Annotated in this window: 56 protein-coding genes and 1 pseudogene (2 of these 57 only partly in view); 20 read left to right on the top strand and 37 right to left on the bottom strand. The window is 32.3% G+C overall.

The genetic code is table 11. The features are described from left to right. Positions 1–948, bottom strand: the 5' portion of a protein-coding gene (locus QMO72_RS02790) for a sucrose-specific PTS transporter subunit IIBC (protein WP_103267662.1). Its footprint begins 495 nt before the window's first position; only the first 948 of its 1,443 coding nucleotides appear in the window; it begins with the start codon at positions 946–948; its stop codon lies off the left edge, out of view. Positions 949–1,337: 389 nt separating this feature from the next. Between QMO72_RS02790 and QMO72_RS02785 the strand changes: the two genes are divergently transcribed. From QMO72_RS02785 to QMO72_RS02775, 3 genes are all read left to right on the top strand, one after another. Continuing rightward, a complete protein-coding gene (locus tag QMO72_RS02785; RefSeq protein WP_286093233.1) occupies positions 1,338–3,164 on the top strand; it encodes a helix-turn-helix domain-containing protein in 1,827 nt (608 codons plus the stop codon). After that, on the top strand, positions 3,086–3,439 hold the full coding sequence (locus QMO72_RS02780) for a hypothetical protein (RefSeq protein WP_286093232.1): 354 nt from the start codon (positions 3,086–3,088) through the stop codon (positions 3,437–3,439). The genes QMO72_RS02785 and QMO72_RS02780 overlap by 79 nt, the downstream gene beginning before the upstream one ends. A 153-nt stretch (positions 3,440–3,592) precedes the next feature. Continuing rightward, entirely contained in the window at positions 3,593–3,940 is a 348-nt protein-coding gene (locus QMO72_RS02775; protein WP_103266956.1) for a DUF4889 domain-containing protein, read from the top strand. A 145-nt stretch (positions 3,941–4,085) separates the two neighbouring features. Here QMO72_RS02775 and QMO72_RS02770 read toward each other — a convergent pair whose 3' ends face one another. Both QMO72_RS02770 and QMO72_RS02765 read right to left on the bottom strand, forming a co-directional pair. Then, positions 4,086–5,360: a cation:dicarboxylate symporter family transporter gene (locus QMO72_RS02770; protein WP_069822925.1), complete on the bottom strand. Its 1,275-nt coding sequence runs from the start codon at positions 5,358–5,360 to the stop codon at positions 4,086–4,088. 639 nt (positions 5,361–5,999) lie between these two features. After that, complete coding sequence (locus QMO72_RS02765) at positions 6,000–6,356, bottom strand: DUF3139 domain-containing protein (protein WP_046835803.1); 357 nt, start codon at positions 6,354–6,356, stop codon at positions 6,000–6,002. Between the two features lie 461 nt (positions 6,357–6,817). Between QMO72_RS02765 and QMO72_RS02760 the strand changes: the two genes are divergently transcribed. The 3 genes from QMO72_RS02760 to QMO72_RS02750 all read left to right on the top strand — a co-directional run bounded on the left by QMO72_RS02760 (position 6,818) and on the right by QMO72_RS02750 (position 8,358). Beyond that, on the top strand, positions 6,818–7,258 hold the full coding sequence (locus tag QMO72_RS02760; protein WP_069822927.1) for a MarR family winged helix-turn-helix transcriptional regulator: 441 nt from the start codon (positions 6,818–6,820) through the stop codon (positions 7,256–7,258). A 251-nt stretch (positions 7,259–7,509) separates the two neighbouring features. Continuing rightward, the gene (locus QMO72_RS02755; protein ID WP_103266957.1) at positions 7,510–7,887 is read left to right on the top strand and encodes an Hsp20 family protein; all 378 of its coding nucleotides are present in this window, start codon (positions 7,510–7,512) and stop codon (positions 7,885–7,887) included. A 36-nt stretch (positions 7,888–7,923) separates the two neighbouring features. Next, positions 7,924–8,358, top strand: a complete 435-nt coding sequence (locus tag QMO72_RS02750) for an Hsp20/alpha crystallin family protein (RefSeq protein ID WP_103266959.1) — start codon at positions 7,924–7,926, stop codon at positions 8,356–8,358. 98 nt (positions 8,359–8,456) lie between these two features. On the opposite strand, the gene QMO72_RS02745 is transcribed toward QMO72_RS02750, so the two are convergent. The 15 genes from QMO72_RS02745 to QMO72_RS02675 all read right to left on the bottom strand — a co-directional run bounded on the left by QMO72_RS02745 (position 8,457) and on the right by QMO72_RS02675 (position 25,409). Then, positions 8,457–9,617, bottom strand: coding sequence for a nitrate/nitrite transporter (locus QMO72_RS02745; RefSeq protein ID WP_103266960.1), 1,161 nt, complete (start codon positions 9,615–9,617; stop codon positions 8,457–8,459). Between the two features lie 312 nt (positions 9,618–9,929). Then, on the bottom strand, positions 9,930–10,583 hold the full coding sequence (gene nreC / locus QMO72_RS02740) for a nitrate respiration regulation response regulator NreC (protein WP_103266962.1): 654 nt from the start codon (positions 10,581–10,583) through the stop codon (positions 9,930–9,932). Between the two features lie 18 nt (positions 10,584–10,601). Further along, complete coding sequence (locus tag QMO72_RS02735; protein ID WP_286093231.1) at positions 10,602–11,639, bottom strand: sensor histidine kinase; 1,038 nt, start codon at positions 11,637–11,639, stop codon at positions 10,602–10,604. Positions 11,640–11,646: 7 nt separating this feature from the next. Continuing rightward, complete coding sequence (gene nreA, locus QMO72_RS02730) at positions 11,647–12,099, bottom strand: nitrate respiration regulation accessory nitrate sensor NreA (RefSeq protein ID WP_103266965.1); 453 nt, start codon at positions 12,097–12,099, stop codon at positions 11,647–11,649. A 14-nt stretch (positions 12,100–12,113) separates the two neighbouring features. Next, a complete protein-coding gene (gene narI / locus QMO72_RS02725) occupies positions 12,114–12,791 on the bottom strand; it encodes a respiratory nitrate reductase subunit gamma (protein ID WP_103266967.1) in 678 nt (225 codons plus the stop codon). Next, a complete protein-coding gene (gene narJ, locus QMO72_RS02720) occupies positions 12,784–13,365 on the bottom strand; it encodes a nitrate reductase molybdenum cofactor assembly chaperone (RefSeq protein ID WP_199196656.1) in 582 nt (193 codons plus the stop codon). Before narJ ends, narI begins: the two co-directional genes overlap by 8 nt. Next, positions 13,358–14,926, bottom strand: a complete 1,569-nt coding sequence (gene narH, locus QMO72_RS02715) for a nitrate reductase subunit beta (RefSeq protein ID WP_103266969.1) — start codon at positions 14,924–14,926, stop codon at positions 13,358–13,360. The genes narJ and narH overlap by 8 nt, the downstream gene beginning before the upstream one ends. Further along, positions 14,916–18,599, bottom strand: coding sequence for a nitrate reductase subunit alpha (locus QMO72_RS02710; protein ID WP_103266971.1), 3,684 nt, complete (start codon positions 18,597–18,599; stop codon positions 14,916–14,918). The genes narH and QMO72_RS02710 overlap by 11 nt, the downstream gene beginning before the upstream one ends. Before the next feature lie 256 nt (positions 18,600–18,855). Then, positions 18,856–19,791, bottom strand: a complete 936-nt coding sequence (cobA, locus tag QMO72_RS02705) for a uroporphyrinogen-III C-methyltransferase (protein ID WP_103266972.1) — start codon at positions 19,789–19,791, stop codon at positions 18,856–18,858. Continuing rightward, positions 19,782–20,096, bottom strand: coding sequence for a nitrite reductase small subunit NirD (gene nirD / locus QMO72_RS02700; protein WP_103266974.1), 315 nt, complete (start codon positions 20,094–20,096; stop codon positions 19,782–19,784). The genes cobA and nirD overlap by 10 nt, the downstream gene beginning before the upstream one ends. A gap of 2 nt (positions 20,097–20,098) precedes the next feature. Continuing rightward, a complete protein-coding gene (nirB, locus tag QMO72_RS02695) occupies positions 20,099–22,504 on the bottom strand; it encodes a nitrite reductase large subunit NirB (protein WP_103266975.1) in 2,406 nt (801 codons plus the stop codon). Further along, positions 22,497–22,961 (bottom strand): precorrin-2 dehydrogenase/sirohydrochlorin ferrochelatase family protein, encoded by a 465-nt coding sequence (locus QMO72_RS02690; protein WP_103266976.1) that lies wholly within the window; start codon positions 22,959–22,961, stop codon positions 22,497–22,499. Before QMO72_RS02690 ends, nirB begins: the two co-directional genes overlap by 8 nt. Further along, on the bottom strand, positions 22,942–23,682 hold the full coding sequence (locus tag QMO72_RS02685) for a sirohydrochlorin chelatase (protein WP_103266978.1): 741 nt from the start codon (positions 23,680–23,682) through the stop codon (positions 22,942–22,944). Before QMO72_RS02685 ends, QMO72_RS02690 begins: the two co-directional genes overlap by 20 nt. Positions 23,683–23,811: 129 nt before the next feature. Continuing rightward, positions 23,812–24,348: a GNAT family N-acetyltransferase gene (locus QMO72_RS02680; protein WP_103266979.1), complete on the bottom strand. Its 537-nt coding sequence runs from the start codon at positions 24,346–24,348 to the stop codon at positions 23,812–23,814. Positions 24,349–24,593: 245 nt separating this feature from the next. After that, positions 24,594–25,409 (bottom strand): formate/nitrite transporter family protein, encoded by an 816-nt coding sequence (locus QMO72_RS02675; protein WP_103266981.1) that lies wholly within the window; start codon positions 25,407–25,409, stop codon positions 24,594–24,596. 202 nt (positions 25,410–25,611) lie between these two features. On the opposite strand from QMO72_RS02675, the gene QMO72_RS02670 reads away from it, so the two are divergent. Beyond that, the gene (locus QMO72_RS02670) at positions 25,612–26,013 is read left to right on the top strand and encodes an Rrf2 family transcriptional regulator (RefSeq protein WP_103266983.1); all 402 of its coding nucleotides are present in this window, start codon (positions 25,612–25,614) and stop codon (positions 26,011–26,013) included. 62 nt (positions 26,014–26,075) lie between these two features. On the opposite strand, the gene QMO72_RS02665 is transcribed toward QMO72_RS02670, so the two are convergent. Next, positions 26,076–26,777, bottom strand: coding sequence for a GntR family transcriptional regulator (locus QMO72_RS02665; RefSeq protein ID WP_103266984.1), 702 nt, complete (start codon positions 26,775–26,777; stop codon positions 26,076–26,078). A 171-nt stretch (positions 26,778–26,948) separates the two neighbouring features. Here QMO72_RS02665 and QMO72_RS02660 point away from each other — a divergent pair, with 171 nt between their 5' ends. Both QMO72_RS02660 and QMO72_RS02655 read left to right on the top strand, forming a co-directional pair. Beyond that, complete coding sequence (locus QMO72_RS02660) at positions 26,949–28,844, top strand: beta-glucoside-specific PTS transporter subunit IIABC (RefSeq protein WP_103266985.1); 1,896 nt, start codon at positions 26,949–26,951, stop codon at positions 28,842–28,844. 20 nt (positions 28,845–28,864) lie between these two features. Further along, complete coding sequence (locus QMO72_RS02655; protein ID WP_103266987.1) at positions 28,865–30,307, top strand: 6-phospho-beta-glucosidase; 1,443 nt, start codon at positions 28,865–28,867, stop codon at positions 30,305–30,307. 64 nt (positions 30,308–30,371) lie between these two features. Here QMO72_RS02655 and QMO72_RS02650 read toward each other — a convergent pair whose 3' ends face one another. The 7 genes and pseudogenes from QMO72_RS02650 to QMO72_RS02620 form a co-directional block, all read right to left on the bottom strand. Further along, entirely contained in the window at positions 30,372–30,548 is a 177-nt protein-coding gene (locus QMO72_RS02650; protein WP_199196691.1) for a hypothetical protein, read from the bottom strand. Between the two features lie 83 nt (positions 30,549–30,631). After that, positions 30,632–31,105 (bottom strand): SRPBCC family protein, encoded by a 474-nt coding sequence (locus tag QMO72_RS02645; protein ID WP_103266988.1) that lies wholly within the window; start codon positions 31,103–31,105, stop codon positions 30,632–30,634. Then, positions 31,106–31,699 (bottom strand): helix-hairpin-helix domain-containing protein, encoded by a 594-nt coding sequence (locus tag QMO72_RS02640; protein WP_103266990.1) that lies wholly within the window; start codon positions 31,697–31,699, stop codon positions 31,106–31,108. It abuts the gene before it with no gap. 287 nt (positions 31,700–31,986) lie between these two features. Then, complete coding sequence (locus QMO72_RS02635) at positions 31,987–32,502, bottom strand: YceI family protein (RefSeq protein WP_103266991.1); 516 nt, start codon at positions 32,500–32,502, stop codon at positions 31,987–31,989. 180 nt (positions 32,503–32,682) lie between these two features. Next, on the bottom strand, positions 32,683–34,227 hold the full coding sequence (adcA, locus tag QMO72_RS02630) for a zinc ABC transporter substrate-binding lipoprotein AdcA (RefSeq protein ID WP_103266993.1): 1,545 nt from the start codon (positions 34,225–34,227) through the stop codon (positions 32,683–32,685). Positions 34,228–34,389: 162 nt separating this feature from the next. Continuing rightward, positions 34,390–34,996 (bottom strand): annotated as a pseudogene (locus QMO72_RS02625) (DsbA family protein). Positions 34,997–35,050: 54 nt separating this feature from the next. After that, positions 35,051–35,419, bottom strand: a complete 369-nt coding sequence (locus QMO72_RS02620; RefSeq protein WP_103266994.1) for a cystatin-like fold lipoprotein — start codon at positions 35,417–35,419, stop codon at positions 35,051–35,053. Positions 35,420–35,708: 289 nt separating this feature from the next. Here QMO72_RS02620 and QMO72_RS02615 point away from each other — a divergent pair, with 289 nt between their 5' ends. Then, positions 35,709–36,947 (top strand): aminoacyltransferase, encoded by a 1,239-nt coding sequence (locus QMO72_RS02615; RefSeq protein WP_103266996.1) that lies wholly within the window; start codon positions 35,709–35,711, stop codon positions 36,945–36,947. Between the two features lie 319 nt (positions 36,948–37,266). Here the strand turns inward: QMO72_RS02615 and QMO72_RS02610 are convergent, their stop codons facing one another. Both QMO72_RS02610 and QMO72_RS02605 read right to left on the bottom strand, forming a co-directional pair. Further along, entirely contained in the window at positions 37,267–37,614 is a 348-nt protein-coding gene (locus QMO72_RS02610) for an ASCH domain-containing protein (RefSeq protein ID WP_286093230.1), read from the bottom strand. A 158-nt stretch (positions 37,615–37,772) separates the two neighbouring features. Continuing rightward, complete coding sequence (locus tag QMO72_RS02605; protein WP_103266997.1) at positions 37,773–39,212, bottom strand: MDR family MFS transporter; 1,440 nt, start codon at positions 39,210–39,212, stop codon at positions 37,773–37,775. A 224-nt stretch (positions 39,213–39,436) separates the two neighbouring features. Between QMO72_RS02605 and QMO72_RS02600 the strand changes: the two genes are divergently transcribed. After that, positions 39,437–39,544 (top strand): putative metal homeostasis protein, encoded by a 108-nt coding sequence (locus QMO72_RS02600; RefSeq protein WP_101118117.1) that lies wholly within the window; start codon positions 39,437–39,439, stop codon positions 39,542–39,544. 280 nt (positions 39,545–39,824) lie between these two features. Here QMO72_RS02600 and QMO72_RS02595 read toward each other — a convergent pair whose 3' ends face one another. Then, positions 39,825–40,511, bottom strand: coding sequence for a 2,3-diphosphoglycerate-dependent phosphoglycerate mutase (locus QMO72_RS02595; RefSeq protein WP_103266998.1), 687 nt, complete (start codon positions 40,509–40,511; stop codon positions 39,825–39,827). A gap of 374 nt (positions 40,512–40,885) precedes the next feature. On the opposite strand from QMO72_RS02595, the gene QMO72_RS02590 reads away from it, so the two are divergent. Then, positions 40,886–41,260, top strand: a complete 375-nt coding sequence (locus QMO72_RS02590) for an aggregation-promoting factor C-terminal-like domain-containing protein (RefSeq protein WP_069822945.1) — start codon at positions 40,886–40,888, stop codon at positions 41,258–41,260. Positions 41,261–41,484: 224 nt separating this feature from the next. Here the strand turns inward: QMO72_RS02590 and QMO72_RS02585 are convergent, their stop codons facing one another. Next, on the bottom strand, positions 41,485–42,354 hold the full coding sequence (locus QMO72_RS02585) for a cation diffusion facilitator family transporter (protein WP_103267000.1): 870 nt from the start codon (positions 42,352–42,354) through the stop codon (positions 41,485–41,487). Positions 42,355–42,548: 194 nt separating this feature from the next. Next, positions 42,549–42,929: a GtrA family protein gene (locus QMO72_RS02580; RefSeq protein WP_103267001.1), complete on the bottom strand. Its 381-nt coding sequence runs from the start codon at positions 42,927–42,929 to the stop codon at positions 42,549–42,551. Positions 42,930–43,212: 283 nt separating this feature from the next. On the opposite strand from QMO72_RS02580, the gene tcaB reads away from it, so the two are divergent. Both tcaB and QMO72_RS02570 read left to right on the top strand, forming a co-directional pair. Further along, the gene (tcaB, locus tag QMO72_RS02575) at positions 43,213–44,418 is read left to right on the top strand and encodes a putative multidrug effflux MFS transporter TcaB (protein ID WP_103267003.1); all 1,206 of its coding nucleotides are present in this window, start codon (positions 43,213–43,215) and stop codon (positions 44,416–44,418) included. A gap of 221 nt (positions 44,419–44,639) precedes the next feature. Beyond that, the gene (locus tag QMO72_RS02570; RefSeq protein ID WP_103267004.1) at positions 44,640–45,251 is read left to right on the top strand and encodes a C39 family peptidase; all 612 of its coding nucleotides are present in this window, start codon (positions 44,640–44,642) and stop codon (positions 45,249–45,251) included. A gap of 237 nt (positions 45,252–45,488) precedes the next feature. Here the strand turns inward: QMO72_RS02570 and QMO72_RS02565 are convergent, their stop codons facing one another. Then, positions 45,489–46,298 (bottom strand): metallophosphoesterase, encoded by an 810-nt coding sequence (locus QMO72_RS02565; RefSeq protein WP_103267006.1) that lies wholly within the window; start codon positions 46,296–46,298, stop codon positions 45,489–45,491. Between the two features lie 198 nt (positions 46,299–46,496). Between QMO72_RS02565 and QMO72_RS02560 the strand changes: the two genes are divergently transcribed. Together QMO72_RS02560 and QMO72_RS02555 are read left to right on the top strand one after the other, a co-directional pair. Continuing rightward, positions 46,497–48,518, top strand: coding sequence for a cation:proton antiporter (locus QMO72_RS02560; protein ID WP_103267007.1), 2,022 nt, complete (start codon positions 46,497–46,499; stop codon positions 48,516–48,518). 285 nt (positions 48,519–48,803) lie between these two features. Then, a complete protein-coding gene (locus tag QMO72_RS02555) occupies positions 48,804–49,304 on the top strand; it encodes a GNAT family N-acetyltransferase (protein ID WP_069822952.1) in 501 nt (166 codons plus the stop codon). 82 nt (positions 49,305–49,386) lie between these two features. On the opposite strand, the gene pcp is transcribed toward QMO72_RS02555, so the two are convergent. From pcp to QMO72_RS02540, 3 genes are all read right to left on the bottom strand, one after another. Next, on the bottom strand, positions 49,387–50,028 hold the full coding sequence (gene pcp, locus QMO72_RS02550; protein ID WP_103267009.1) for a pyroglutamyl-peptidase I: 642 nt from the start codon (positions 50,026–50,028) through the stop codon (positions 49,387–49,389). A gap of 142 nt (positions 50,029–50,170) precedes the next feature. Beyond that, positions 50,171–50,611: a DUF805 domain-containing protein gene (locus QMO72_RS02545; protein WP_103267010.1), complete on the bottom strand. Its 441-nt coding sequence runs from the start codon at positions 50,609–50,611 to the stop codon at positions 50,171–50,173. A gap of 150 nt (positions 50,612–50,761) precedes the next feature. Beyond that, entirely contained in the window at positions 50,762–52,369 is a 1,608-nt protein-coding gene (locus QMO72_RS02540) for a M20/M25/M40 family metallo-hydrolase (protein ID WP_103267011.1), read from the bottom strand. A 279-nt stretch (positions 52,370–52,648) separates the two neighbouring features. On the opposite strand from QMO72_RS02540, the gene QMO72_RS02535 reads away from it, so the two are divergent. From QMO72_RS02535 to lrgB, 4 genes are all read left to right on the top strand, one after another. Next, positions 52,649–54,406, top strand: a complete 1,758-nt coding sequence (locus tag QMO72_RS02535) for a sensor histidine kinase (RefSeq protein ID WP_103267012.1) — start codon at positions 52,649–52,651, stop codon at positions 54,404–54,406. Further along, positions 54,403–55,167: a response regulator transcription factor LytR gene (locus QMO72_RS02530; RefSeq protein ID WP_103267013.1), complete on the top strand. Its 765-nt coding sequence runs from the start codon at positions 54,403–54,405 to the stop codon at positions 55,165–55,167. Before QMO72_RS02535 ends, QMO72_RS02530 begins: the two co-directional genes overlap by 4 nt. 120 nt (positions 55,168–55,287) lie before the next feature. After that, positions 55,288–55,731, top strand: a complete 444-nt coding sequence (gene lrgA / locus QMO72_RS02525) for an antiholin-like murein hydrolase modulator LrgA (protein WP_103267014.1) — start codon at positions 55,288–55,290, stop codon at positions 55,729–55,731. Beyond that, positions 55,728–56,429, top strand: a complete 702-nt coding sequence (gene lrgB / locus QMO72_RS02520; protein ID WP_103267015.1) for an antiholin-like protein LrgB — start codon at positions 55,728–55,730, stop codon at positions 56,427–56,429. Before lrgA ends, lrgB begins: the two co-directional genes overlap by 4 nt. Positions 56,430–56,605: 176 nt before the next feature. On the opposite strand, the gene QMO72_RS02515 is transcribed toward lrgB, so the two are convergent. Together QMO72_RS02515 and QMO72_RS02510 are read right to left on the bottom strand one after the other, a co-directional pair. Then, on the bottom strand, positions 56,606–57,364 hold the full coding sequence (locus QMO72_RS02515; RefSeq protein ID WP_103267016.1) for an alpha/beta hydrolase: 759 nt from the start codon (positions 57,362–57,364) through the stop codon (positions 56,606–56,608). 18 nt (positions 57,365–57,382) lie between these two features. Further along, positions 57,383–57,671, bottom strand: partial view of an ABC transporter permease gene (locus QMO72_RS02510; RefSeq protein ID WP_103267017.1) — the 3' portion only. Its footprint extends 404 nt past the window's final position; 289 of the gene's 693 nt are visible here — the last part of the coding sequence; its start codon lies off the right edge, out of view — the gene reads right to left on this strand; it ends in the stop codon at positions 57,383–57,385.

Here is a 57,671-nt window from a genome sequence, read left to right as displayed (position 1 = left end):
ATAGAGTAAGCCAAATAGTAACCCTCCGATAGCACCACCAAATTCATATAACCATGTTAATCCATCAGATAACCAATAACCTAACGTCCTTGTAATTGGTCCAACAAATAAAAATGTTAAAAATGCTGTAATTAATATCGAAAGTAACGGAGTTAGTAGATTATCTAAAACGGTCGGTACAATTTTACGTAGTGCTTTTTCAATGTTCGCTAAAATATAGGCAGCAGCTAACATTGGTAAAACTTGTCCCTGATAACCTACTTGGTTAATTTCTAAACCAAATAAATTCCAATGAGGAATGACTTTACCTTCTTCTAAAGCTTTTGGATAATCATATGCACTCATCAGGTCTGGATGGACGAGTATCATTCCCAATGCTGCTCCTAGAAAAGCATTACCACCAAATCGTTTGGCAGCGCTAAAACCAATTAAAATAGGTAATAAAGTAAAGGGCGCATTAGCAAAAATATTTATCATTTCTGCTAAGCCTTTAAATTGATCATGCACATCAATCAATGACTGTTTGTCATAAAATATTCCCGAAGCAGTCAAAATATTATTGATCCCCATTAATAAACCACCAGCAACAATGGCTGGTATAATCGGTACAAAAATATCTGATAACATTTTTACAAATTTTTGAAATGGATTCATGTTTTTATTAACCTCAGATTTAACTTCAGAGGTTGTTGATGCTTCTTTCCCTGTTATTAATTCTAACTCTGAAAACACCTTGTTTACTGTCCCAGAACCAATAATGATTTGGTATTGTCCCCCTGTAGAAAAGGTTCCCTTAACCACATCTAAATTAGATAATTTCTTTTCATCAACTATGCTTTCATCTTTAAGTACAAGCCTTAAACGCGTCGCACAATGTGCCATTGCATCAATATTTTCTGCTCCACCTATTGCATGTAAAATATCTTCAGCTGATTTTTTATAATTCATATGTAAGCCTCCTATCAAAATAGAACCGGTTCCAAATCTTTCAATAACATTATTGTAATCGGTTTCAACGAATAACGCAATAACTTTTTATGTGATATTTACTAGAAATGAAGCGTTAAAATTTTTATAACTATAAATGAAACCAAACCTGTTTATTTTTATAGTAAATATTTGTTGCTAGTATGGCTGTATTTTATTCATTCAATTTCATTAAATGAATTGTAGTATAATACTTGCACCGTGAATTTCCTGAGACTTCATTTGATATTGTGACAAACGTCATTCAATATTACTTTTTTATATTTAAAGCATTAATATTCACAATGTTTTGTTATATAATATAATTTATCTAGTAACAAATTACATTTATTATCAGGAGTTGTTAATCAGTGAAAGGTACATTATGTATTCATGAACTTTTAACTACTAATACTCGAAGATGTATAAATCAAGTAATAGTATTATTTTCTTTAAATCATCAACTTAACATTGTAATTAATGGTAAATATGAATCTGCAAATACTGATGTTATCATTATTAATCACAATGATTTATTTCAAATTAAGTATGCAACTGCACTCGTAGAACTCGCATTACCAATACAACAGTTTAATACAGTGCATCAATCATTTTTCAACAACTATTATAATTTCAAACAACTTACTTCAATTGACACTATTAAACATCATATTTTAACCATGATAGAACAATTACATAATCAATACGAAGTGGATGACCAAACTCTTTCTAAGTTGATAGAGATTTTAAATAGAGAAACGAAAATTCATTTAGACACACTCTATATTCCGAGCATCTTATCAGAGAATACTTTATTAAATAATATTACAGAATTTATAAAAACGCATAGTAATTATCCCATTACTTCAAAAGAAATCACAAATGTCTTTTACATTTCAACGTCCTACATTTCCATTCTATTCAAAAAATATTTAGGCATTCATTTCAAACATTATGTTGCAAGTCTAAAAATTGCACTTTCCTTAGACGAATTAATGTATACCCAAAATACCATTCACAGAATTTCAGAACATGTGGGGTTTAATCATTATTCAATTTATACGCATCATTTTAAACAGTATTTAAATATAACACCTAATATGTATAGAAAAAATTGTACTCATAATAACGCAATTCCAATCAAACTTATTACTGCAGATATAGCTAATTATGCCTCCTATTTCAAGTCAATAGAAATAGATCACCCTACCAAAGATAATCAAATCAATATTGATTTAGATGATTTATGCTATAACACATTAACCAAAGTTCCCAAGGTATTTATTCACATAGATCATATAACAGATATGATTCAAGCTAACATAAACAGCAAAATGAAATTCATTGATTTTGCAGAAATATATTTGCTATTGAATAACTTAAATAACCTTGCTCTTGAAAAATCATCTCTCACAACTGTGATAACGTTTTTGAATTCAGTATTTTCAAATCAGCTTCACTTAGCAGTACGTATTGAAACAATAAATCATTTTATATCAATCGAAAATATGATTTTACAAATCTCAAACTCTACCCGTGCGTTTGAGATTCAAAACAAAATGGATAACTTACTATTACTCTTTGATGCACAACAACTTTCTCTTAAAGATATCAAGCGTTTTTCAAGTAAGATACGAAATATAAATACTCAAATTAAATTAGCTATAACTGTAGAAGGTGTGATCAATCAATCAAGTTCATTAACCTTGGCTTTAAAGCAGCTGCATCATTTTAACTTTGACTTCAATTTCATTGATATCGAAACATCTAACACTCGTTCTTCTTTATACGCTTTGCATAAGGATTTCAAAAAAGAAATGAGTTATTTTGAGTGCTATAATAAACTTATTGAAATATCGCATATTCCATCTACTAAATTTGTATATACGAAATTGACCAAAAATTGTTTCAAATATTATGAATCCAATATTCCATTAAGACTTTCAGATTTAATGTGTCATATGATGGTTATGCTCACCAGTGGTTGTGGTGTTGGTTATTCACTTATAAATAAAAATGAGACAGAGTTAGCAATAATGAACCGTTTTTGTATTTATGAACCGTTAATCTATTTGTACCAATTTATAAAACCCTTTCCTTTATTGGAAAACGTTTATATATGCATCAAAATTATATTGTTTTTAAAGATGAAAGTAACATACACGTATTGTTATTCAATGCGTTACATCAACATTTAACAACAAATCACTCTCAAACATTTGTGTTAAAACATTATGATTTATCAAACCAATCTCTTGTCTTCATCCAAACACTTAATAAAGAACATGGGTTAATTGACTATGTATTGCCTCCGTCTTTTGACAATACATATATTGAACGTTCCATTTTGCAACATATTGAACAATCAAGTCAACCTAAAGCTGAAATCAAGCAGCTTACCACACTAAATGATTCGTTAACATTTAAAATTGCCCAGGATGAATTAAAATACATTCGTATTTCACCACAATAAGACGTATTCAATGTTACACTTAAAATGAAATATATTAAAAATGTGTGTTGATGAAACAATTATTTTAAGTGAGCTTGTGTATTCATCTTTTAATTGCATTATTTTATCTTTTTAGATATAACAGAGTAAATAAATATAAAGGAGCATTCAACGTTGAAAAACAATAAAGTATTTGCGATTACTATAAGTGCTATCATGCTGATTGTAGCTATTGTATTAGTTATTATGATGATGTCTGGTGGCCAGAAAGAAACGTATTATGGTTACATGAAAAATGATACTACTGCTGAAAAAATAGTAAGTGAAAAAGATCATAAAGTAGAAAAAAATGTCAAACTCCCTTCTGAATCAGGCTTTTCACCAAAACATGGCGATTTTGTAAAATTAATTAAAACTGAAGGCGATGATGCTTTTAGCAAAATGGAAGTTGTAAGTCATGATGATATTCCTCATGGTTTAATGATGAAAATCCATGATATGGGTGAAATGAAAGGTATGTAATTTCATAACCTAGCTCATATTTCAATACCTTCCCATTACATTTAATAGCTTATAAATTTTCTAATTGATCACTAATGTCATATCAGTATAAAAAACACCAAGTAGTGTATACACTACTTGGTGTTTAAATGTCAGAATTAAAATTTTATATTGTTTTTAAGTATTCTTGCCCTTTTTCTTTATCATAAACATTTTCCCATTTCGCAATGACTATAGTAGATAATGCGTTACCCATTACGTTTACACATGTTCTTACCATATCAAGGAGACGATCAATCCCTATAATGAGTGCTAGTCCTTCTGCCGGAAGTCCCATAGAAGTCAGCGTTGTAATTAATACTACAATGGAGACACCTGGAACTCCTGCCATACCTTTTGATGCAACCATTAATGTTACCATTAACATAATTTGTTGACCGATAGACATATCTATACCATACATTTGGGCAACAAATAATGCTGCAATAGATTGGTACAAAGCAGAACCATCAAGATTAAATGTATAACCTATAGGTACTACAAAAGATGTAACTTCTTTTGGTGAACCAAATCTCTCCATTTTTTGCATAATAATAGGAAGAACAGATTCAGAACTTGAAGTTGAAAAGGCTAATAACAATTCATTTTTTAATATTTTCATTATTGAGAAAATATTAACACCACAAATTTTAGCAACAATCCCCAATACAACAACAACGAAGAATACCATTGCGCCAACAACGACAAGTAATAATTTTAATAATGGTAGTAGTGCTGAAGCACCAAATGTCATTATCGTTGTACAAATAAATGCGAATACACCTATTGGTGCTAATTTAAGAATTTTATTTATCATCCAAAATACAGCTTCTAAAGCACCATTAAGCACGTCTTTGACCGGTTGTCCCTTGTCGCCAACTGCTGACAATGCAATTCCAAAGAATACTGCAAAGAATATAATAGGTAATAATTCACCTTTAGTTAAAGCTTCAAAAAAGTTTGTAGGTACTATATTAACAATTGTATCGATAAAATGATTTCCATATGTAGTATGTTCTGCTGCCTTCGCAGACGATTCATAATTTGAAATATCACCTTTCGGTAATTTGTCCGGATTTAACCCCATACCTGGTTTAAATATATTTGCAAAAATTATCCCTAATGCTATAGCAATAGTTGTTATAATCTCAAAGTATACGATTGTTTTAAAGCCATAACGGCCGACTGTTTTAGATTCACCTACATTTGAAATAGATAAAGCGAGTGAACAGAAAACAACTGGTATAACGATCATTTTTATTAAATTCAAGAAGATATCGCCAAACGGTTGAATATAATTAACGAGTTCATCGTGCCCGTAGAGTAATAACCCTACAATCACACCTAACACCAATGCGATAATAACTTGCATCGGCAAACTAATTCTTCTAAAAATTGCCATGATGTTTCTCCCCTTCTTCTGACATTGCTTAATTATATCAAATTATAATTTCTTTAGATATAAAAATTTTATACAAAAAAGTTATTTTTTTACCTTAAATTTACATTTAACCCTTTAACCGTATATATAAGTAACATAAAGCTTTTTGTGTCTCACTTTAAAGTCTTCTTATAACTACAGTAACAGCCGTTACACGCCTATTCATCTTCCTTTTATCCCCATTATTTCAACACGAGTTATCACTACTCTTTTCCAATTTATTGTATTTGAGTAACATACCATCAATATGATGTTTAATGATCCTTGTGTCGCTTGAGTTTTGTTGAATATTTATATCATTCTTAACTTAATACTCAAATAATCTATAGGATAAACAGTGTTTCAAAAACGTTATTAATAAATTCCCTCAATACTTTAAATGAAGTTATACTTAGTCTTAGTTTTGAATTATAATAACAATTATTCCTATTACTTGCGACGCTTTTACAAGCATAGATTCAATTTTAAAATTCACCAAGAGATTATTTGGATGATCTGCTACAGAAAATGCATAATAACACCGACAAAGTATAAAAGCACCTACAACTTATTGTAGGTGCTTTTATATATTAAATCCTCTTTCATGATAATTAAAACGCGTTAATCTTTAGGTTTATAGTCCTTTTTAAACGCATTGTGCTTTGCATCTTTAACATTTTTCTTCGTTTCTGAATCAAAGCCTTGAACAACAATACCTTTATATGTACTGACAGGTTGAACGACATACGTTAGGCTTGAATCATCTTTAAATTTAACCTCTTTATAATACAATCCTTTTTTACCACTATATAATGTTTTTTCGGATTTTATTTGTTCAGTCAAATTTTGTTCTTTCATATAATGGTCAACAAGTTCCAAATTTTTATGACCTTGATACGTTCTTAAGCTAAAGAAAAATACAATAGCAATGATAAGTGATAAAACGAGTAACCCAAAAATTTTAAAAAATGTCTTCATCTTAATTCTCCTTTAGTTGAAGCAATATCTTCCTATATTAAAATAAGTCCTTTTGACAATAAATACGAATGATTTTATCCACTTAAATATTCATACTTATTTTCAATCATAATGTTATTAGTATGACTGATTATAATTAATTTATAAAGAGATATAACATTTCTGTAACAAAATCTCCTTATATTATATGCTTTGCCATTTTTTGAGCTGACACCATTTTTAAACTTAAAGTAATCATATGAAAATGGCTCATCCCCCGTTTTAATCATAGTTATAATACTTTATATGACCTTTTATTTATAACAATTATCTTGTGCATTATGAGTTTATTGCACCTTTTTATATGTACCGCTATGGAATGCATTATTAATAGTATAAAAATATTCCATAAGAGGCGCACAACCGTTCCTTGACAATGACCATTGTTCATAATAAGGTTAACTTTCAAAAGGGGTGATTAAATGGAGGAAAAAGATAGCTATCTCGAACGACAACTTTGCTTTCTTTTTTATGTTTCTTCTAAAGAAATAATTAAAAAGTATACTTCCTATTTAAAAGAGTTTGATTTAACATACACAGGTTATATTGTCTTACTCGCAATCAAAGCAGATGACAAGATTAATATTAAAACACTTGGTGAACGTGTTTTTCTAGACTCAGGTACACTGACACCTTTATTAAAAAAACTTGAGAAAAAGGGCTATGTCACTCGAACACGTGAATTAGATGATGAGCGTAATTTACAAATCACGCTTACTGATAAAGGTGTAGAAGTACGAGAACCACTCTCAAAAGTTTCAAGAAAAGTTTTTAGCGAATTTAACATGGATCTTGATGAAGCTATTCACTTAAAAGAGACATTACAACATTTCGTTAACAAGAATTTTTCTAAAGATATCTAACTATATACGAGGTAATTTAAAAGTAAGGATTTGTAATCATTGCAGCCATTCTTCAACTTTTTATTGCCTCTTTTTTATAACCTTTCTTAATTATTCACTTCCGTCACACCGCTTCTATTTTAGCAATGCCTATTGTTATACCCCTATTCAATTACAGCACATTTAAATTTTTTGTATACAAGCTTTGACTTTGACTTTCTTTGACTAATGTCTTATAATATGATTATAAAGTTAAAGGAGAGGTGTTTAAGATGATACAAAATACTAGCACTCGCAATCTTCCAAACGATTTATTTGATAGTTTGTTACCAGAACGCCAAGATTTTAAAGTAGATGTTTATCAAGATGAAGATCAATACTTTGTGAAAGCTGAACTCCCTGGATTTAATAAAGAAGACATTTCTATTGAATATAATGAAAATACTTTAACAATAACAGCATCAAACGTTAATACTACAAATGAAGAGACATCATCCTATATAATTAAAGAGCGAAACACAAGTGAAGTTAGCAGAAAATTCATATTCAAAAATGTTAATGATACAAACATTTCAGCATCAATGACTGATGGTATGTTAACTGTTAATCTTCCTAAAAAACAATATAAAAAACACATTATTATCGATTAAATTTATTTAAAAATAACTATAAAGGAGAAATGTATTATGACTTTTGAAAAAAAACCTTTTAACAATCCATTATTTGATGTGAATCCTAGCGACTTATTCAAAGACTTTGGCCGTCAATTTTTCGAACAATTTCCTGGTAACACTTCTATTAAAACAGATGTAAAAGAGTTAGATGATCAATATGTCGTTGAAGCTGAACTGCCAGGATTTGAAAAAGAAAATATTACTTTAGAATTTGAGAATAATCTACTCACAATCGAAGGTAAACAAACAACTGAAAATAAATCAGAAGATGACAACGGTCAAGTGATTCATCAAGAACGTAGCGTTAATGATGTAAAACGTCAGTTTACATTTAACAATGTAGATGAAAACGCAATTAAAGCTGCTTATGATAAAGGTGTACTCAATGTGATATTACCTAAGAAAACAGTTATCGACGAATCAAAAACAAATATTCAAATCGATTAAATAAACCAGCAGTTCTGCAATAATAGTAAGTTTGTAAAACTGTTTCATAAAATAAAAAACCTAGATGAGTCCAATGACAACTCATCTAGGTTTTTTTATTAGTGCGTTAATCGTTCACTTTTTAATATTCGATACATAGTTGTAAGTGCGACTAATCCTAATATTGCTAATAGAATGAATGCCAAATGACTTGTACCAGTCAACACAGTTATGTATGAAATAATAATTGGAGGGAAAAATCCACCAAGCCCCCCCATCATAGAAACAATACCATTTGCAACGCCAGCTTCTTTTCCGAAGTAATATGGAACGAGTTTGAATACTAAACCATTACCTGCTCCTGCACAAACACTGATAAGTAAACAACCAATTGTAAAAGATAGCATATCGTTTGATAAACCTAATATTGTGGCACCTATAATCATAAAGATAAAATCTACCATGAGCATAATTACTGCATTAAATTTGTCTCCTAAAACGCCGCCTAAAGGTCTTAAAATTGTTGCTAAAGCAATAAACACACCTGATCTTAAACCGGCATCAACTTCACTAACACCAAAATTATTAACTAAATAATTAGGTAAGAATAAGCCAAATGCTACAAAAGCACCAAATGTAATAAAATACCATAGACTTAAATAATATAATTTAATATCTTTAAATAATATTTTAGATTGTTTTACTAATGGTATTTTAACTTTTTGTTCTTTAACATCACCGAATAAGAACATAATTATTGCAAACAACGCTATGACTATTAAGTAACTTCTAACCGTAGTTTGCCATCCAATAATACCTGCTATAGAAGGTGCTAGAAATGATGAAATTGCGGTACCAATATTCCCCATCCCATATAAACCATTTGCTAATCCCACTTTTTCTTTAGGAAAATATTTAGGTATGGATGTTACACCAACGGAAAATACCGCCCCTCCTACACCTAGGAAAAAGCCAGAGATCATCAACGTCATAGGCGTTTGAGCCATACTCAAAAAATATATCGGGAATAGCAAAATAACAAAACTATAGAAAAATACCCATTTAGCCCCAATGATATTTGTTAGATAGCCAAAAGGCACCCTTAATATTGAACCTAATATAACTGGAATTGCTAAAATCACAGACTGCTGATTGCCACTGAGATTTACATCCTGTGAAATATAGGGCATAAGTGGAGAAATAATACTCCATGCCATAAACCCAACCACTAAACTTAAAGATTGTAATGTGAGTTGAAAACTACCACGAGATTTATCCATTCATTTCACCTTCATTATATGTAAATTTGTATTTCCAACCAATATTCTGCACATTTCTAAATCATTGTGTAAGCAACTATTTATACTTATAAAAATAGTTTTGGTGTCATGTATGAGTCAAAAATTTTCATGTGCAGTATATTGGCTACACATTTATTTTAAAATCTTTGTGAAAAAAATAACATAAGGAACATCCCCTAACCGCCTTTGAAATTTCCCTATATTACAAAAAATGCTAGCCAAACTTTAATTACTCATCCTTCAAGTAATACAAAATTTAACTAGCATTTTTAAAATTTATAAACTATTTTGTTAGAAATCAATCAACTTTTTCTTCATGGCATATTCAACTAATTCAGGCTTAGATTTTAATTCTAATTTTTGCATGATGTGTGTCTTATGCGCTTCTACTGTCTTCACTGATACAAATAATTTCTCAGCTATTTCTTTATTGCCATATCCTTTGGCAACTAGAGGCAAAATTTCAATTTCTCTTTTAGATAAAATTTTAAATGGATCATTGCTTATATTTATATCTTGTGACGAACCATTTACAAATTCATTGACTAATGAAGTCGTCAGTTTCATATCAACATAGGTTTCACCTTGATATACTGTTCTAATAGCTAATAAAAGCTGCTCATCAGGTGCATTTTTTAATATATATCCTTTTGCACCATTACGCAAAACATGAAATAGATATTCTTCATCATCATACATTGTCAAAATAAGTATTTTTGTTTCTGGAAAACTTTCAGCTATTTTACTTGTTGCTATTAACCCTGACTCACCTGGTGGCATACTTAAATCCATAATTAACACATCTGGCTTATGCGTCATCACTTTTTGATATGCTTCAACCCCGTCGGCTGCAGTTCCTACGACCTCCATATCTTCTTGATAATTCAAAATCATAGAAAACCCAGTTCGTACAACTGCATGATCATCTGCAATCACTATTCTCAAAATAAAATCTCCTTATTTTTATAATGGAACTTCTAATGTCACAATTGTCCCTCTCCCAATTTGAGTATCGATATTGACTACTGCATTTACCAATTCGGCACGCTCATTCATACCATAGAGACCTAACCCTGTACCTTTGGGTTGTTCAAATTGATTAAAACCTTTACCTCTATCAATAATTTCAGCAATCAATTTATCATTATTCACATTTAAATCGACGTTAATTTCACCTACTTCGGCATATTTAATCGCATTGAAAACAGCTTCTTGTACTATACGATAAACAACAGTTTCAATCTCATTATCAAATCTACGCGTTACTATATTCGAATGAAATTCGATATAAATGCCGTAATTTTCTTCTGCTTGTTTAAAGAATGTTTTGAATGCTGCATCTAATCCCAAATCATCTAATGAAGATGGCCTTAATTCAACAGCTAGATTTCTTATTTCGTCTATAAGCTTAGACATTAATCCTTCTATACGAATGGAATCATCTACTATGGATTGCATACTTTGTTGGTATTTTAATAACCTTAACTCTACATCTACATTTAACATTTCTTGAATTACACTATCATGTAATTCTCTTGAAATACGCTTTCGCTCATTTTCTTGAGCAAAGATTGTTTTTTGCATCATTTTACGCTGAAACATCTTATCATGACGTTCAATTTGAGGGGCTACATTTTGTAATGTGAATGCTTTAACACCATTGATAGTATATATCGTTTGGTAAGTGGCTGTAAATGGTTCAATGGTTCCCTTTTTTGTTTTCATAAACACTTGAAAACTCGTATTCCCAATTTCTTCTGCTTCTAGAAAACAATTTTGGCATGATTGAAAATCAAATTCATTAGTATAACCTTCACACCTTCTACATATCGCATGGGTCATACCTTGATAATCATTGTCTTCAGAGATAATATCATTGGCTGCTTGATTCATTGCAATGACCCTACCATCTCGGTCTACAAATACAATCATCTCACTTGTATGATTAAAGTATTGATATAACAATTGATTAATATTATCTATTTTTTTAATTTGCACCATAAATCACCTAACCTTCTTCATTAAAAACACCAAATTTTTTAATTATTGATGTCGTGGCATAGGCTTTAGGTAAAGGTTTATTATTTCTTTGACCTAAAAGTAGCACACCATATACGTATTGTTCATACCATAAAGGCATAGCAATCATTGCCGTCAGTGATTCATGTAAGACAATCGGGTATTTATGCTTTTCGACATTAATATGCGTTTGGTCAACTGTTTCAATTACCATTCGTTTCCCAGTTTTCATTACATTTCCTGCTAACCCTTTACCTTTTCTTAAAACAATAAGTTTATAACGGTCATTTAAATTTCCAGAAACATATTGCCATTTAATCGGCGATACGCGACTCTCTTTCTCATAAAAAGCTAAAGCAGCAAAATCAAAATCTTCCTCTTTGCGAATTGTATCCAAGATTAACTGGTAATTTAAATTTATATTTCTTGGAAGTGAATTCAATACAATTCCTCCATTCAAACTTTATGTTTTCGGTATATAATATAGCTTCGATTAGCATAAGTTAGCGGTACACTCCATACGTGGACAAGTCGTGTAAACGGCCACAATGCCAATACAACAAAACCTAAAAGAACATGTATTTTAAATGCAAATGGTACTTCTTCCATTAACTGTGCATTTGGAGAAAAAACAAATAAACCTCTAAACCATACCGAAATTGTTTCTCTATAATCGAATGCGGGACTTAAAATGTTGGTTACCAAAGTTGCATAACACCCCATAAATACAATGAGTAGTATTAGAGCATTAACAACAATATCTAGCGTTGAACTTAATCTTCTAATATTTTTTATAGTTATGCGACGTGCAGTTAATAAAATCATACCTATTAATGTCATTATACCAAATATACTTCCTATATATACAGCTCCAACATGGTATAAATGTTCGTTAATACCTATTGCTTCTAGCCACCATGCTGGAATAATCAACCCTACAAAATGCCCCATTGCTACTGGAATAATTCCTAAATGAAAAAAAATACTCCCCCACTTCAATTGTTTCTTTTCAATAAATTCACTTGATTTGGCTGTCCATGAAAACTTATCATATTTGAATCGTGCAACATGCCCTAAGAAAAAAATCATAATACATATATACGGTAAAATAATCCACAGAAATTGATTAAGCATTTTGTGCCACCTCATTTGATTGTTCAATTTCAATACATGCTTTTAAAGTTGCTCTTAAGGCTTTAATAAGATAATAATATGGATTTTGATTAGGTGCCAACTGCTCAGCTATAGCAAATGATCCATCCTCAATAATCATGATGACAAAAGTTATATTTTCAATTGCTCTGGGGTCATCGCGCCATTGTGCTACATGTAAAAATTCAAGCATTAAAGGTAAAAAATCTGACAATTCATTATCAACCATCTTTAATCCAAACATTTCATATAATACCTTTAGCTTTGCTAATAGTTGCCCCCTTTCTTTCTGTGTATCGAATTTATTATATGTCATATACAATGGTGCATCTTTGTTAAAATCAAATGTATTTGAATATAGTTCCTTAATTTCTAATAACGTAAAGTCATGCAACTTTTCTCTATACAATTGCATATATTCATACGCTGGATGTTGTTTATATATGACCGCTTCAAATACTTCATGATTTAGCGTTATTTTTTCCGGAAAATCTAGTTGTTGTGCCAAATATCCAAAAGTTTCTTGGTAATGTGCAAAGTTTTTTAAATTAATCACGGAAAATCCCTCCATAGAAATTATCGTTATAAATTTCTTGTCCTGATTTATCTGAAGCAGTCGCAACAGGAACACCACAGCCGTCACAATTTGAACCAAAGTATTCTCCTCCATACCCCTGACTTCCTTGGGCGCGATACGTGTCTATATATTCTTCCTTATGTGAAGTAGGTATTACAAATCGATCTTCATATTTGGCAATGGCTAATAATCGATACATATCTTTCGTTTGACGCTCTGATAAACCCAGTCTCGATAATCTGTCATCATCAAAATGTTTATCCGTAACCTTTGCACGCATGTAGCTTCTCATCATAGCCATACGTTGTAATGCTAATTTAACAGGCTTCGTATAGCCCGCTGTAAATAAATTAGCTAGATATTGAATAGGTAAGCGCATTTCTTCAATTGCAGGAAAAATCATGTCAGGATTTCTATGCTCATCCGCTGCCTTTTGTCCTTCAAAATAACTCATGATTGGACTGAGCGGTGGACAATACCAAACCATTGGCATTGTACGATATTCCGGATGTAATGGAAACGCAAGTTTGTATTCAATCGCTAGTTTATAAACTGGAGAATTTTGAGCAGCTTCTATCCACTCTAAAGATATACCATCTTTTTGTGCTTGTTCAATAACTGCTTCATCGTATGGATTTAAAAATAAATCTAGTTGTTTTTCATATAAATCTTGTTCATTTTCACAAGAAGCAGCTTCTTCAACTTTATCTGCGTCATAAAGCAATACACCTAAATAGCGCATTCTACCTGTACACGTTTCTGAACATACTGTTGGCATACCTGCCTCAATACGTGGGAAACAAAATGTACATTTTTCCGCTTTATTTGTTTTCCAATTAAAATAAACTTTCTTGTAGGGACAACCAGTCATACAATATCTCCATCCACGACAAGCTTCTTGGTCTACTAGTACGATGCCATCTTCATCTCGTTTATACATAGCCCCAGAAGGACATGAAGCAACACAACTTGGGTTTAAACAGTGTTCGCATAATCTAGGTAAATACATCATAAACGTTTCATCAAACTGAAATTTAATTTCTTCTTCAATACGCTTAATATTAGGGTCTTCTGGTCCTGTAACATGAGCCCCCGCTAAATCATCTTCCCAGTTTGGTCCCCATTGTAAATTTAATTTTTCTCCTGAAACTAACGAATGTGCTTTAGCTACTGGAGAATGATTTCCATCTTTTGCTGTTGTAAGATTTTCATAATTATAAGTCCAAGGCTCATAATAGTCCTTAATCACTGGCATATCAGGATTATAAAATATTTTTCCCAAAGCAATTTTCGATAGTTTACTCCCTGACTTCAGTTCTAATTTCCCTTTTTTATTTAAATACCATCCACCTTTATACCGCTCTTGATCTTCCCATTGTTTCGGGTAACCAATACCAGGTTTTGTTTCTACATTGTTAAACCACATATATTCAGCGCCTGGGCGGTTAGTCCATGTACTTTTACAGGTAACACTACATGTATGACATCCTATACATTTATCTAAATTTAATACCATGCCAATTTGTGCTTTAATCTTCAAGCCAGTCAACCTCCTTCAACTTCCTTACTGCTACATAAACATCTCTCTGATTTCCAATGGGTCCATAATAATTAAAGTGATAACTCATTTGTGCATAGCCTCCAACAAGTTGTGTTGGTTTTAAATGAATACGTGTGGGCGCATTATGTGAGCCACCCCTTGTATCTGTAATTTGTGAGCCTGGTGTTTCTATATGTTTATCTTGAGCATGGTACATAAACATTGTTCCTTTGGGCATACGATGCGATACTACTGCCCTAGCAGTTACGACGCCATTTCGGTTATATATTTCTAGCCATTCGTTATCTTTAATGTTGTGTGCAGCAGCATCTTCATTTGATATCCAAACTGTTGGTCCACCTCTAAACAGTGTTAACATGTGTTGATTATCTTGATAAGTTGAATGGATATTCCATTTACCATGTGGCGTTAAATAGCGTAGTACTAGCGTACTTTCATCTATACTCACCTTTTTGTCTCGCGTTCCAAATACCATTGGTGGTAATGTTGGTTTATAGACAGGTAAACTTTCTCCAAATTGTTGGAATACTTCATGATCAATATAGTAACTTTGCCGACCAGTTAACGTTCTAAAAGGTACAAGACGCTCTATATTGGTTGTAAAAGGTGAATAGCGTTGTCCATTTTTATTTGATCCTGGGAACACCGCTGTTGGAATAACCTCTCTTGGTTGCGCAGTTATATTTAGAAATGAAATTTTTTCTGATGCCTGTTCACTTGAAATATCTTTTAATGGCATGCCAGTTTTCTGTTCTAAATCTTCATAGGATTTTTGTGATAATTTACCATTAGTAGCTGAAGATAAATTTAAGACAACATCCGCAGCACGTCTCGCAGTATCTAATCTTGGTCTATTATTTTTAATAGAATCCTTATTTTCTTCATTCCATGTGCCAACTATATTTTTTAATTCCTCATATTGCTCTGAAACTGAAAAACTAACGCCATGTGCTCCTATTTTAGCTTTCTCTAACAAAGGTCCCACTGTTACATATTTATCAAATATTTTTGTATAATCCCTATCTACTACTGCAAAACTTGGCATTGTCTTTCCGGGAACAGCTTCTATTTCACCTTTTGTCCAGTCCTTGACTATGCCATTCACATTAGATATTTCTTGATTCGAATCATGTGCAAGCGGTGTCGTAACTACATCTTTATAGACACCTTGCAGATGTATTTTGGCCATTTCTGATACTTCTTTACTCAGTGTTTTAAAGATATCCCAATCTGACCGCGATTCCCATAATGGATCTATTGCTGGATTAAACGGATGTACAAAAGGATGCATGTCTGTAGATGATAAGTCGTGCTTTTCATACCATGTAGCAGCGGGTAACACAATGTCGGAATACAATGGCGTTGAAGTCATTCTAAAATCTAGCGATACAAGTAAATCTAATTTACCTTCTGTATCCTCACGCCATTGAATTTCTTCTGGTTTCTCTGTCTCATTTGGTTCAGCTAATAATCCAGATTTAGCACCGAGTAGATGCTTCATAAAATATTCTTGCCCTTTAGCAGAACTCGAAATTAAATTAGAACGCCATAAAAACAATGTTTTAGGGTGATTCTGTTTTAAATCTGGATCTTCGACAGCAAATTTTGTACTCCTAGATTTCACAGCATCAACCGCACGCTTTAAGATGGATTCATTATTAAATTCGCCAGCATCTTTTGCTTCTTCCCCAAAAGATAAACTATTTTTATCAAATTGAGGATAAGATGGTAACCACCCTAATCTTGCTGCTAATACATTATAGTCTGCAGGATGTTGATGTTTAATATTTTCTGCTAACGGAGATTTTAGACTATCGATATTAGACTCCTCATATTTCCATTGGTCCGTTGCAAAGTAGAACCAACTTGTTCCATTTTGTAAACGTGGTGGCCCTTGCCAATCTTTGGCAAAAGCAATCGTGTTCCACCCCTCTATGGGACGACATTTTTCTTGTCCAACATAATGTGCCCAACCACCACCATTGACACCTTGGCAACCGCACAATAATACTAGGTTTAAAATCGAACGGTATATTGTATCTGAGTTAAACCAGTGATTAATACCTGCACCCATGATAATCATTGACTTTCCTTTAGTGTCAATGGCGTTTTGCGCAAACTCTCGAGCGACTTGTGTTACTAAATCTTTGTTTACCCCCGTTATAGACTCTTGCCATGCTGGTGTATAGAGCGATTGTTCATCATCATAACCATTTGCTTCTAATTTATGATTAAAACGTTTGATTCCATATTGACTCGTCATGAGATCAAAAACAGTTGTTATATATTTCTCTTCCCCATTTGCTAATGTTATTTTTTTAACAGCAATAGGTCGTTCAAAAACACCATTTCCACCATTATTAAAATAAGGAAATTGAACATTCACTACTTCATATGTTACTTCAGCAATACTGAGTGCAGGATCTACCTGAACACCATCCTCATCTTCTAATTTTAAATTCCATTTCTTCCCGCTTTCCCAACGTTGTCCTATGGTTCCATTCGGCACTGTTAAATGTTGTTTGAATTTATCAAAAATTACTGGCTTCCATTCACTATGCTCCGTTGATTCTCCTAAATCTTTTGCACGTAAAAAACGTCCTGCTTTATATCCATTTTCATCTTTTTCTAGCATGATTATAAATGGCATATCCGTATATTGTTTTGAATAATTGATGAAATGCGTATTCGGTTTATTTACATAAAATTCTTGTAAAATGACATGCGTCATTGCTTGTGCTACAGCGGCATCAGTCCCTGGATTTGGTGCTAACCAGTTATCTGCAAACTTAACATTCTCAGCATAATCAGGTGCTACAGATATAACTTTGGTACCTTTATAACGTACTTCAGTCATAAAATGTGCATCAGGGGTACGCGTCAATGGTACGTTTGAACCCCACATAATAATATAAGCGGCATTATACCAATCACTAGATTCTGGCACATCTGTCTGTTCTCCCCATATTTGTGGCGATGCTGGAGGTAAGTCTGCATACCAATCATAAAAACTTAACATTTCACCTCCAAGTAAACTTATAAATCGTGCACCTGAGGCATAACTTAGCATAGACATAGCAGGAATTGGTGTGAATCCAGCTATTCTATCAGGTCCATATTTTTTTATCGTATAAATAATTTGAGCAGCTATTAATCTAGAAACGTCCTTCCAATTTGTACGAATCAGACCACCTTTACCTCTTGCTTGTTTATATATTTTCGACTTTTCTTCGTCCTCAACGATTGAAGCCCAAGCAGCTATTATATTGTCATTGTGATTACTCAATGCTTCGGACCATAGCGCCCAAAGCTTCCCTCTAATATATGGATAACGAATACGCAAAGGGCTATATTCATACCAAGAAAAGGATGCGCCACGCGGACAACCTCTAGGTTCAAATTCCGGCATATCTGGTCCACAACTCGGATAATCTGTTTGTTGGTTTTCCCAAGTTATAACTCCATTTTTCACAAAAACTTTCCAAGAACAGGAACCTGTGCAATTGACACCATGTGTTGTTCTAACCACCTTGTCATGGCTCCATCGTTCTCTATACATTTTTTCCCATTCACGACTTTTACTTTCCAACATCGACCAATTTCCATTAAATTTTTCAGTCGTTTCAAAAAATTTCAATCCAAATGTCTTCATAAATACACCCTCTCGCCTTATCTATTAACATTAAAAGTCATTTATATCTAATGACTTTTTAAACATCAAAGTTGTATCTTTATTGAATTGTACATTTTTTCACAAACTTTAAATATTAGGGATTATCCTAATTACAGATAGAAACCCCCTAACATTTATTACAAGCTTATTTGAATCAACTGAACGTGTTTAATTTTGTTGAAAATAGATGAATCCCCATTTCTATTATGTAGAAATGGGGATTCAATCATTAAAATCATATGTGGATAATTTCATCAAATCTCTTAGTTAACTGTTGTTTTAAAAATTGTTGTTGTGTTGCATGGAAGTCCATGTTTTCTTTTGGATTTATCATACACCAATGTCCTTGTTCATATATTTGATACGCTTGCTCTATTGCTTTCAGTCGTGGTCCAGATACAAGGTATGCCTTACTATCATTTATCGTTGCGTCTACTTTAATATGGTGATGAGCAACTATATTACCAACAATAATAATAGCTGGCTTTACTTCAGATGTTTTTCTTTTAACTTTATTTGCAATTGTAGTCACTGTTCCGCTAATACGCGTTTCCTTTATAGTCGACGTTTGATAGATAACTACTACTGGATAATCCACATGTGTAGTTTCAAATATTTTATCCATAATTCGCTTTAGTTCTTTAACACCCATATATATCGCCAATGTCCCATGTTTTAATAAACTAGAAACATCCATGGAGCATGACGTATCGTCTTTAAAATGCCCAGCTGTCAAAGTAACGCTTGTCGCAATATCACGAATCGTCAAACCTATCCCAAGTGATGCCGCTGCTGCACTCGCTGAAGTAATTCCTGGTACAATTTCAAATGGTATATCTAAATTCGATAAGGCTACAACCTCTTCATGTACTCTTCCAAAAATTGCTGGATCGCCACCTTTTAAACGGACTACACATTCGTATTGTTTTGCTGATTTAATTAATTTTTCATTAATATCTTGCTGTTGTATATGCATATGATAAGGTTTCTTTCCGACATCAATTAATGCTGCATCCGGTTTTACAAGCTGTAACATAAAGGGATTGACCAATCTGTCATACAATACAATATCGGCTCGCTGTATTAAACGTAATGCTTTCTGTGTTAATAATTCAGGGTTCCCAGGACCAGCACCTACTAAATACACTTTGCCATAAGTATCTACAGACATAGATATACATCCTCATTTTCAATTTCTACTTTGAACACATCGACACAACCTGTATCAGGCTCTTGAACTATTCCGTTATTTAAATCAATCTTTTGATCATGTAAAGGGCAATAAACATATTCGCCACTCACAGTACCTTCTGACAAAGGACCTTCTTTATGTGGACATATGTTGTGAATGGCGTGTATTTTCCCACTTTCTGTAAGGAAAAGTCCAATTTCTTTATCTTTCACTATAACTTTCTTCCCTATTAAGGGAATTAATTCTTTCACGTTCGCTACTTTAATTTTTTCTCGCTCTTGCATCGTTACACCTCCTGCACTTCAAAAATGCTTTGGGCTTTTTTATTATTTGCAATATATGACCATGGTTCTTCTTCAATAGCCTTTTTAGCTTCCATTATTCGTTGAAACAATGCTTCTTGATTTTCCTGATTTAGTATAACTTCTTTCACATGTTGAAATCCTAAACGTTTCAACCAAGGTGCTGTACGTTCAGCATATACACCTGTTTCACGATAATATTGCATTAATGCGCCACATAGTTTAATCACTTCATCTTCCGTTTCAACTGTTGTTAAATGTTGTGCTACTACAACGTCCGTGCCACCGTTACCACCTATATAAATTTGATAACCATTTTCGACACCGATAACACCAAAATCTTTCACTCCCGATTCTACACAACTTCTTGGACAGCCTGACACCCCCATTTTAAATTTATGTGGAGTATCTATATACTCAAATGTTTTTTCCAAACGAATACCTAATTGTGTCGTATGTTGAGTACCAAATCTACAAAATGCTTTACCCACACAACTTTTAACTGATCGTGTTTTTTTGCCATAAGCAGAGGCAGAACGCATACCTAGTTCTGACCATATTTGAGGTAGTAATTCTTTTTTTATACCGTATAATCCAATACGTTGAGAACCGGTTACTTTAATGAATGGGACATTATATTTTTTAGCCACTTCACCTAACTTTATTAACTGATCTGCATCCGTCACGCCACCACGCATCTGTGGGATGACTGAGAAAGTACCATCTTTTTGAATATTGGCATGATAACGTTCATTTGCAAATCTTGAAGCCAATTCATCTTTATGATCGAAAGGATATGCCATATTCAAATAATAATTAATTGCTGGTCTACATTTAGGACATCCATTTTTATCTTTAAAATTAAGTACATGACGTACTTCTTTAGACGTTTTCAAACCTTTAGATCTTATTTGGGTTACAATTTGGTCACGTGTGTAATCCGTACATGCACAAATACCTGCTACTTTCTCTGTAACAAATTTATCACCTAAAGTATATTCCAATATCTGATTTATTTGTCCTTTACATTTACCACATGAATTCCCGGCTTTTGTTGCTTTTGTAACTTCATCAACGCTTGTTAATCCTTTATCAGTTATGGCATTCATAATCGTACCTTTAGTGACGCCATTACATCCACATATCGTTTCATCATCTGCCATATCACCAATATTTATTCCTGATTTTTCACTCGCCTTATGCAATAAAGAAATCATTGTATAATCTTCAAGTGGTTCTCGTTTCTTCATCATATTAAAGAAACGAGAACCATCTTCTATATCTCCATATAATACTGCGCCTACGATAGTATCACCTTGGATAAATACTTTTTTATAGTGATTGTTGATACTATCAAATATTTCAATCCCTCGTGTTAGCGCATCTTCTTTAATATTGCCAGCACTATAAAGATCACATCCTGATACTTTTAAAGACGTAAACGTTGTCGATCCTTGGTATCTATTTACATCTTTTTTTGTTAAATAACTTGCTAATACTTTACCTTGTTCATAGAGTGGCGCAACTAATCCATAAACTTTCCCATGATGTTCTGCACATTCTCCAACCGCAAATATCGATGGATCGTTACTTTGCATATAATCATTAACGATAATTCCCCTATTAACTTCTAATCCACTATCTTTTGCTATTTCCGTGTATGGACGTATACCTACTGCCATAACAACTAAATCCGCTTCCAATGTAGTCCCATCAGCTAAGAGCACTCCAGTTACATCTTTAGTGCCGAGTATTTTTTCTGTGCTAGCTTTCAATTTAAACTTCATACCTTGTTTCTCTAAATCAGATTTCAACAATGCTCCAGCTTTTTCATCCAACTGCATTTCCATTAACCACTCCGCTAAATGAATAACTGTCACATCCATTCCCTGATCCATGAGACCTCGAGCACATTCCAATCCTAATAAACCGCCTCCTATAACAATAGCGTTCTTTTTACGTTGGGCTATATCAATCATTCTTTGCGTATCTTCAATTGTTCTCCAACCTATAACACTAGGTAAATCCGCACCAGGTATAGGTAATACAAATGCTTTAGACCCTGTTGCTAATATACAAATATCATAAGCAAAAATTTTACCTGAAGATGTGATGACTTGCTTTAACTCTCTTCTTATCTCACATACAGGGTCATCCACCAACAATTGAATATTATTTTTTTCATACCATTCATAACTATTTATAATAATCTCTTCTGTGGTCATTTTTTTCTGTAAAATATTAGATAACATGATACGATTATAATTAGGATAGGGTTCTTTTCCAATAATTGTAATATCAAAAAGTTGCGCATCACGTTCTAATATCTCTTCTACTGTTCTCAAACCTGCCATACCATTACCAATCATTACTAGTTTTTTTCTAGACATACATATCCTCCTTATATACTTCTTTCAAATATGTTTGTATTATTGCATTTATATTTTTTACTTTTTTACAATCTTTACCATTTGATCTTACATGTATTTTAATATCATCAATGCTCGTCTCAGACATATTAAAGAAGTCTGATTCCTCTTTATCACTTGTTTGGTTCACCCATTGATATTGATGGGCCTCTTGCTTAATTTGTTGGTTAACACGTTGATCGTTAGTGGCTGCAATAATGATATCAGCATATTGAATATCTGTTTTGTCATAACATTTTGTGATCATTTTCATTTTAGGATGCTCAATCTCAAAGAATTGTGGTAAGAACTTTTTACTAATAATCACTAAAGAACCTATGTCTTCACCTAATAACTGTTGTAATTTTCTATAAGCTACTCTGCCTGCACCGATTATTACAATATTTTTATCTGATAGATTAAGTTGAATGGGATACATTTTTTAACACCTCTAATTGATTAACTCTATCTCTTATAATTGACGCTAATATGGGCGAGAAATTTATAGCCGAACTATAAATGATTAAGGCTGATAAATTCATCGTTTCTATAGACTGTTTCATTTTCTTTAAAATATAACCATCATACAAAAAGACGGGGATAATAAGTATTTTCTTATGTTGCTTTGCACATTTTGATAGCATAGCTTGATAACTAAATTCACCATATAGCGTCATCATATATACTGGTTTATCATTAATGTGACATGTTTTCACTAAGCGTTTTAAAATTAAGTTAGGTTGATGATATTGTGTGCTACCATGTGCCATTAATATGACTGCGTCAATCATTGCATCATCATTAATGGCTTCATCTAATTTATTTCTAATCAAATTAGACATCAACGTATGTGTGCCTAAAGGTTGAGCTATATTAAATACCAACTCAGGATATACAGCTTTGATACGTTTTAAAATACAGGGAATATCATATAAATAATGCTTCGCTGGAAATAATAATAATGGTACGATATGAAATTGATAAATACCTTCTCGCATCAAACTTGTAATTATCACTTCTAAACTTTGTAATTCACTCTCTAAAAATGCGATGTGATAGTTAAATGTTTCTTTATTCAATAAATATTGAACAAATTTTTTCAGTATTTTATTTTGCTCTCCAGCACGCATGCCATGTATAACAATTATATTTGTAGTCACTACTATCCCCTCTTTACAATTGCATTGTAATACAAAATGCCTAGATTTTGTGAATATATTCACATTAAAAACTAAAAATAGGGAATCCCCTTATTCTTTGCATAAAGGGATTCCCTATGTTGTTATTGATTAAAACGGTGGATGACCAAGGACATCTTCGTGAAAACGTTCAGGTATAAGTACTTTTCTCATAATAACACCTAAATCGCCATCATCACTTTCATGTTCAGCATAAACTTCATAGCCACGTTTTTTATAAATATCAAGTAACCATGGATGCTTACGTGCAGAAGTACCTAACGTTACTGCAGGTGCTTTGAGGGTATCTCTTAAATATGTCTCTTCTACATATTTCAATAGTTTACTCCCTAAGCCTTTACCATCGTATGAGGGTTTGGTAGCAAACCACCAAACAAATGGATAAATAGATATACGACGCTTACCTTCCCATGGATAGCGAACGGTGATCGTAGAAATGATTTCAGTTTCATTTTCTAAAACAAACGTTGTGCTAGTGATAAGATTCTTTTTCACTAAATCTACACTGGCATTCACTGATGGCCAATCTATCTCTAATTCTCTTAGTGGGGTGAATGCTTCATACATTAATTTTTGTAATTCTTCAGCATCCGCTTCTACAGCCACTCTGATGTTATATTCAGACATTTAGACACTCCTTTTTTATATGCAATATATACTTTCTATTATAATTATATTTAAAATCAACATTTCTTTTTATAATCATAACAATACAATATGGGTTCTTGATATTTGAGTCAATTGATACGTTTTATAAAAATAAAATCCTTGTGTATCCAGATGTGCCACACTTTTTATGTAAGCCTTTCAAATAAAAAATTCTCATAATTTTGATTATGAGAATTGTCAAACGTACTTTATAATAATTACACCTATAGCAAACTATCTCTTTTACCATTCAAATAGGCATATAATAAACCTACAAAAATACCACCACCGATAAAGTTACCGATAAACGCAAATATAATATTTTTTAATACATGTAACCAAGCTATGGCATCAAAATCATAAAAAATCATGCCTACATAAAGTCCAGCATTAAATACTACGTGCTCATAGCCCATAAAGACGAAAACAATTACACCACATGCGATAAAAAATGCTTTTGATAAACCGTCTTTAAATTGTATTGAGATGTAAATGCCAATATTAATAAAAAAGTTACAAAAGATAGCTTTGCCCAATATTGCAAACCAAGTACTATGAACTGTCTTACTATCTACAAGCGCACGCAAACTCTCAATCATTTCAGGTGTCATGATAGGCGTGATTTTCATTATGATAAACAAAATAAAACCACCTATAATATTAAAAAAGAAGCATACTAATGCAATACCTAACGCTTTATTAAGCGCGATTACTTTATAATACCAACCTACAGTTAAATACATAAAGTTACTCGTTAATAACTCTGAGTGTGTAAGTACAATCAATACTAAAGCTAGACTAAATGCAATAGCTCCCACTAAATTAACTAAACCTTCATTGGCCCCTTCAAATTGCGCCTTGATTGCGAGCATAAATACGGTGACAAGCGCTAATAGAAATCCTGACATTATTGCCTTTAGAGCATAACGCCCTGGCGTTTGACTAAATAATACCGTTTTCATCTGTACCTGACTATTAATATTTTCAATTGTTTCCCTCGACATATATGTATCTTTGATTGCTTTATGATTATCGACCATAAAAGCGCCCCCCTTATACAATTAAATTTCTTAATATAAAATATTACTCATACATTAAAGCCATTATATTATTTTCAAGCTATTTTTAATAGTTCAATATGGTACTGCTTTATATTTTAATACATTGATAGTTCTAAAAAAATGGCGTAAACTTTACTTGTATATAATAAATGCACAAGTAATTAGAATTGGAGGCACTCACTTGAACACACAATTTTCAGTTTCAATCCATATACTTTCCTTGTTAGCTATAGAAAAAGAGGCAGTCTCTAGTCAATATATCGCTGATAGTATTAATAGTAATGCAACTTTAGTGAGAAAAATATGTCGTTATTTAAAAAACGGCAACTTTATACACAGTAGCCAAGGTAAGGCGGGGTATAATTTATCTATACCTGCAGCAGAAATTAAATTGGGGGATTTATATCAATTAATATTTTCAGAAACTACACACTTTGCTAAAATTCATAATGATACAAATCCTAATTGTTATGTTGGGAAAAATATTAGTCATGCCTTAGATGAAATATACAATGAGGTAGATCATGCAATCGTCAATCAACTTAATGTATATACTATCCAAAGCGTTATTGATCGCTTTTAAAAAGCTTGTTTACCTTGTGATGTACTTAATTAAGGTTAAGTCATTACAAGATAAACAAGCTTTTATTTTTGAGATGGGATATAAAAATGTGCATTTTTGTAATGATATAACAAATTGGAACAATCAAATGGTACACCCGTAGTAGTATAAAATATTTGCTCGTATCTTAAACAAGGGTCCCCATTACTTAATTCTAACTTTTCAGCTTCCCGTGTCTTTAATTTATCAACTGCAAAATAAATATCTGAAAATCCTATTTTCACTTTTAAATTTTGCTCTAAATATCTAAACACAGAATTTTCAGCTATAGATTCATTCAAAAATAATACAATATCTTTGTTAAAGTATGATTGTTCGAAACATAATACTGCTCCATTAACATAAACTATACGTTCCAACACATATACAGATGTATCATGTGATAGCTTTAATTTCTGACAAACATCTTCAGGGGGTAACACCTCTTCTACGCGTAACACTTTATTAGTTACATGACTGCCTTCAATTTCATCACTAAATCCACTAGAAGAAAATAAATTGAGATATCCATCTCTTTTTGGATTACGTACATAAATGCCACTACCACGAGCTTGGTAAATATTTCCCTTTTTCTCCAAAGCTTCTAACGCTTTGATGATTGTACTCTTACTCACATTATATTTAGTTTTCAAAGCTTCCACACTCGGTAATTTATCACCAGCTTGAAAATTTCCTTCTACAATATACTGATTTAACTGTTGAGCAATTTGTTCATACTTGAGCATACGTATACCCCTTTTATAATAAAATTCAAATCATTATAACATGAACTTCATTTTAACATACATCACATATAATTTGTTAGGGTCTTTACAAATTGTACCGGTATAATTATAATGAAGTAAATCGCTTACATTAAAGTGTGTTTAATATATCAATGAAGGAGTTGCAAAAATATGGCAGATAAAAATGAAGTGCTTGCCCAAAAGATCTTAGATGCTGTTGGGGGCGAAGAAAACCTTGTCAATAGTACGCATTGCGCAACTAGATTGCGTTTAGTATTAAAAAGATCTATCCCTGATGCTAAAAAGAAAGTGTCCGAAATTGATGGCGTCGTTACAGTTGTTGAAAATAATGGGCAGTTTCAAGTAGTTATAGGTAATAATGTTGGTGAGGTATATCAATCATTCGAATCTTTAACAGGCGATGATGTTAGAAATAGCGACCAAGAACCAGAAAATAAAGGCACTATAATTAACAGAGTTATCGCAACTATGTCTGCAGTATTTGCACCTTTTATATATATTTTAGCTGCCGCAGGTATATTGCAAGGTTTACTCATTGTTATCAACCTCATTGCCCCTGCTTTTAAAAATACTGGCACTTATGAAGTGTTTAATTTAATATCATGGGCGCCTTTTACATTTTTACCTATATTCATAGCAATCACTGCAGCCAGACATTTTAATGTAAATGTTTATATCGCAGTCGCTTGTACTGCAGCACTCGTTAGCCCTGAATTAAGTGATATAGTAGCTAAAATTCAAGATGGTGAATCCGTACGATTATTCGGTATTCCATTAACAGAAACGAGCTATACATCATCTGTTTTACCACCATTATTATTAGTCTGGATATTATCTTACGTTGAAAAATATTTAAATAAATGGATACATGATGTGGTTAAGCCATTATTCACACCCTTTTTCAGTATTATTATAATGGTCCCAATCACTTTGCTTGTAATTGGTCCAATATCCACACTTGCTGCACATGGTATTGCAGGTGGCTTTAACTACCTAGTAGCTGTTGCTCCTTGGTTGGCAGGTGCTTTAATTGGGGGATTATGGCAAATATTTGTAATCTTTGGTGTTCATTGGGGAATCACTCCTGTTATTTTAGCCAACTTTGAACAACATAAGAGTGATGCGTTCCAAGCTTTCCAGACAATTGCTGTCATTTCACAATTTGGCGCAGTATTAGGTGTATTTATCAAAGCTAAACGTACAGAAATTAAGAGAGTGTCATCATCTGCTGGTATCACAGTAATCTTCGGTATCACTGAACCTGCAATGTATGGTGTTAACTTACGCTTTAAAAAACCATTTATTATCGCATGTATTAGTGGTGCCATAGGCGCCTTCGTAGCTAGTTTCTTTAATCCCAAATATTATGCATATGCTGGCCTTCCAGGTCCTATAACTGTAGTTAATGGTTATAGCGCAGATAATCCTACCTCAATTTGGGGCATCTTAATTGGTAGTGCTATTGCTATTATTTTACCCATTATATTAATTCAAATTTTCGGTTATGGAGATGATACAACAGAGGAAGTCAATACTACTAATGTGAATAACAAAGATACATCTATGATTTCGCCTCAAAATGAACATCTCGAAACAACGATTTACGCGCCAATCCATGGTCAAACCATCGCATTATCAGAAGTTAACGATCCTATATTTTCAGAGGGCATGATGGGAAAAGGAATTGCTATTAAGCCATATGATAACACTGTACTGGCTCCACTTGATGGTGTCATTAGTATGATTGCACCAAGTAAACATGCTATTGGTATTACTTCTGAAAATGGCGTTGAATTATTAATACATGTTGGACTTGATACAGTTCAATTAAACGGAAAAGGATTTGAATTATTAATTCAAGAAAACGACAAGATTACTCGTAATCAACCATTATTAAATTTTGATAAAGATACAATTCAGTCACAAGGCTACGATACTGTCATTCCTATTATCATTACAAATTCGAATGAATTTGACGACATTATTATTGAAGACCCAGCTGAAGTTAAACAAAATGAAGCAATATTTACGATTATAAATAAATAATATAAAGGAGCTTGATTAAAATGACAAAATTACCAAAAGACTTTCTATGGGGTGGCGCCTTAGCTGCCAATCAATTTGAAGGTGGATATGATGAAGATGGTAAAGGGTTAAGTGTAATTGATGTAATGACGAACGGCGAACATGGTCAAGCACGAGAAATCACTCAAGATATTGATGCTAATAAATATTATCCTAATCATATCGGAATCGATTTCTACAATCGCTATAAAGAAGATATAGCACTATTCAATGAAATGGGACTTAAATGTTTACGTACTTCTATCGCATGGTCTCGTATTTTCCCTAAAGGTGATGAAACAGAACCAAATGAAGCCGGCCTTCAATTTTATGATAATGTTTTTGATGAGCTCTTAAAATATGGTATAGAACCTGTTATCACGCTATCCCATTTTGAAATGCCATTACATTTGGCTCGTGAATACGGTGGCTTTAGAAATAGAAAAGTGGCTGATTTCTTTGCACACTTTGCCGAAACAGTCTTTAAACGCTATAAAGATAAAGTAAAATATTGGATGACTTTTAATGAAATCAATAATCAAATGGATACAGATAATCCTATTTTCCTATGGACAAATTCTGGTGTACAAGTTAAAGCACATGAAGATCCCGAAGAAGTACTATATCAAGTAGCTCACAATGAACTCATCGCTAGTGCTAAAGCAGTAAAAATAGGGAAAGAGATTAACCCAGATTTCGAAATAGGCTTAATGATTTCTCATGTAGCTATTTATCCGTATTCTTGTAATCCAGAAGACATGATGGAAGCTGTCAAAGCGAACCGTCTCCGCTTCTTCTTCCCAGATGTACAGGTACGTGGTTACTACCCAAGTTATGCTAATAAAATACTCGAGCGTAAAGGCTATGATATTGGCTGGCTAGATGGAGATGAGCAAATATTAAGTGAAGGTACTGTAGATTATATTGGTTTTAGCTACTATATGACCACAGTGGTTAAGCATGATGCGGAGTCTTATACTGGCGAGAATGTTACCAACGGCGGTTTAGCACATTCGGTTGATAATCCGCATATCCAACAAAGCGATTGGGGATGGGCCATTGATCCTACTGGTTTGCGTTATACTTTAAACGTATTATATGATCGTTATCAGATACCACTCTTTATCGTTGAAAATGGCTTTGGCGCTATTGATGAATTTGATGAAAATGGCCAAATACACGATACTTACCGTATTGACTATTTAAAATCACATATTGAAGCAGCTATAGCTGCGGTTGATGAGGACGGCGTGGATTTAATGGGATATACACCTTGGGGTATTATTGATATCATTTCCTTTACTACAGGAGAAATGAAAAAACGTTATGGTCTTATCTATGTAGATAGAGATAATAATGGCAATGGTACATTAGAACGTAAAAAGAAAGCGTCATTTGATTGGTATCGTAAAGTAATTGAAACAAATGGAGAAGTACTTAATTAACTTAAATATATACACGAAAAAGTCAGGGCATACATCAGTAATGCCCTGACTTTTTATTATAAAATCAATCTTTAAATTTACTTAAAGTGCGCAATCCATAAGCAAAAATACCATAGCCCATTAATGTACGTATAAACCATTTGGACACACGCTTATTTATACATTTTTCATTTATAGTCACAGCTGGTATAAGTGTACTCAATGTATATAAGCCAAGTACTTTAACATAACGTTTATTCAATAGACCCACCTCTTTTCATCTTCTATTATAACGAGGTTAGCTATTAAATAGACGTTGTATTTTTTACATGTTTTTGACTTTTTCTAAAATGTTTTTACTAGTGCTTCCAGGTTATCAAAAGTACCATTCATACCTTCTTCAACACCCATATCCAGCAATTGTTGAGCTGCTTCGGCATCTGGTAATTCAGCAATTGATTTAATGGTTGTAGTGCCATCTTTATTGTCTTTGATATGAATCGTATTATGCATGCCTGCCATTGTCTTATCGATATTTCCATCTTGATCTGCAAAGTAATCATAGTAATCAATAAGCGTAGGGCGTTGGACATCATTATAATTTGTTACGGTATAACTTGTTCCTTGAGGACCTCGAATAGCAAAGAATGCATTGCCCTCGGTCTGAACATTAAATGTATATACCTCTGTAATTGCGCCTTTAGGATGGAACCATTGCTCAAATAAAGCTTGTTCCGTATAAGCATTAAATATCTGATCTGCCGATGCATTAAAATTTCTAATAAATATAATTTTATTTTGCTCAATCTGTATACTCATTTATACATCTCCTTCGTCCATAATGACATATGACGTTATTGCTTTTACTTTAGCATCTTTCTGGTGACTTTCAAATTCAAAGAAATCTGCAAAATATATTGTTGAGCCATCCTTTGCAATTTGAGTACCATGCAATGCACCTAACTTTCCATGAGAGATATTTTGCGTAACATTTAGCGAAGCTATTTCAACTTGGTGTGCTTCCAATTCTTCATAAAAAGCATCTAGCCCTTGTATCTGAAACGCACCAACTACATTCCAAATAAAATTTTCAGTGACAGTTTTAATTAATTTTTCCTTTTCAACGAGGGCACAACCAATTAAAAATTCTAACATCAAGCGCCTTTTAGGTGCATTATCACAATTTAAATCTCCTGTTAACTTAAATGGTAACGCGGGCAACACATCATTTTTAAAACTTAAATCTACATCCTTTAATGCTTGTTCTAGTATCTCAATAGCTTTAGGACCAATACCGTGTATATCTAATAACGTTGTTCGTTCGTAACTTGCTACTTCTTCTAAATTTGTCACTCCGAGTTCTTTTAATGCATGTGTGGCAGGCATGCCAATTTTGGGTAAGTCTGTAGTCATACTATCGCCCCTTTCTTATCTCCACTATACCCACTACGCATGATTTTTAATTCAAAAACATTACTTCATATCTCTTTATCAAAATTTTTTGCAAGTCCTATTTGAACATTTACTATGCGACTCCATAGGATTAGTATATATTTTTTATAATCAACATTTTACTAGGCTATCAACCACTAACAATAAAGAAAGAACTCTATCAGATTTTAATAGCAGATAGAGTTCTTTTATAACTTAGCTTTGTAGCATCTATAATTTGATTTTCTTGCTTTAAATTCTGAATAATATTAATCTTCTAAAGCAAATTCTAAACTCACTTGGAATTTAATATCTTTACCAATCATAACGCCACCTGTTTCAAGCGTTTGGTTAAATGTAACACCATATTTATCACGTTCAACCGCGCCATTTACGATAAAGCCTACTGTTTCAGCACCATTCATTGGATTTTTACTTTTTCCTTCATAATTCAATTCAAATGTTTCTTCTTTTGTTACATCTTTTATAGTTAAATTACCAGTAATTGATTTATTGTCAGCATGAGTAATTTCAAATTTGATTTCTGGATAGTTTTCAACATCGAGGAAATCTCCACTACGTAAATGCCCATCGCGATCTTCTACACGTGTATCAATTGAATCAGCTTTAATAACGAACTCACCTTTAAGCGAACTCAAATCATTTACATCGCCTTCAATTTTGGCATCAAAATCATTAAATCTACCTTTAATGTTTGAAATAACTAAATGCTTAACTGAAAATTCCACTGCTGAATGTGCTGGGTCAAAATTAAATGTTGTCATAGAAACATACCTCCAAAGTATTTTTGGTTTTATTAATATACTTATTATACCAACTATATTTTATATATCAACAAAAATGTTTTCTATTTCCACTCTTTAAATTTTATTCCCTTTAAATATCACTTTACTCATTTTTATTATTAAGGTTTCGTAAAAGTTTAAAACTGCTCTATTTTATGATTAGTGTGCTAACATTTCCTCTTTAACTTCTTTTTTAGTTAAATCTTGAGGATAATACGTCGGCCAATTATCTAATTCTTTTAAGAGTTTTCCTTTATCATTACCGATAAATATATGGAAATGATGTGATTTTGTCGGCGCTATATTATGATCACTAAATTGCACATATTTAGGTAATGTCTTATCGTCGCCTTCTGTAAGTTTATACGTAAACCTAACACCTCTATTACCTTTTTCATATTTCAAAATATCTTTTCCATCATATTTATATTGACCTTGCATTTTCTTACCATCTTTCGTGAATTCAATCGTATCGTTATTGATTTTCAATTTTTCAATATCAGTTTTATAACCTTTTTCATAATATGCCTTATATTCTTTTTCTGACATTGAATCATCTTCATTTGCTTTATGCTTCATTACTTCATCCAAACTACCATCTTTTAAATATGGATATATTGACTGCCAGTCACCATTATAATCTGAAAGCTTTCTATCTTTAACTTGGCTATCTTTAAAATACCCTTCTGATATAGCTTTCTCATGCTTGTTCTTTTTACTATCATCATTGACTTTAATATTATCATTTAAAGCCATATTAATATGCTTAATATTTTTCTCCATCAATGATTGGAAGGTAATCGTTCTATCACTTTGTTGTGCTTTAGTTAATGATTCCATATTATAAAATTTTAATGGTTTTGCCTTAGTTTCTTTACGTATTGTATCTGTCACCTTATTTGAAACGTTATCCTCATAGAGAATATATTTAGTACCTGACTCATTAATTTCTTTTACAATTTTAGTTAAATCTTTTTGTGAAGGATCTTCAGCATTCATATTTTGGACCCCTTTTTGTACAAATCCATAACGATCAGCTAGATATCCCATTGATTCATGAGAAATAAATACTGCGTTTCCTTTTTTATCTTTTGTTGTATCTTTCATTTTTTCATCAATTTGTGCTAATTCTTTATTTAACTTTTTATAATTTTTTTCGTATTCTTTTTTATGATTTGGATCTTTTTTAATCAACTCATCTTTAATTTCTTTCGCAAATGTTTGATCAAACTGAGGATCTAACCATATGTGTGGATCATACCCACCATGGTGATGATGACCTTCGTGATTATGTTCTTCTGACTCCTCATGACTATGTTGGTCTGTCAGTAATTGCGATTTATCCAATTTATCTTCCAATGCTAATTTTTTATCTTGTGTTTTAATTGTGGCTGCTACTTTTTTAGCAACAGGGTCTAAATCATCACCCGTGTAAATAAACAAATCAGCTTTACTCGCGTTGATAATATCTTTTTGTGTTGGCTCAAAGCTGTGCATGTCCGTGCCTGCTGGGTAAATAGATTCTACCGACACATGCTCTCCACCAATTTGTTCTGCAAATGATTTTAACGGATAAACGGTAGTGTTTATTTTTATTTTTTTGTCTTCTCCTTGACTGTTACGCTCTGCATCGCCTTTTCCACATGCTGTCATTACAATTGATAAGATAATAACTAGAAATGATATGTATATTGTTCTCTTCATAATTTCCCTCCATTAAATAGTAATCGTTACGATTTAAAATTATAGCCTTAGTTCGTTTAAAAAGCAATACCTCAAAACATTTTTCGTAATAATTACGATTTAAAAATCGTAAAAAAATACTCAGTACAATCTTTTATGAAATTGTACTGAGGCATAATATCATTATTGCTTATCTAATAACTTTTTATAATTATCATAGTGATAAGGATCATCTAGTTTTTTACCGGCAATATAAACTGTAGGTGCAGTATCAATGTGTTTATCTTTGTATTGCTTTTGATCATCTTTAGCTGCTTGCCATGATTTACTATTTTTTGTTTTATAATCTTTTTTTATTTTCTCTTTAGTCATCTTTTTAATCGCTAATTTATCAATTTGTTTATCCACTACTTCTTCGGTAATCCATTTTTTTTTCTGAATCGGGTTGTTGTTCAAACATTAATGATTGAAATTCTAAATACCGACTTGGTGCTATTTGTTTAACTGCATGACCAGCTCTAGATCCAATTATAGAATCTTTCCCTAAAAATGCCATATTCACAAATTGATAGTTTACTTTGTTCTTGTCGATATAATCTCTTTTTAGTTTTGGCATGATATTACGCTCGACTTTTTTACAATAAGGACATTTAAAATCACCATATTCGATTATTTTTATTTTGCCATTACTATCACGTTTGTCATCTTTATGTGCATGCTCTGGATTCGTACATGCTGCCAACAGTAATATCATTGCTGCTATCATTAAACTTATCCATAATTTTTTCATATGCTTATGTGTACACCTCGATCGCCTTTGAATTATAACTAAACTACAGCTTTTTTATTCATTCATATTCATATTTTCTTCTTTATAATCTGCTTCATGAGTTTGTGTATAGCCTTTTGAATTAAAACCACTTAAATATTTAGCATTTCCATTTTTGAATTCATAAGTATAATAATGTACTTCAGCATCTTCTTTTAATGGTTTATAAGCTAATGTGACATATTTCCCTTTTTCATATACATAAATATTAGCTTCTTTTTTATCGAATTTTTTATGCGCATCGCCTTCTTGTTGCTGAGCTAAATGCTTTTGATATGTTTGTTGCTGATTGACAGCTTTTTCTATTTTATCTGTATATTTACTACTGCTACACCCCGCACTTATCATTACCGATACAACAATCAAAATCAATAACTTCTTCATTACTTACCTCTCCTAAAACATATCCATTTTAAAATAGACTTCTATTTTAATATACATCATTATTCTGTATGTAACATCATACAATGAAAAATCCAAATGTTCTAGTCTATTTTGCTCATAGAAATTATGTACAAAACTACTAACCATTATATGTATTTTATCATTAATCACTATACCAACCATCTTCTTATACAATGCCATTTAACATTAATTTTGATATAATGTTTATATATCAACCAATTTAATAAAAAAAATTTAAATTACCCCTTTAAGGAGGAAAAGAAATCCTATGCAATTTGTGAATATTACCCCTGAAGAATTCGCTAAATTCACACAAAATAATTTTTCTCATTATACTCAGACGCGTGTGAATTATGAAGCACAAGATCAATCCGACGCACATTTATTAGGTGTTAAAAATGAAAATGGTGAAGTCATTGCTGCTGGTATGTTTACCGAAGCACGTGCTTTAAAATTTTTCAAATATTTTTATAGTCAACGTGGTCCTGTACTAGACTACAATAATATTGCATTAGTTAATTTTTACTTTAAATCACTAACTTCGTATTTAAAAAAACATAACTGCCTATATGTATTACTCGATCCTTATATTTTAGAAAATTTAAGGAATGCAGATGGTGAAATCATTAAGTCTTATGATAATCGCATGTTAATTAGTACATTAGATCAATTAGGATATAAGCATCAAGGCTATCCTGTTGGTTATTCAAAGACAAGTCAAATTCGCTGGCTATCTGTTTTAGATTTAAAAAACAAGACCGAACAGCAATTATTAAAAGACATGGACTATCAAACACGCCGCAATATTAAAAGAACTGAAGAAATGGGAGTTAAAGTCACAACACTTCCTATTGAAGAAACTGGCAGATTTTTCAAGCTATTTAAAATGGCAGAAGAAAAACACGGTTTCTCTTTCCGAGATGAGCCTTACTTTGAAGAGTTACAAAAAGCATATAAAGGTTATGCTTCTTTACAGTTAGCTTATATTGACTTAAACGAATATATCGCGAGCTTAAAAGAAAAACATAACACCTTAAACAATCAACTACTTGAAGTTGAAACAGCATTAACAGAAAGTCCAAATTCAAAAAAACAAAAAACGAAGCATACACAATTAACACAACAAATTAATAGTACGCAACGAAAAATAGATGACACAGAAGCAACCATAGCTACAGATGGCTCCATACTAGATTTGGCCGCTGCAATTTATATTTATAACGATTATGAAGTATATTATTTATCAAGTGGATCTAATCCTAACTATAATGCATATATGGGTGCATATAAACTACAATGGGAAATGATTAAATTTGCTAAGAGACATCATATTGACCGCTACAATTTCTACGGCATTACTGGAGACTTCAGTGAGGATGCTGAAGATTATGGTGTACAGCAGTTCAAAAAAGGCTTCAATGCTGATGTTGAAGAATATATCGGTGACTTTGTAAAACCTATTAAACCTTTAATCTATAATATTGGTAAATTCATAGGGAAATTATAGTAAGCAAAATATGAGTCATTAAACAATCCAATCGACGACGTTATCGGTTGGATTTAGACTGTTGGCAAAGTTTCCAACTTTAGCTGCAGTTGTTTATATACTTTCTACGTCCGCACACCCTGTTCTTAGCCTAGCATCTTTATAGTAGGTGTTCGATCAAATAGCTATTATGGACTTGAAAAATATTTGAATTATAATAAATTCTGCAATTATTTGAAAGACCACTGTTATTTAATAAATAACAGTGGTCTTTGTTTTGAGTCAATATTATCGTCTATTCGCTTATTTCACTTAATTATACCTGACATGTTTATCAAGTTCATTTTGGGACTACGCGTATTTTAAATGCCAATGCTCCATAGTGTATTTCATCGGTTTGATTATAGATTTGATAGATTTGAGCCAATTTTTGAGATAATTGCATTTTTTCATCCATGCCAAGTTCTTTATTAGAATGCGCTTGAAGCAATGCTTGAAACGACATATATTTTATTACTTTTAACACTTCAACTTTAATACTTTGATTCTTCTCAATATTTTCAAAAATGATAAAATCTCCGGCCTGTACTTCTTGTCTCTTTTTATCATTTAGTCTGACTTCAATCGTTTTTGAGCCATTTTCAATTAACTGAAATGGCTTATCGTACAATTTCATATTATGATCCATTATCTACTTACCTCATTTAATTCGAAGATACCTTACTACGCTATTTATATACTTTAAATTACTATGATTCTCTATAAATTGTTATTGATAAAGAAAAAGCCGATAGATGTTCTGTTTGAGCTGTCCCCTCAACCACATATCTATCGGCTATTATATACTTATTCTTGTTCTAAATTCATTTTCTTTTTACTTTTCAACAGGAACACACAAATTAAACTAAGGAAAGAAATAATTACAGCAAACCAGAATGCACTATGATATCCATTAAGCAATGCATCATGTTGTACTTGAGCGGCTATTTCTTGTTTACCCATTCCTTTATAATCACTCATGTCTGGTGTGAAGTTTTTTGATGATTGACTCATTGTTGTGAAAAGTGCTGCTGTACCAATAGATGCTGAAATTTGTTGCAATGTATTGGTCATAGCTGAACCATGCGCATTCATTTCGTATGATAAGAAGTTCATTGTATGCGTCATTAATGGCATTAATCCTAAAGCAATACCCACCATACGGATACCATAAATTGTTGCTAGCATAGTAGCAGACGTGTGCTCATCCATAACAACAAAATAAGAAGTTGTTATAACTACAATGATCATACCTATGATTGCTAAAATTCTAGCACCATATTTGTCAAATAACAATCCAGATAGTACTGACATCACTCCCATGACTATAGCGCCAGGCAATAATATAAGACCTGATTGTAATGCTGAATCTTTCATAATGTTTTGCACAAACATAGGTAATATTGTTTCAGAACCAATCATTGATATCATTGTAAATGACATGATTATAATCCCTATAGTAAATTGATTGATTTTAAATAGTGAAAAATCGAGTAATGGATTTTCCAATCGTGTTTGTCTAAATATAAATAATGCGATTAAAATGAGTCCACCGATGACAGTTGTTAGTACGATTGGATCATTCCATCCATCACGAGAAATTGTACTTGTACCATATAGTACACTACCAAAACCTAGTACCGACATGATGATTGAAAGTACATCAATCGGTGCTTTCTTTTTCAAACCAACATTTTTCACAAACTTAAGTGCTGCAAGGAATGTAACAGCAGCAACTGGTGTAACCACATGGAAAAGTGAGCGCCACTCGAAATACTCAACTAGATAACCAGAAAGTGTCGGACCAATCGCTGGTGCTAAAGCAATAACTAGCCCAAACATCCCCATGTATTTACCACGTTCATGTGGTTCAAATACATCTAAGACCGTAGTCATCATTAATGGCATCATAATGCCTGAACCTAACGCCTGAACAATTCTTGCGATTAATAATATTGTAAAGTTCGGACTGAACCCAGCAATAAGCGTACCGATAAGGAAGATTAATATTCCAGTTAAAAAGACCTGCCTTGTTGTAAATCTTTGTATAATCATTGCTGATAATGGGACAACTACCCCATTAGTTAATAAGAATGCTGTTGTAAGCCATTGTACTTTTGTATAATCTATATTAAATTCTTTCATTATGCTAGGCAATGCTGTCGTTAATAAGGTTTCATTTAATAGTCCAAAGAATCCACCAAGTAGCATTACAAATATCATTATTAATTTTGTTTTGTGCTTCATACCTTTCTCCTTTTCTACAATAATATATAAAACTTAAAATTAGCTGTAATAATGAATTATACATATATTTTATTAACATATCATTAAAAAAGTTTGGCATATTGTAAAAAACTTTATTGTTCTAATTAAGTTCAGACACATTTGGAATAAATCGTAATTATTACTATTTACAAAACTGTGTATTTCATTCATAATTGTGTTAGTTAATAAAGGAGGTCATTTCCATGAAACTAGATTTACAAACTGCTCGTCGCAATTTAAATAGCCCTAATATCAAAACACGTAAGCTTGCGCGCAAAATTATTCAGCAACATAAACGTAATAAGTCATAATTAAATTACCATTTTTATAATTTGGATTACATATTCGCTTTTGCTGAAAATATGATTAATCTTTTTATACTCCACTATTTTTATGTTTTAATGAACCATTTCTATAATCTCATATTAATCACTTAAGAATCTAATAGGTACCTAATCATTAGGCAACCTATTAGATTCTTTTTTGTACAACCTTTATATATCAATTTCAATGAATAACATATGTCTCTTGTCATAACAGGAAACTATAATGATATTTGTATGTTCTCAGACATTATAATATTCAATACTTTTATAAATAATATTTATCTATGACTTGTAAGTCATCAGTAAGTTCAAAAATTAATGGCGCCCCAGTCTTTATTTCATAACCAATGATCTCTTCATCAGATATATGTTCTAAATATTTAATAAGCGCACGTAAAGAGTTGCCATGTGCAGATACTAAGACCGTTTTACCATCTAATAATTGTTGTGATATTTGATCGTTCCAATATGGAATTACTCTGATTAATGTATCTTTCAAACTTTCTGATTCTGGCATAACTCTTCTATCGAGATGCTCATATTTTTTATCTTTTAAATAATCATTCCTTTGAGATTCACTTTGTTTAGGAGGTGCTACATCATAGGATCGTCTCCATATATGAACCTGTTCTTCACCAAATTTATCACGCGCATCATCTTTATTTAATCCTTGCAAACCGCCATAATGACGTTCATTTAATCGCCATGATTTTACAATTGGTATAAATAACTGATCAGATTCTGATAACAAATGATACGTCGTTTTAATTGCTCTAGCTAATAATGAAGTAAAAACAATATCAATCTCTATGCCTTGTTCTTTTAACTTTTTACCAGATGTTTTCGCTTCTGCTCTACCTTGATCTGATAAATCAACATCTGCCCATCCAGTAAATAAATTTCTTGCATTCCATTCACTTTGACCGTGACGACATAAAATTAATTTTGGCATACACTATCTTCCTTTCATTTCATTAAGTTTGTCACAACTTTTACAAACTCATTACAGTACAAAGGCTTCGCTTTGTTACTATAAATCCCTTTGCTAAGTCATTCCTCTCTTTTTCTATAGAAAGTACACATTAAAATTATAACAATTTACACTATTTTTTGAAATAATTGTATTCTTTTGTTCATAAATGAAGTCTTTTTTTTATTTTTCTGTAACCTATGTACTAATTTTTGATGTTATAGTTGTAAACGTTGAATTAAGAAAAACATGCAGCACTCATGACGCTTAGTACACATCACATGGTATGTGGCTAGAAAATTAAACCTGACTATCCACGCTTATGTATCAGGTAAATCTATTAGGAGGATTTTTTAATGAAAAAATTATTATTAGCATCTTTCGCATCAATCACTATTGCAGCAACTGGTTTCGGAGTAAGTTCTAATACACAAACAGCAGATGCTGCTGAAACAACACAAGAAGCTACACAATCAACAAGTGACGTTTACAGCCAATTTATTGAAGCTGGCGGAACTAAATCACTTTGGGACAATGTTGTAATGCCTGAATCAAGTGGTAACCCTGACGCTGTAAATGAATTAGGATATAAAGGCTTAGGGCAAACTAAAGAAGCATGGGGAACAGGTTCAGTAGAAGAACAAACTAAAGGTATGATTAATTATGCTGAAGAACGTTATGGCTCAATCGATGCAGCAGTAGATTTCCATATAGCTAACGGCTGGTGGTAAAATCAATGTTTAGTAGCTTACTACTGAACATCAATTACACTCAGAAACTAGTAACACCGCTTTACAAAAGACTGTCTACAAAGTTCATGGCTTTGTAGACAGTCTTTTGTGTATATTCTCTAAATGACTACTATGACTTATAGTTAGTTAATAAAATATAAAAAGCCAGACATTTACATGCCTAGCTTTTTATAACCTTCTTATATATGTGCGCTAATTCACTATCATTGAATAGACGCTGGCTCAGGGTGTACATAAACTGAAGAAATCCCCTTCTCATGCATATGTTGTTCGACAGCATCACATATATGATGCGCATCTTCTAACGAAAGATCTGATTCAACAACAATTGTTACATCAACAAATACGCTACTACCATGATAGCGCCCTTTAATATTTTGAACGTCTATGACATCTTCGATATCTAATACATAGTTTCTATATTCTTCTAACTCTTGTTCATTAAACCCATCACTTAACGTAAAGATAGATTCTTTAAAAATTCCAAAGCCTGTATATAAAATTAATAGTCCTAACATTGTCGCTAAAATCGTATCAATGATTGGTAATCCAAATTGAGTAAAAACTAAGCCGATTGCAGTACCAATACTGACGAGTGCATCTGATAAATTATCTTTTGCTGCTGAATTTAATGAGCTACTATTTGTTCGCTTGGCTAATCGTTGATTAATGAAAAATACACCAATCATGATGATCCCACTAATAACACTGACATAAATTGTAATAATGTTAGGGGTATGATGTTCATTTGTAAATATTCTAGGAAAATTCTCTATTACGACTTGAATACCAACAAACATGATGATGAATGAAACTAATAATGTTGAAATATTTTCAGACTTTAGGTGGCCATACGGATGGTTTTGATCTGCTGGCTTAATTGAGATTTTCAAACCAATAATCACCGCCATTGAAACGATAATATCAGTCATATTATTTAAGCTATCTGCTCGAACAGCCGCTGAATTATATAAATACCCTACAGTAAACTTAGCTATAGAGAGTATGATATAAACGAATAGACTTAGATATGCGCCCTTTTGAGCAATTTTTAAATTTTCAGTTTGTGACATGACCTGCGACCACCTTAATAGATATTGGATATATATTATGACCTATTGCAAGCATATTTACAATGATTTTTTATTAAAAAATTATTTAATATAATTGTTCTAATTATTTTTTAGCCTTTCCTAAAAATGATTATTAAATTGCACAAAAATTAAGAAGGGCGCCTCTTCAAATTTAAGATTCGACCCTTCTTACATTAATCTTTAAGTATATATTTGGATAACACAAATGTGATAGGAATTGTAATGATTAAGCCTACAAATGGTGCGACGACTGATGAAACGTGGAACCACTGTACAAAGATATATAATAACACTGTTTGAGTACCCATATTAATCACTTGTGTTAAAGGAAATTGAATAAACTTCCGCCAAGTTGGTGTTACTTTATATACAAAGTAGCAGTTTAAATAATATGAAATAATAAAACTAACAATAAAACCACTAATATGACTAACCAAATAATTTAACCCAAGTATTTTTAATAAGAATAAATAAATAATATAGTAATCGAGTGTATTAATACCCCCTACAATCACAAATTTTATAATCTCATAATGGGTTTTACTTAACTTCATACATTTACCCCTTTGCACTATGTTAAATATTAAAACTATGCCTTCACTGTAAATAACTAATGACAAATTAATTTGTCATTAGTTATTTACACGATACTTATATTACGCTTCATACTGTATCATAATATAGTATGAAATGTATGATTTAACTAAAAAGAAACCAATGAACCGAACATAAACAATCATTGCATTTCATAAATCATATGTAATAATTACTTAGTTACAAAGTAACTAAACATGGTTATAATAAAACATTAGAAGCATGAAAAAAGGAGAACATAATATGGACAAAACTTCCACACGTCAATTGCCTTTGATGGTCATCATCGTCTTAGGTATTATGACTACTTTTGGTCCTTTAACAATAGATATGTACGTTCCATCATTACCAAGTGTACAGAGTGATTTTAGTACCACTGCATCACAAGCGCAACTATCACTATCATTCGCTCTGATTGGTCTGGCAATTGGACAATTTATCTTTGGGCCATTATCAGATGCATTTGGACGTAAAAAAATTGCATTGATTATTATTGCTATATATGTGCTCACTTCATTTACAGCAATATTCACTTCTTCTATGTCACTTTTATTGATATTACGTTTGATTCAAGGATTGACAGGTGGTGGTGCAATTGTAATTGCTAAGGCGTCTATTGGTGACAAGCATAACGGCAAATCTTTAGCTAAAGGCCTAGCCTCACTATTAGTAGTAAATGGTATTATTACTATTATAGCACCACTACTTGGTGGTTATGCACTGAGTATTGCAAATTGGAAAGGCATTTTCCTGATACTAACTATCGTTAGTTTAGTTATATTTTTGTTTGCGTTATGGAAAATGGAAGAAACACATACACGAGATCTTTCAAAATTAAACTTCGGTGCGATTTTTAAAGATTTTGGTTATTTACTAAAGAAACCAACATTTATTATTCCTATGTTATTACAAGGTCTAACCTATGTAATGTTATTTAGTTTTTCTTCAGCTGCGCCGTTTATCACACAAAAAATTTACGACATGTCTGCTCAACAATTTAGTGTACTATTTGCGGTTAATGGTATCGGATTAATTATTATGAGTCAGTTAACTGCTAAGTTAGTAGAATATGTAAATCGCTATGTTTTACTCATTTGCCTTACACTTATACAAATTTCGGGTGTAATACTCATTATCTTTACTCTGACATTACATTTACCTATTTGGGTGTTAGTCATTGCATTCTTTTTAAACGTCTGTCCTGTAACAGGTATTGGGCCTTTAAGCTTTGCTTTAGCAATGGAGTCTCGTACTGGTGGTAGTGGTAATGCTTCAAGTTTACTTGGGCTTTTCCAATTCATACTAGGTGGTATTATGTCCCCACTTATAGGGATAAAAGGTGAATTTAACACTACACCTTACTTAGTCATTTTAATTATTACAACGCTATTAATTATCTTGTTGGAAATATCATTAAAGTTAATGAATAAAAATAATTTGGTACGTTAAAATAGCATAGAGTAAGTTTCAAAAGAGAGAGTATAGAGACTATAGCGTAGTCTCTATACTCTCTCTTTTTTATTAAGGTAAGTACTCAACTTAACTATTACGACCTGTTTATTTCTTTTAAGCATTTTAATATGTATATTCACTAAATAAATATATAATATAACCAATAAAAATAATGAAATACAACACATTTCATAAAATGAACTAGGGGTGACGACACCATGAGTCAATTAATTTTACCAGTAAAACCGATTAGTCAACTTTTCCCAATACCTATGGTTATGGGATGCGAAGGCGTATCTGCTGCCATGATTCTACAATTCAACCAACATGCAATCCCAGCCACTGAAATTATGAAACATTGGCCTAAACATAAGAACAACCCATATAAAGGATACGTTGGACATCATCTCTGGGTTAAATGGGGGCATCATCAAACAATATTCCCTACAGCTTTAGTTCCTCATCTCAAACAATACAATAAACATATCCTAGATAGTACAGGACAATCTTTATCAGAATTATGTCAGGTTATTGATCATGGTCAACCCATTGTTATCTACCATACTGTTTTAGGTCAACGTCCTTATAAGCGTATATTTAAATTAGATGAACAACCCACTAAACTTGTATCGAATATCCATGTAACTGTTTTAATTGGTTATGACGCGAACTACTATTATTATATTGATCCTTTATGGTCACATATTGGAAAATCAATTGTTTTACCAGCCTTCATACCGAATAAATACCAGGTCATTAAAATTAGAAAATCTAAGTTAGAAGCAAGCTACAATGCGCCAGGACAAATGAGTTTTCATATTCAGCCGTAATACTTAATTTAGGCTTTAAATAACATGATTCCAATCTCATCACACGTTTTTTAATGACACACAAAAATTAAGACACTAGCCTTTCGTTTTCAATTAAATTCATAATATACATTTCAGCGCACTTAAAATTATAGGTCCCCTACTGAGTTAACTATGGAAAGTTGATTTACCAATATAGCAACAAGGATTCATCTTCATAACATCCTTGTTGTTTATATGTTGTATTCACGCACTTACTTATAATGAAAAACTATACAATGCATGATTGATTTCTTGCTCAATGTTAGAAGTACGCCATTCCCGTTGGTAACCTAAACAAGGGCATATATATGTTGTGCCGTTTTCTTTAAATGTATTCCTAAAATGAACATGACCCATAATACTATAACGAATATCATACTGCTGATATATCTGATCAAAATCAGATGTTCCAATAAATGCATTAAAGTAATCAAATATTCTGTGCGGTGTGGGTACAGCAAACCTAGGGTGCGTCACAATATGAGTCATAAGAATTACTTTCTTGTCTTTAACTTGCTCAATATCTTTAGTCGCTTGTCTTGCCGCTATATTTGATAACTTTCGGTCTTCCATGGGCCAATCAATCTTCACCTTGTCTTGCCAAGTAGCGCCATAATACTTTCGACGTGCCACTCGTTCAAGTGAAAACTTTGGATTAGCATAGGTATAGTCATACCATCCTGTATTACCAACAATAGCCCATTCATCATTGATTACATAAGGCTTCCCTATGAGACACGCATCCATTTGTAGATAAAAATCTAAAATTTCTGCAGAAGTCACACCCGTTTCCGTTGCCCAAAAATCATGGTTTCCTGGAATAAATAGTACTTTAATTTGCATTTCATACTCAATGTACTTTACAAATTGGTTAGTCAACTTGTAATTATTTGAAATGTCTCCAGCAATCAATAATAAATCTATATGACGTTGATATAATACATTAATTAAAACGTTCTGATAATCTTCAGGTGTTAAAGTATTATGTCTATCAATATGTAAATCTGAAATCACGCCTATTTCCATTAGTTATCACATTCCTCTTTTTTTATAACAATGTCATTATCACATAATTACTTATTACTTAAGAAATAATGCGCTTATATATTATATTAAGCACTATTAAAGTCATTTTCTTTTTATTTACCTTATAAGAAAAACTACTGTCTATGCGATTTATATAATGGTAAAATAGAACAAACAAAATTATATTGAGGAGTATTTATGTTATTATTAGAAGCATTTTTAATTTTCATCATTGCTGTCATTATCAGCTCAATCATACATAATAAATTCCCTAAAATACCTATGGCTTTTGTACAAATTGCACTTGGTGTCTGTGTTTACATTCTCCCCATACCTATCCATTTTGAATTTGATTCAGAAGTGTTTATGATGGCTGTCATTGCGCCATTACTATTTGTTGAAGGCACCCATGTATCACGCACAAAGTTATTAGAATATCGCAAACCTATTATTCTGATGGCAATGGCTTTAGTATTTACGACTGTTATAGGCGTAGGTTACTTTATTCATTGGTTTTGGCCTGAATTACCTATGCCTGCTGCTTTTGCAATTGCAGCAATCCTATGTCCAACTGATGCAGTAGCCGTTCAAGCCATTACAAAAGGTAAAATATTGCCTAAAGGTTCTATGAATATTCTTGAAGGTGAATCATTACTAAATGATGCAGCTGGTATCATTTCTTTCAAAATCGCAGTTACAGCGTTAGTAACCGGTACTTTTTCTGCTTTTCAAGCTATTGAACAATTTATCATTTCAACGATGATCGGTATACTTATCGGTGCAATTTTTGGTTTTGTAATAGTTCGATTACGCATTTATTTATCTATGCATAAAGGTCTCAAAGATAGTAATACAATGATATTCATACAACTATTAACACCTTTCGTTGTATATCTTATCGCCGAAGTTTTTCACGCATCAGGGATTATCGCAGTAGTTGTAGCTGGACTCATGCATGGCTTTGAACGTGATCGTTTGATTCGAGCGCAGACTGAACTTCAAATGAACTATAACCAGATATGGAGTACTTTGAGTTATGCACTTAATGGCTTTGTTTTTGTTGTATTAGGTTTTATCGTTCCTAAAGTTGTAGCTGAAATCATCAAAGAAGAACCACAAAACATTAAATTTTTAATTATTACTACGCTTTTAATTGCATTAGCCATATATGTTTTTCGTTTTATATGGATATTCATTCTATTTAAACAATTTTATTATCCAAATAATATCCAATCCTATCTTAACGATGAACAAGAAATACCGCCTAAGCGTGCACACTATGCGTTTATCATGACCATGTGTGGTATTCACGGTACAATTTCGCTTTCTATGGCCTTAACTTTACCAACATTATTGTCGCAAAATCAGCCATTTGAATTTAAAAATGATTTATTATTTATTGCTTCGCTGATGGTGCTTATTAGCTTGGTATCTGCACAGATTATCTTGCCGTTAATTACACCATCAGAACGTAAAGTGACTACATCGACAATGAGTTACCCTGTAGCCAAAATATATATCGTTGAAAATGTCATCTCACATTTTAAATCGTTATCTAAAAAGGAGCAAACAACAGATTATAATGCTGTGATTTCAGAATACTTTGATGAAATGTTCTTCTTACTACAGATGACACCTGAAAATGAAAATTCTAAAGAAGTAAAACGCTTAGAAGATTTAGCTAATGAAATAGAAACTGAGACTTTAGAAAAATTAATCGCTCAAAATAAAATAGATAGACAAACGATTTTAAATTATCGTTCTGCATTAGAAGCATCTAGACAATATCAAGAATCAACCGCACTTCATAAATTTAATATTGTCATTAAAATGCTAGTCTTACGCCTAAGAGCAAAACGCCGTTCAAATATAACTAAATTTCAACAATATAAATCAAACTTCCAAGAAGTAAAAAAGGTAATGCGTATTGTACATCATAATGTTACATTACGTATAAAAGCCGAACAAACAAACGACAATGTTTTAGAAGTAAGTATCGTCCTTAATCAGTATTATAATCGCCTTAGATCAATTAGAAAGAATCAGAACAAACGCTTCCAAACATCTGATTCAACTACAGTTGACCTTAAGTTAGAAGGGTTATATTTACAAAGAAAACATTTAGATGAACTTATTCGTAACAAACAAATTGATGCATCTATTGCTGCTCAAATAAGAGAAAATATTAATTACAATGAAATTATAGTTACAACAGAATAACCAGAAATCGTTGTTCCATGCTTAGTATTTTTTAGCATTGGTGCAACGATTTTTATATACCTGAAATTTCATCTATTTTATTATTTCAAACATGCATTCAATTGCATTCTGTTTATATTTGATAAAGGCTGTATTGGAGTGAATTTTTGATGTGCCTTATATAAATCATAGTTTCATTCGGCATATACTTTCAATCAATAAATTACTTAGAATGATTTTAAAAATTGTTTTTCCAAAATTATTGATGCTATAATAAAATCAATTTAGTATGTAAGGGGGCTGTTTATGGAATTCACAATTAGAGAGCTGACAGAAAAAGATAAACATAGTAAAGCCATTGTCCATTATGAAAGTTGGTTAGAGACTTATAATCATATTTCTGTCAATGATTACTTAGAAAATCTTGATAAAGAACAGTTTATAAAAAAATCCTCCTTACATGATGTGCCTACCCTAGTCGCTGTCGTAGACAATGAAGTTGTTGGATTTATTTCTTATGGTAAGACGCATAACTATACTGCATCTGATAATTGGAGTGAAATTTATGCTTTATATCTATTAGAAGAATATCAACACCATATGATTGGTTTTGCGTTAACACAGCGTGCACTTGAATTATCTTATCCAGATAATGTTACACTTTGGGTTGTAGAAGAAAATGAAAATGCAATCCAATTCTATGAACAAGTTGGATTTAAACAAACAAATCAAAAGGAACCTGTTTACTTCGGGAAATTATATAATGAAGTACGTATGAATTATGTACGTATAGAGCATGATTATTAAGAGACGCACGCCGTGATTTCATACGACGTGCGTTTTGTTATAGATTCGACTTGTTTATTGACTCAGGTACAAAGCTAAAATATTATTGAATTTCACCTAAAGGCTTCTTTATATCTTTATCTGTATCTACTATCGTTGCTATCGCTGCTTTTAATCCTCTTACCATCATTTCTAATGACATGGACGGTTGATTCGCTTTGTCCACAACCTGTTCAGGGATAAACGGGACATGGATAAAACCAAATTTCATCTTAGGATATTGGGTATCTTGTAAGAAGCCTAGCTGATATAAAATGTGATTACATACAAAAGTACCAGCTGTATTGGATAAACGTGCAGGTATACCTTGTGCTTTAATCGCTGCTGTCATACTTTTTACTGGTAAATTTGAAAAATATGCTTGTGCTCCGGTAATTTGTATCACTTCATCAATTGGTTGATTTCCTTCATTATCTGGTATACGTGCATCGTCAATATTTATAGCTATGCGCTCAGGTGTGATTTCAAATCTACCACCTGCTTGACCAACTACTAATACAATATCATATTCTTTTTGCTGCAATTTCACTTCAATGACTGTTTTACTTTTATGAAATACAGTAGGTATCTCTAGTTTATCTATAACACTCCCATTAATTTCTTTCGGCAATAATTTTAAGATTTCCCTAGCCGGATTCATCTGTTCATCACCAAATGGATCGAATCCTGCAACTAATATATTCATATTAATTTCATCCTCCTTAAATATGAAAATGGAAGTATTCATTCCTATCAACGAATACTTCCACATTTACTAACATTTAGTAGCGGCCATTATTTAGATACTAACCTTTGAAAGATTACAGTATTAATGTATGTAACCATATTTATAACCATTTTAATTGTTCATCAGACACATGACGTGAAGGTAACAACGCTATTACTATGAGTATCAGGGTACAAATCACTGAAATAATATTTAATGTAATCGCAATACCATTAATTTGACTGATATCAAAACCAATATCTACTAGTATGGATGTAACAATTAATATAATGGCAGATATTCTTTTTCTACCGGCATCATAGAAGCGACGTAAAGTCACAGCAAACATAGGTACTAATATAGCTATAACAAACATTCCTACCAAAGCAGACAAGATCACTCCTATAATAAATGACCCTGCTATAAAACTAAAAATACCAATCACGGCGATAATGAACAGACCAATAATATGAATTAATACTGGCGTCCAAAATTCTAATCGATTCGATTTACCTTGAAAATCTATGTATCTTTTCCAAAATTCCTTATACGCCTTTAACATATTGCAACCACTCCATTTTCTTTGTTGTGGACATTGCCATGCATTTTATATTCACTAATATATCGTAATACCCTTTAGATTAAAATCCATGCACAATAATATATATTTTCACAAACTGTAATATATTATTAATAGCTGTTCACGATTTAACTAAGTTTCATCTATAAAACTTTTTATAATCTGCTCTAAAACTATAGGTAGTTCTTCAAAAGCACTTTGTTTATGCAAACGTTCACTCACTTTATGTGCGTCTTTACCAATTGGCCCGCATAATAATGTGGGTGCGCTTATCTTTTGCATTGATTCAAAAGGTATTGTGTAGGTTTGATTAAAATTTGGTGCATTTTGACTATAGGTTGCCATTTGTTCTATGTTCCCATCAAATTTCAAATAACTTGAATCACTGATACCATTAAAGTAATGGATACGTTGACTCTCACGATTAAATTGGTTTCGTAAAGTTTGATGCACAATTGCAATAGTATCCTCAATCCGCGCGTCATAAGAAGCATTTACTGCAGGATAATACGGTGTAGCAAAAAATGTTACAACGGCTGGTGCAATATCTCTACATAATTGCATTAAAGCATCAACTACATTAACACTTTGCATATGTAATGCTTGCGTGTGTTGTATCGCTTTGTCAATTTGTTGCTTTACATACTGTTCCCCATACTGTTTAATCGCATATTGTTTTAATTGATTGTACGTTAGGACATTAATTTTTGTATCGAATTGTATGTTCTCTTCTTCTAAAATCGTTAACCAGTCACTTTCACAACGTTCTACAGCCCGAATCACATTATCAATAAATTGTCTAAATAATTCATCTGGTATTTTTTTAAATAAAAACATATTAAAGAACCCTATTGTTCGAAAAGGCGTTTGTACATCATATGTCGCCTTTTTATCTCGCGTTACTAGTGAAACGGGAACAGGCGTCGCTTCATCTTCAAAATACTCTTTAAACGCGATATTATATTCTATAGCTTGAGTAATATAACTCATCATAAAGTTGGAGCTTAGCCCTTCAAGTGGATTACCTACATGTGTTTCTTTTCCATAACATAATACACCAGGCATGATTTTTCCTATAGAGCCTGAATATGTATAATGCTTTTCATCTGAACCTGCTTGTTGAAACGTCGGTTCACTATTTAAATGTAACTGGAAGTCCAATTGATAACGCGCTTTTAATTCGGCAATTGTTTCTATCGCTTTTCTCATCCCCGAAGAATTGACCTCTTCATCAGGCACTGTAACTAGTATTAAGTTAACATCCCATGCCTCGAGGCTAGCACGTTCAATTAACGATAGATGTAACATTAATCCGGCTTTCATATCCATTGTGCCTCGGCCAAATAGATACGTGTCATCATTCAAATCTTTACTAGCTTGTTCATTTAAATAACTATCATTTTGTTTGAATAAAGCTGTTAATGCATCCGTATCAAATGCTTCAGCAGAAAAATAGCCATAATCCTCCACACTTACCGTGTCATAATGACTGATTAAAGTAATCGTTTTAGTTGAAGTATGTGCCTTATAAAATGCGACTACCGCCTCTTTATCATCTTCCGTTTGAACCATTTGTATATGAGACTTATGTGTTTGAAAATATGTAAGTTGTAATAATAGTTGCTTTATAAAACTAGGAAATGTTAACTCACCTTCTGTATTAGTAACTGTTTGGTGCTTTACTAAACGATTTAATAAAGCTGCTCTATCTTCGTATGATTGCCATAATGTTTTTGTCACTCAACGACCCCCTTGATGTAAGCGTTATCTAAATTATAATACAGGATCCTTTTATAACCAATCGATTCATTGTAATTTTAAATATAACTTGTAATTTATGCTATATCACTTTGTTATTTTTTTCAATTAGTATTAGTCTTCACTTAATTGTTTCTATAAAGCATAACTGCAATCATTAAGGTCATATTATCGTCATTAATGATTATCATTAATAAACTATTTAAAAAAAGAAGTCTGCTGTATAATAATATAAACAATCTATTTAAAAAGGTGTCTATCATGTTAAATTTATTTATTTTATTACTTGAGCGAGTAGGACTGATTATTTTAATCGCCTATATCCTCATGAATATCAACCATTTCAAAACAATGATGAATGAAAGAGATAAACGCCATGCGCAATGGCAACTTATCATCATTTTTGGCTGCTTTTCTATGCTTTCAAATTTCACTGGTATTCAAATTCAAGGTGATCAAGTGATTAATGGGGCCGTATACAATCATTTAAACCCTGATGCTTCATTAGCAAATACACGTGTGTTAACAATTGGGGTTTCTGGTTTAATTGGCGGACCGATTGTAGCATTAGCCGTAGCTATTATTTCTGGTCTCTATCGTGTATATATCGGGGGTGCCGATGCTTATATCTATTTAATTTCTTCTATTATTATTGCCCTCGTATCTGGATACTTTGGCCATAAAGCTATGCGTGAACGTCGCTATCCTACAATTTTCAAAGGTGCACTCATTGGAGGTACTACCGAAGTCATCCAAATGCTTTGTATACTCATATTTTCAAACAATACTGAGCATGCTTGGAATTTAGTAAAATTAATTGCACTTCCAATGATTTCAATTAACTCAATTGGTACTGCAATCTTTTTATCTATTATCTTATCAACCATTAAAAAAGAAGAAGAAACACGAGCGATACAAACACATGATGTTTTACAATTAGCAAATCAAACACTCCCCTACTTCCGGTCTGGTTTAAATGAACAATCAGCTAAACAAGCTGCTGAAATCATTCTAAACCTTATGCAAGTTTCAGCTGTCGCTATTACAAACCGTAAAGATATACTAACTCACGTAGGTGTAGCTAGTGATCATCATGTTGCTCAAAAACAAATCATTACTAACCTATCAAAAAAAGCAATTCAAAGTGGTACGCTTAAAGAAGCTTATTCCAGCGAAGAAATTGGTTGTAATCATCCAGGTTGCCCATTACAAGCTGCCATCGTCGTCCCTTTACATGTAAAAAATGAAGTTGCTGGAACTTTAAAATTGTATTTCACTGACAAAAATGATGTCACTTTTTCAGATAAACAACTTGCTACTGGACTTGCTGATATATTTTCAAGTCAACTCGAACTCGGTAAAGCCGAAACACAAAGTGCCTTAATTCGTGATGCAGAAATAAAGTCCCTGCAAGCACAAGTTAATCCTCATTTCTTTTTTAATGCGATCAATACAATTTCTGCTTTAGTCAGAATTGATAGTGAAAAAGCACGAGAATTACTTTTACAATTAAGTCAATTTTTCCGGTCTAACCTCCAAGGCGCCCGTAATAATACAATCTCTTTAGAAAAAGAACTACAACAAGTCAGTTCTTACCTATCATTAGAACAAGCACGCTATCCAAATCGTTTTGATGTTGATTTCGAAATAGAATCGTCTTGCTATGATGCACTCGTACCACCGTTTGCAATTCAAATACTGGTAGAAAATGCCATCAAGCATGCTTTTAAAAATCGTAAACACGATAATAAAATACTCGTTAAAGCGATTAAAAATGAAAATGGCATACAAATATCTGTTTCTGATAACGGATTAGGTATTCCAAAAGACAAACTGAATATACTTGGTAAAACAAGTGTATATTCAGACTCTGGTACAGGCAGCGCTTTAGAAAATTTAAACCGCAGATTAGATGGCTTATTTGGTTTAACTGCAAAACTCAAAATTGATTCTAACCAACTGGGCACAAATGTGAGTTATACTATTCCATATTATACTTCTGAGGAGGATAACAATTGAAAACTATCATTGTCGATGACGAACCGTTAGCGCGTAATGAACTCCGCTATTTATTGAATAAAATACGCACATTCGAAGCTATAGATGAAGCTGAAAATGTAGCTGAAACCTTAGAATTACTTTTGTATGAGGATTACGATGTGATCTTTTTAGATATAAATTTGATGGATGAGAGTGGATTAGATCTCGCTAAAAAAATAAAAAAAATGAAGCATTCGCCTTATATTATTTTTGCAACAGCACACGATACATTTGCAGTTAAAGCTTTTGAATTAGACGCCATTGACTATATATTAAAGCCATTTGAATTACAGCGTATTACACAAGCCATTCATAAAGTAGAGATTGCTCTAGAAACACACGCTGTTAAAAATAATAATATCGAGCTATCGCATAACGCACAGACACACACTGACAGTATTGAATCCCCTCAAGCTGTATTACCCATTGAAGTTAACGAACGTATTCACATTATTAATCTTGAAGATATTATTGCAATTTCTGTAAATAATGGTATAACCACGATACACACTAAAACGGAAGATTTTGAAACAAATGAACCACTTAGTCAGTATGAAAAGCGTATTTCTAACCACCAATTTATGCGTATACATCGTGCAACGCTTATTAACAAAGTACATATTCTAACGATTGAGCATTGGTTTAATTATACGTATCAACTCACTATGACTAATCAATTAAAATTTCAAGTCAGTCGCTCTTATATGAAACCATTCAAACAAGATATGGGATTATCTTGATTTTCACATTCTAATTTATGCATTTCAGCGATAACGTCTAGTAAGTCACTTTAAAACCACACATAAGTAATCGCTTTCATTTTATAATTGACCCAAGATCACTACGGGAGGGAATTTATTATGGAAGCTAAAAACTTACAAGATACAGAAAATAAACAACAATCAAAAACATATCATTTTTTCCACCAAGCACTAGTAATAGCAGTCATATTGTTTATCTCAAATATTATTGAAAGCTTTATGCCAATTCCAATGCCCGCTTCAGTAATAGGGTTAGTGCTACTGTTCATAGCACTTTGTACAGGAATTATTAAACTAGGTGAAGTCGAAAAAGTCGGAACAACTTTAACAAATAATATTGGGTTCTTATTCGTACCTGCAGGTATATCAGTCATTAATTCACTTGGTGTTTTAAGTACGAGTCCAATACTCATTATTTTATTAATCATTATTTCAACACTATTGTTGCTATTATGTACAGGATTCTTTTCTCAAATGCTTATTACTAAATCCTTTATTCCCAGAAAAAAAACACACAAAGGACTTGCGGAGGATAAAATATGATTGAACATTTAGCGATTAACACACCCTATTTTGGTATTTTACTATCATTAATACCTTTTATTATTGCGACTTTTTTATTCAAAAAAACAAAAGGATTCTTCCTATTCACACCATTATTTGTATCTATGGTCGTAGGTATTGCATTTCTAAAATTAACTGGAATCGATTATGCAAATTATAAAATTGGTGGAGACATCATTAATTTCTTCTTGGAACCAGCAACAATTTGTTTTGCTATTCCATTATATAAAAGACGTGATGTTTTAAAAAAATATTGGAAACAAGTACTTGGAGGTATTACACTTGGTACAACAGCAGCGTTAATTTGCATTTATTTAATAGCAGAAGCATTTCAATTTTCTAATGGTATTATTGCATCTATGTTACCTCAAGGTGCGACAACTGCTATCGCACTACCTGTTTCAGCAGACATCGGTGGCATTAAAGAATTAACTTCATTAGCTGTTATATTAAACGGCGTAATTATTTACGCTCTCGGCACAAAGTTAATCAAATTATTTAATATTACCAATCCTATTGCGCGTGGTCTTGCACTCGGTACCAGTGGACATTCCCTTGGTGTATCATCTGCGCAAGAATTCGGTGAAACCGAAGCATCAATGGCATCCATTTCATTAGTCATCGTAGGTGTGATTGTCGTAGTTGTTGCCCCTATACTCGCAACTTTATTATTGTAATTATATGATACAAATCACTACCTTGATATATAGGCAATGATTTGTATCAGCACTTTAACTATATAGCCTAAAGTTATTTCGTATCATAATATAATAAAAAGCCTCATGCTTTATCGGTATATTGTTGTGTACCAATGGCATGAGGCTTTTTATTATATCTATTCAGTTAGCGTTAATTACGCTACAAACCACTCAATTGCACGTTGAATAGCTTGATCCCAATAAGCATAATCATGGTTACCAGGTCCATCTTCAAATTGATATGTTATCCCTTTACTATCTAAATAATTGATAAATTGTTTATTATCTTCATAGAGCATATCTTCTGTACCACACATAATAAGTAACTCAGGGATGCTTTTATCTTTATTTATAGCTTCATCGACTAAATAATAAGGATCTAGTTCTGTCCCCTTCGTTGTTTTATCAACATCTGCAATAGCTTGCCCTGAAAAATCATGCCAATCAATATCCATGAATGCTTGTGCATTAAATACAGATGACAGTGGGCAAGCTTTAGCAAAACGATGGCCTTGAGTTAAAGCATATTTTATCGTTCCATATCCACCCATTGAGTGTCCTGCAATAAAATTATCTTCTCTTGCATGTGATAATGGTAAAATTTGATGTGCATAATCCAACACTTCCAACACATAGTCAAAGTATTTATGACCAAATGCCATATTACTATAACCACTATGGTCAGCATTTGGCATAATCACTGCAATTTGATGATCATTAGCATAACGTTCAATACTTGTATAGCGCATATATGATGTTTCGTCACTTGATAAGCCATGTAATAATAACATGGTTTTTAATTGTTTAGGTTCCTTATCAGTATTAAAGTAACTTATATCTTCTGGTAATATTGCTATAAATTGATGATTCATACCTATCGTTTTCGACTTATAATTGATAGTTAACATTGCCATATCATTTCACTACTTTCATCATTGATTAATCCCTTGAGGTTTATGCTTTTGTTTTTTCTGAGATTTAGTTGTGGGATCTAATCGTTTTTCTAAAAATCTTAACCCAACATCTATTAGAATTGCAATTAATGCGATTGGTATTGCCCCTGCTAAAATAAACGTCGTCCCATCAGTAGCATTCGTTCCTCGAATTACAATATCGCCTAATGTTGGTGCACCTATAAATGAACCAACAGCTACAACGCCGATAGCTACAACAAGTGCAATTCTTAAACCACCTAAAATTACAGACAAAGATAATGGTAAT

The organism is Staphylococcus casei (assembly GCF_030294405.1).
GTDB lineage: Bacteria > Bacillota > Bacilli > Staphylococcales > Staphylococcaceae > Staphylococcus > Staphylococcus succinus.
Note: the sequence above shows the minus strand (reverse complement) of the source record. Positions and strands in the feature narration are given on the sequence as shown.

Excerpts from the sequence above, each read along its gene's own strand:
- QMO72_RS02780 (WP_286093232.1), top strand. The coding sequence starts at position 3,086 with ATGCATCAAAATTATATTGTTTTTAAAGATGAAAGTAACATACACGTA.
- QMO72_RS02770 (WP_069822925.1), bottom strand. The coding sequence starts at position 5,360 with ATGGCAATTTTTAGAAGAATTAGTTTGCCGATGCAAGTTATTATCGCA.
- QMO72_RS02765 (WP_046835803.1), bottom strand. The coding sequence starts at position 6,356 with ATGAAGACATTTTTTAAAATTTTTGGGTTACTCGTTTTATCACTTATC.
- QMO72_RS02760 (WP_069822927.1), top strand. The coding sequence starts at position 6,818 with ATGGAGGAAAAAGATAGCTATCTCGAACGACAACTTTGCTTTCTTTTT.
- QMO72_RS02755 (WP_103266957.1), top strand. The coding sequence starts at position 7,510 with ATGATACAAAATACTAGCACTCGCAATCTTCCAAACGATTTATTTGAT.
- QMO72_RS02750 (WP_103266959.1), top strand. The coding sequence starts at position 7,924 with ATGACTTTTGAAAAAAAACCTTTTAACAATCCATTATTTGATGTGAAT.
- QMO72_RS02745 (WP_103266960.1), bottom strand. The coding sequence starts at position 9,617 with ATGGATAAATCTCGTGGTAGTTTTCAACTCACATTACAATCTTTAAGT.
- QMO72_RS02735 (WP_286093231.1), bottom strand. The coding sequence starts at position 11,639 with ATGGTGCAAATTAAAAAAATAGATAATATTAATCAATTGTTATATCAA.
- narI (WP_103266967.1), bottom strand. The coding sequence starts at position 12,791 with ATGCTTAATCAATTTCTGTGGATTATTTTACCGTATATATGTATTATG.
- QMO72_RS02710 (WP_103266971.1), bottom strand. The coding sequence starts at position 18,599 with ATGAAGACATTTGGATTGAAATTTTTTGAAACGACTGAAAAATTTAAT.
- cobA (WP_103266972.1), bottom strand. The coding sequence starts at position 19,791 with ATGTCTGTAGATACTTATGGCAAAGTGTATTTAGTAGGTGCTGGTCCT.
- nirD (WP_103266974.1), bottom strand. The coding sequence starts at position 20,096 with ATGCAAGAGCGAGAAAAAATTAAAGTAGCGAACGTGAAAGAATTAATT.
- nirB (WP_103266975.1), bottom strand. The coding sequence starts at position 22,504 with ATGTCTAGAAAAAAACTAGTAATGATTGGTAATGGTATGGCAGGTTTG.
- QMO72_RS02690 (WP_103266976.1), bottom strand. The coding sequence starts at position 22,961 with ATGTATCCCATTCAACTTAATCTATCAGATAAAAATATTGTAATAATC.
- QMO72_RS02680 (WP_103266979.1), bottom strand. The coding sequence starts at position 24,348 with ATGTCTGAATATAACATCAGAGTGGCTGTAGAAGCGGATGCTGAAGAA.
- QMO72_RS02675 (WP_103266981.1), bottom strand. The coding sequence starts at position 25,409 with ATGGTCGATAATCATAAAGCAATCAAAGATACATATATGTCGAGGGAA.
- QMO72_RS02665 (WP_103266984.1), bottom strand. The coding sequence starts at position 26,777 with ATGCTCAAGTATGAACAAATTGCTCAACAGTTAAATCAGTATATTGTA.
- QMO72_RS02660 (WP_103266985.1), top strand. The coding sequence starts at position 26,949 with ATGGCAGATAAAAATGAAGTGCTTGCCCAAAAGATCTTAGATGCTGTT.
- QMO72_RS02655 (WP_103266987.1), top strand. The coding sequence starts at position 28,865 with ATGACAAAATTACCAAAAGACTTTCTATGGGGTGGCGCCTTAGCTGCC.
- QMO72_RS02645 (WP_103266988.1), bottom strand. The coding sequence starts at position 31,105 with ATGAGTATACAGATTGAGCAAAATAAAATTATATTTATTAGAAATTTT.
- QMO72_RS02640 (WP_103266990.1), bottom strand. The coding sequence starts at position 31,699 with ATGACTACAGACTTACCCAAAATTGGCATGCCTGCCACACATGCATTA.
- QMO72_RS02635 (WP_103266991.1), bottom strand. The coding sequence starts at position 32,502 with ATGACAACATTTAATTTTGACCCAGCACATTCAGCAGTGGAATTTTCA.
- adcA (WP_103266993.1), bottom strand. The coding sequence starts at position 34,227 with ATGAAGAGAACAATATACATATCATTTCTAGTTATTATCTTATCAATT.
- QMO72_RS02620 (WP_103266994.1), bottom strand. The coding sequence starts at position 35,419 with ATGAAGAAGTTATTGATTTTGATTGTTGTATCGGTAATGATAAGTGCG.
- QMO72_RS02615 (WP_103266996.1), top strand. The coding sequence starts at position 35,709 with ATGCAATTTGTGAATATTACCCCTGAAGAATTCGCTAAATTCACACAA.
- QMO72_RS02610 (WP_286093230.1), bottom strand. The coding sequence starts at position 37,614 with ATGGATCATAATATGAAATTGTACGATAAGCCATTTCAGTTAATTGAA.
- QMO72_RS02605 (WP_103266997.1), bottom strand. The coding sequence starts at position 39,212 with ATGAAGCACAAAACAAAATTAATAATGATATTTGTAATGCTACTTGGT.
- QMO72_RS02600 (WP_101118117.1), top strand. The coding sequence starts at position 39,437 with ATGAAACTAGATTTACAAACTGCTCGTCGCAATTTAAATAGCCCTAAT.
- QMO72_RS02595 (WP_103266998.1), bottom strand. The coding sequence starts at position 40,511 with ATGCCAAAATTAATTTTATGTCGTCACGGTCAAAGTGAATGGAATGCA.
- QMO72_RS02590 (WP_069822945.1), top strand. The coding sequence starts at position 40,886 with ATGAAAAAATTATTATTAGCATCTTTCGCATCAATCACTATTGCAGCA.
- QMO72_RS02585 (WP_103267000.1), bottom strand. The coding sequence starts at position 42,354 with ATGTCACAAACTGAAAATTTAAAAATTGCTCAAAAGGGCGCATATCTA.
- QMO72_RS02580 (WP_103267001.1), bottom strand. The coding sequence starts at position 42,929 with ATGAAGTTAAGTAAAACCCATTATGAGATTATAAAATTTGTGATTGTA.
- tcaB (WP_103267003.1), top strand. The coding sequence starts at position 43,213 with ATGGACAAAACTTCCACACGTCAATTGCCTTTGATGGTCATCATCGTC.
- QMO72_RS02570 (WP_103267004.1), top strand. The coding sequence starts at position 44,640 with ATGAGTCAATTAATTTTACCAGTAAAACCGATTAGTCAACTTTTCCCA.
- QMO72_RS02565 (WP_103267006.1), bottom strand. The coding sequence starts at position 46,298 with ATGGAAATAGGCGTGATTTCAGATTTACATATTGATAGACATAATACT.
- QMO72_RS02560 (WP_103267007.1), top strand. The coding sequence starts at position 46,497 with ATGTTATTATTAGAAGCATTTTTAATTTTCATCATTGCTGTCATTATC.
- QMO72_RS02555 (WP_069822952.1), top strand. The coding sequence starts at position 48,804 with ATGGAATTCACAATTAGAGAGCTGACAGAAAAAGATAAACATAGTAAA.
- pcp (WP_103267009.1), bottom strand. The coding sequence starts at position 50,028 with ATGAATATATTAGTTGCAGGATTCGATCCATTTGGTGATGAACAGATG.
- QMO72_RS02545 (WP_103267010.1), bottom strand. The coding sequence starts at position 50,611 with ATGTTAAAGGCGTATAAGGAATTTTGGAAAAGATACATAGATTTTCAA.
- QMO72_RS02535 (WP_103267012.1), top strand. The coding sequence starts at position 52,649 with ATGTTAAATTTATTTATTTTATTACTTGAGCGAGTAGGACTGATTATT.
- lrgA (WP_103267014.1), top strand. The coding sequence starts at position 55,288 with ATGGAAGCTAAAAACTTACAAGATACAGAAAATAAACAACAATCAAAA.
- lrgB (WP_103267015.1), top strand. The coding sequence starts at position 55,728 with ATGATTGAACATTTAGCGATTAACACACCCTATTTTGGTATTTTACTA.
- QMO72_RS02515 (WP_103267016.1), bottom strand. The coding sequence starts at position 57,364 with ATGGCAATGTTAACTATCAATTATAAGTCGAAAACGATAGGTATGAAT.